At 45.7% G+C, this 57,671-nt stretch carries 56 protein-coding genes (1 of these 56 running past the window's edge); 31 read left to right on the top strand and 25 right to left on the bottom strand.

Annotated elements, in window-relative coordinates; all coding sequences use genetic code 11:
* Together viaA and LRP49_RS00275 are read right to left on the bottom strand one after the other, a co-directional pair.
* Positions 1–917 carry the 5' portion of an ATPase RavA stimulator ViaA gene (viaA, locus tag LRP49_RS00280; RefSeq protein ID WP_274139403.1) on the bottom strand. It extends 532 nt beyond the left edge of the window, so 917 of the gene's 1,449 nt are visible here — the first part of the coding sequence; it begins with the start codon at positions 915–917; the stop codon falls past the left edge of the window.
* A gap of 9 nt (positions 918–926) precedes the next feature.
* Positions 927–2,561 carry an AAA family ATPase gene (locus tag LRP49_RS00275; RefSeq protein WP_274140074.1) on the bottom strand — a complete coding sequence of 545 codons (1,635 nt, stop codon included), beginning with the start codon at positions 2,559–2,561 and terminating at the stop codon, positions 927–929.
* 461 nt (positions 2,562–3,022) lie between these two features.
* Here LRP49_RS00275 and LRP49_RS00270 point away from each other — a divergent pair, with 461 nt between their 5' ends.
* Complete coding sequence (locus LRP49_RS00270) at positions 3,023–3,841, top strand: phosphate ABC transporter substrate-binding protein (RefSeq protein ID WP_274139401.1); 819 nt, start codon at positions 3,023–3,025, stop codon at positions 3,839–3,841.
* A gap of 61 nt (positions 3,842–3,902) precedes the next feature.
* On the opposite strand, the gene LRP49_RS00265 is transcribed toward LRP49_RS00270, so the two are convergent.
* Positions 3,903–4,754 carry a sulfurtransferase gene (locus LRP49_RS00265; protein ID WP_274139399.1) on the bottom strand — a complete coding sequence of 284 codons (852 nt, stop codon included), beginning with the start codon at positions 4,752–4,754 and terminating at the stop codon, positions 3,903–3,905.
* A 121-nt stretch (positions 4,755–4,875) separates the two neighbouring features.
* Between LRP49_RS00265 and LRP49_RS00260 the strand changes: the two genes are divergently transcribed.
* Positions 4,876–5,778 (top strand): lipid A deacylase LpxR family protein, encoded by a 903-nt coding sequence (locus LRP49_RS00260; RefSeq protein WP_274139397.1) that lies wholly within the window; start codon positions 4,876–4,878, stop codon positions 5,776–5,778.
* 58 nt (positions 5,779–5,836) lie between these two features.
* Here LRP49_RS00260 and LRP49_RS00255 read toward each other — a convergent pair whose 3' ends face one another.
* Positions 5,837–6,358, bottom strand: coding sequence for an NUDIX hydrolase (locus LRP49_RS00255; RefSeq protein WP_274139396.1), 522 nt, complete (start codon positions 6,356–6,358; stop codon positions 5,837–5,839).
* 458 nt (positions 6,359–6,816) lie between these two features.
* Here LRP49_RS00255 and LRP49_RS00250 point away from each other — a divergent pair, with 458 nt between their 5' ends.
* From LRP49_RS00250 to LRP49_RS00240, 3 genes are all read left to right on the top strand, one after another.
* On the top strand, positions 6,817–7,971 hold the full coding sequence (locus LRP49_RS00250) for an HD-GYP domain-containing protein (RefSeq protein ID WP_274139394.1): 1,155 nt from the start codon (positions 6,817–6,819) through the stop codon (positions 7,969–7,971).
* 127 nt (positions 7,972–8,098) lie between these two features.
* Positions 8,099–8,521 (top strand): DUF3010 family protein, encoded by a 423-nt coding sequence (locus tag LRP49_RS00245; protein WP_274139393.1) that lies wholly within the window; start codon positions 8,099–8,101, stop codon positions 8,519–8,521.
* Positions 8,522–8,596: 75 nt separating this feature from the next.
* Complete coding sequence (locus LRP49_RS00240) at positions 8,597–9,112, top strand: methylated-DNA--[protein]-cysteine S-methyltransferase (protein WP_274139392.1); 516 nt, start codon at positions 8,597–8,599, stop codon at positions 9,110–9,112.
* Here the strand turns inward: LRP49_RS00240 and LRP49_RS00235 are convergent.
* Together LRP49_RS00235 and pdsO are read right to left on the bottom strand one after the other, a co-directional pair.
* Complete coding sequence (locus LRP49_RS00235; protein WP_274139391.1) at positions 9,085–9,534, bottom strand: GNAT family N-acetyltransferase; 450 nt, start codon at positions 9,532–9,534, stop codon at positions 9,085–9,087. The genes LRP49_RS00240 and LRP49_RS00235 overlap by 28 nt on opposite strands.
* Before the next feature lie 13 nt (positions 9,535–9,547).
* Positions 9,548–10,273: a sortase-associated OmpA-like protein PdsO gene (gene pdsO, locus LRP49_RS00230; RefSeq protein ID WP_274139390.1), complete on the bottom strand. Its 726-nt coding sequence runs from the start codon at positions 10,271–10,273 to the stop codon at positions 9,548–9,550.
* 223 nt (positions 10,274–10,496) lie between these two features.
* On the opposite strand from pdsO, the gene pdsR reads away from it, so the two are divergent.
* The 4 genes from pdsR to LRP49_RS00210 all read left to right on the top strand — a co-directional run bounded on the left by pdsR (position 10,497) and on the right by LRP49_RS00210 (position 14,745).
* The gene (gene pdsR / locus LRP49_RS00225) at positions 10,497–11,192 is read left to right on the top strand and encodes a proteobacterial dedicated sortase system response regulator (protein ID WP_274139389.1); all 696 of its coding nucleotides are present in this window, start codon (positions 10,497–10,499) and stop codon (positions 11,190–11,192) included.
* Positions 11,189–13,375 (top strand): proteobacterial dedicated sortase system histidine kinase, encoded by a 2,187-nt coding sequence (gene pdsS, locus LRP49_RS00220; RefSeq protein ID WP_274139388.1) that lies wholly within the window; start codon positions 11,189–11,191, stop codon positions 13,373–13,375. Before pdsR ends, pdsS begins: the two co-directional genes overlap by 4 nt.
* 71 nt (positions 13,376–13,446) lie before the next feature.
* Complete coding sequence (locus tag LRP49_RS00215) at positions 13,447–14,058, top strand: glutathione S-transferase family protein (RefSeq protein ID WP_274139387.1); 612 nt, start codon at positions 13,447–13,449, stop codon at positions 14,056–14,058.
* Between the two features lie 18 nt (positions 14,059–14,076).
* Positions 14,077–14,745 carry a glutathione S-transferase family protein gene (locus LRP49_RS00210; protein WP_274139386.1) on the top strand — a complete coding sequence of 223 codons (669 nt, stop codon included), beginning with the start codon at positions 14,077–14,079 and terminating at the stop codon, positions 14,743–14,745.
* 61 nt (positions 14,746–14,806) lie between these two features.
* On the opposite strand, the gene LRP49_RS00205 is transcribed toward LRP49_RS00210, so the two are convergent.
* Positions 14,807–15,154: a transcription initiation factor IIB family protein gene (locus tag LRP49_RS00205; RefSeq protein WP_274139385.1), complete on the bottom strand. Its 348-nt coding sequence runs from the start codon at positions 15,152–15,154 to the stop codon at positions 14,807–14,809.
* 151 nt (positions 15,155–15,305) lie between these two features.
* On the opposite strand from LRP49_RS00205, the gene LRP49_RS00200 reads away from it, so the two are divergent.
* Positions 15,306–15,512 (top strand): DUF3283 family protein, encoded by a 207-nt coding sequence (locus tag LRP49_RS00200; RefSeq protein ID WP_274139384.1) that lies wholly within the window; start codon positions 15,306–15,308, stop codon positions 15,510–15,512.
* A gap of 36 nt (positions 15,513–15,548) precedes the next feature.
* Here the strand turns inward: LRP49_RS00200 and LRP49_RS00195 are convergent, their stop codons facing one another.
* The 5 genes from LRP49_RS00195 to LRP49_RS00175 form a co-directional block, all read right to left on the bottom strand.
* Positions 15,549–16,217, bottom strand: a complete 669-nt coding sequence (locus LRP49_RS00195; protein WP_078751896.1) for a class I SAM-dependent methyltransferase — start codon at positions 16,215–16,217, stop codon at positions 15,549–15,551.
* 194 nt (positions 16,218–16,411) lie between these two features.
* The gene (locus tag LRP49_RS00190) at positions 16,412–18,031 is read right to left on the bottom strand and encodes a sensor domain-containing diguanylate cyclase (protein WP_274139383.1); all 1,620 of its coding nucleotides are present in this window, start codon (positions 18,029–18,031) and stop codon (positions 16,412–16,414) included.
* A gap of 257 nt (positions 18,032–18,288) precedes the next feature.
* Positions 18,289–18,954 (bottom strand): cupin domain-containing protein, encoded by a 666-nt coding sequence (locus LRP49_RS00185; protein ID WP_274139382.1) that lies wholly within the window; start codon positions 18,952–18,954, stop codon positions 18,289–18,291.
* A gap of 141 nt (positions 18,955–19,095) precedes the next feature.
* Positions 19,096–21,036: a DEAD/DEAH box helicase gene (locus LRP49_RS00180; protein WP_274139381.1), complete on the bottom strand. Its 1,941-nt coding sequence runs from the start codon at positions 21,034–21,036 to the stop codon at positions 19,096–19,098.
* Positions 21,037–21,340: 304 nt separating this feature from the next.
* Complete coding sequence (locus LRP49_RS00175; protein ID WP_274139380.1) at positions 21,341–23,020, bottom strand: GGDEF domain-containing protein; 1,680 nt, start codon at positions 23,018–23,020, stop codon at positions 21,341–21,343.
* A 281-nt stretch (positions 23,021–23,301) separates the two neighbouring features.
* Here LRP49_RS00175 and LRP49_RS00170 point away from each other — a divergent pair, with 281 nt between their 5' ends.
* Entirely contained in the window at positions 23,302–25,293 is a 1,992-nt protein-coding gene (locus tag LRP49_RS00170; protein WP_274139379.1) for an exoribonuclease II, read from the top strand.
* Between the two features lie 852 nt (positions 25,294–26,145).
* Here the strand turns inward: LRP49_RS00170 and LRP49_RS00165 are convergent.
* Complete coding sequence (locus LRP49_RS00165) at positions 26,146–26,400, bottom strand: hypothetical protein (protein ID WP_274139378.1); 255 nt, start codon at positions 26,398–26,400, stop codon at positions 26,146–26,148.
* A 109-nt stretch (positions 26,401–26,509) separates the two neighbouring features.
* On the opposite strand from LRP49_RS00165, the gene LRP49_RS00160 reads away from it, so the two are divergent.
* From LRP49_RS00160 to LRP49_RS00110, 11 genes are all read left to right on the top strand, one after another.
* On the top strand, positions 26,510–27,376 hold the full coding sequence (locus tag LRP49_RS00160; RefSeq protein WP_274139377.1) for a LysR family transcriptional regulator: 867 nt from the start codon (positions 26,510–26,512) through the stop codon (positions 27,374–27,376).
* Positions 27,377–27,529: 153 nt separating this feature from the next.
* Complete coding sequence (locus LRP49_RS00155) at positions 27,530–28,057, top strand: C40 family peptidase (protein ID WP_274139376.1); 528 nt, start codon at positions 27,530–27,532, stop codon at positions 28,055–28,057.
* 116 nt (positions 28,058–28,173) lie between these two features.
* Positions 28,174–28,488, top strand: coding sequence for a ribbon-helix-helix domain-containing protein (locus LRP49_RS00150; protein WP_274139374.1), 315 nt, complete (start codon positions 28,174–28,176; stop codon positions 28,486–28,488).
* An 81-nt stretch (positions 28,489–28,569) separates the two neighbouring features.
* On the top strand, positions 28,570–28,971 hold the full coding sequence (locus LRP49_RS00145; protein ID WP_274139372.1) for a VOC family protein: 402 nt from the start codon (positions 28,570–28,572) through the stop codon (positions 28,969–28,971).
* Positions 28,972–29,000: 29 nt separating this feature from the next.
* Positions 29,001–29,519 carry a hypothetical protein gene (locus LRP49_RS00140; protein WP_274139370.1) on the top strand — a complete coding sequence of 173 codons (519 nt, stop codon included), beginning with the start codon at positions 29,001–29,003 and terminating at the stop codon, positions 29,517–29,519.
* 5 nt (positions 29,520–29,524) lie between these two features.
* On the top strand, positions 29,525–31,099 hold the full coding sequence (locus tag LRP49_RS00135; RefSeq protein ID WP_274139368.1) for a GMC family oxidoreductase: 1,575 nt from the start codon (positions 29,525–29,527) through the stop codon (positions 31,097–31,099).
* Positions 31,100–31,394: 295 nt separating this feature from the next.
* Entirely contained in the window at positions 31,395–32,102 is a 708-nt protein-coding gene (folM, locus tag LRP49_RS00130; RefSeq protein WP_274139367.1) for a dihydromonapterin reductase, read from the top strand.
* A gap of 11 nt (positions 32,103–32,113) precedes the next feature.
* Positions 32,114–32,479 (top strand): dihydroneopterin triphosphate 2'-epimerase, encoded by a 366-nt coding sequence (gene folX, locus LRP49_RS00125; protein WP_274140073.1) that lies wholly within the window; start codon positions 32,114–32,116, stop codon positions 32,477–32,479.
* A gap of 218 nt (positions 32,480–32,697) precedes the next feature.
* The gene (locus LRP49_RS00120; protein ID WP_274139366.1) at positions 32,698–33,237 is read left to right on the top strand and encodes a cytochrome b; all 540 of its coding nucleotides are present in this window, start codon (positions 32,698–32,700) and stop codon (positions 33,235–33,237) included.
* On the top strand, positions 33,234–33,800 hold the full coding sequence (locus tag LRP49_RS00115; RefSeq protein WP_274139365.1) for a YceI family protein: 567 nt from the start codon (positions 33,234–33,236) through the stop codon (positions 33,798–33,800). Before LRP49_RS00120 ends, LRP49_RS00115 begins: the two co-directional genes overlap by 4 nt.
* A gap of 197 nt (positions 33,801–33,997) precedes the next feature.
* Entirely contained in the window at positions 33,998–35,122 is a 1,125-nt protein-coding gene (locus tag LRP49_RS00110; RefSeq protein WP_274139364.1) for an amidohydrolase, read from the top strand.
* A 57-nt stretch (positions 35,123–35,179) separates the two neighbouring features.
* Here the strand turns inward: LRP49_RS00110 and LRP49_RS00105 are convergent, their stop codons facing one another.
* From LRP49_RS00105 to LRP49_RS00095, 3 genes are all read right to left on the bottom strand, one after another.
* A complete protein-coding gene (locus tag LRP49_RS00105; protein WP_274139363.1) occupies positions 35,180–36,628 on the bottom strand; it encodes an MFS transporter in 1,449 nt (482 codons plus the stop codon).
* A gap of 413 nt (positions 36,629–37,041) precedes the next feature.
* Positions 37,042–38,103, bottom strand: coding sequence for a 3-deoxy-7-phosphoheptulonate synthase AroG (gene aroG, locus LRP49_RS00100; RefSeq protein WP_274139362.1), 1,062 nt, complete (start codon positions 38,101–38,103; stop codon positions 37,042–37,044).
* Positions 38,104–38,274: 171 nt separating this feature from the next.
* Complete coding sequence (locus LRP49_RS00095) at positions 38,275–39,726, bottom strand: cobyric acid synthase (protein WP_274139361.1); 1,452 nt, start codon at positions 39,724–39,726, stop codon at positions 38,275–38,277.
* A gap of 241 nt (positions 39,727–39,967) precedes the next feature.
* On the opposite strand from LRP49_RS00095, the gene LRP49_RS00090 reads away from it, so the two are divergent.
* Positions 39,968–40,513, top strand: coding sequence for a hypothetical protein (locus tag LRP49_RS00090; protein ID WP_274139360.1), 546 nt, complete (start codon positions 39,968–39,970; stop codon positions 40,511–40,513).
* A 37-nt stretch (positions 40,514–40,550) separates the two neighbouring features.
* Here the strand turns inward: LRP49_RS00090 and LRP49_RS00085 are convergent, their stop codons facing one another.
* Positions 40,551–41,438 (bottom strand): AraC family transcriptional regulator, encoded by an 888-nt coding sequence (locus LRP49_RS00085; RefSeq protein WP_274139359.1) that lies wholly within the window; start codon positions 41,436–41,438, stop codon positions 40,551–40,553.
* A gap of 217 nt (positions 41,439–41,655) precedes the next feature.
* Here LRP49_RS00085 and LRP49_RS00080 point away from each other — a divergent pair, with 217 nt between their 5' ends.
* Genes LRP49_RS00080 through LRP49_RS00065 form a run of 4 tightly spaced genes read left to right on the top strand, consistent with a single transcriptional unit; the run spans position 41,656 to position 45,964 of the window.
* Entirely contained in the window at positions 41,656–42,132 is a 477-nt protein-coding gene (locus LRP49_RS00080; RefSeq protein ID WP_274139358.1) for a (2Fe-2S)-binding protein, read from the top strand.
* Complete coding sequence (locus LRP49_RS00075) at positions 42,125–44,323, top strand: xanthine dehydrogenase family protein molybdopterin-binding subunit (RefSeq protein WP_274139356.1); 2,199 nt, start codon at positions 42,125–42,127, stop codon at positions 44,321–44,323. Before LRP49_RS00080 ends, LRP49_RS00075 begins: the two co-directional genes overlap by 8 nt.
* A gap of 17 nt (positions 44,324–44,340) precedes the next feature.
* Positions 44,341–45,351, top strand: coding sequence for an XdhC family protein (locus tag LRP49_RS00070; protein ID WP_274139355.1), 1,011 nt, complete (start codon positions 44,341–44,343; stop codon positions 45,349–45,351).
* 4 nt (positions 45,352–45,355) lie between these two features.
* Positions 45,356–45,964 (top strand): nucleotidyltransferase family protein, encoded by a 609-nt coding sequence (locus LRP49_RS00065; protein WP_274139354.1) that lies wholly within the window; start codon positions 45,356–45,358, stop codon positions 45,962–45,964.
* Positions 45,965–46,009: 45 nt separating this feature from the next.
* Here the strand turns inward: LRP49_RS00065 and LRP49_RS00060 are convergent, their stop codons facing one another.
* The 7 genes from LRP49_RS00060 to LRP49_RS00030 all read right to left on the bottom strand — a co-directional run bounded on the left by LRP49_RS00060 (position 46,010) and on the right by LRP49_RS00030 (position 52,107).
* Positions 46,010–47,557, bottom strand: a complete 1,548-nt coding sequence (locus LRP49_RS00060; RefSeq protein ID WP_274139353.1) for a BCCT family transporter — start codon at positions 47,555–47,557, stop codon at positions 46,010–46,012.
* A 152-nt stretch (positions 47,558–47,709) separates the two neighbouring features.
* The gene (locus tag LRP49_RS00055; RefSeq protein WP_274139352.1) at positions 47,710–48,162 is read right to left on the bottom strand and encodes a GNAT family N-acetyltransferase; all 453 of its coding nucleotides are present in this window, start codon (positions 48,160–48,162) and stop codon (positions 47,710–47,712) included.
* Positions 48,163–48,266: 104 nt separating this feature from the next.
* Positions 48,267–48,698 carry a hypothetical protein gene (locus LRP49_RS00050; RefSeq protein ID WP_274139350.1) on the bottom strand — a complete coding sequence of 144 codons (432 nt, stop codon included), beginning with the start codon at positions 48,696–48,698 and terminating at the stop codon, positions 48,267–48,269.
* Between the two features lie 194 nt (positions 48,699–48,892).
* Entirely contained in the window at positions 48,893–49,990 is a 1,098-nt protein-coding gene (gene modC / locus LRP49_RS00045; protein WP_274139348.1) for a molybdenum ABC transporter ATP-binding protein ModC, read from the bottom strand.
* The gene (gene modB / locus LRP49_RS00040; protein ID WP_274140072.1) at positions 49,987–50,679 is read right to left on the bottom strand and encodes a molybdate ABC transporter permease subunit; all 693 of its coding nucleotides are present in this window, start codon (positions 50,677–50,679) and stop codon (positions 49,987–49,989) included. The genes modC and modB overlap by 4 nt, the downstream gene beginning before the upstream one ends.
* 1 nt (position 50,680) lies before the next feature.
* Entirely contained in the window at positions 50,681–51,469 is a 789-nt protein-coding gene (modA, locus tag LRP49_RS00035; RefSeq protein ID WP_274139347.1) for a molybdate ABC transporter substrate-binding protein, read from the bottom strand.
* Between the two features lie 338 nt (positions 51,470–51,807).
* Positions 51,808–52,107, bottom strand: a complete 300-nt coding sequence (locus LRP49_RS00030) for a DUF6916 family protein (protein ID WP_274139346.1) — start codon at positions 52,105–52,107, stop codon at positions 51,808–51,810.
* Positions 52,108–52,252: 145 nt separating this feature from the next.
* On the opposite strand from LRP49_RS00030, the gene LRP49_RS00025 reads away from it, so the two are divergent.
* The 3 genes from LRP49_RS00025 to LRP49_RS00015 all read left to right on the top strand — a co-directional run bounded on the left by LRP49_RS00025 (position 52,253) and on the right by LRP49_RS00015 (position 55,430).
* Positions 52,253–52,585 carry a hypothetical protein gene (locus tag LRP49_RS00025; RefSeq protein ID WP_274139344.1) on the top strand — a complete coding sequence of 111 codons (333 nt, stop codon included), beginning with the start codon at positions 52,253–52,255 and terminating at the stop codon, positions 52,583–52,585.
* A 348-nt stretch (positions 52,586–52,933) separates the two neighbouring features.
* Positions 52,934–53,377 (top strand): RNA-binding S4 domain-containing protein, encoded by a 444-nt coding sequence (locus LRP49_RS00020; RefSeq protein WP_274139342.1) that lies wholly within the window; start codon positions 52,934–52,936, stop codon positions 53,375–53,377.
* A gap of 310 nt (positions 53,378–53,687) precedes the next feature.
* Entirely contained in the window at positions 53,688–55,430 is a 1,743-nt protein-coding gene (locus LRP49_RS00015; protein ID WP_274139341.1) for a carbamoyltransferase family protein, read from the top strand.
* Positions 55,431–55,488: 58 nt separating this feature from the next.
* On the opposite strand, the gene LRP49_RS00010 is transcribed toward LRP49_RS00015, so the two are convergent.
* Positions 55,489–56,358, bottom strand: a complete 870-nt coding sequence (locus LRP49_RS00010; protein WP_274139340.1) for an AraC family transcriptional regulator — start codon at positions 56,356–56,358, stop codon at positions 55,489–55,491.
* 108 nt (positions 56,359–56,466) lie between these two features.
* On the opposite strand from LRP49_RS00010, the gene LRP49_RS00005 reads away from it, so the two are divergent.
* Positions 56,467–57,648 carry an aminotransferase-like domain-containing protein gene (locus LRP49_RS00005; protein WP_274139339.1) on the top strand — a complete coding sequence of 394 codons (1,182 nt, stop codon included), beginning with the start codon at positions 56,467–56,469 and terminating at the stop codon, positions 57,646–57,648.
* Positions 57,649–57,671: the final 23 nt, after the last annotated feature.

Genomic DNA, 57,671 nt, shown 5'->3' with positions numbered 1-57,671 from the left:
TTTCGAAGTGAACGTTGCATACCTTGCATGCGATAGGTCAGCAACCTTTTGTCCGCAAAATGCTTATAGAACAAGATTTCCAGTGATGGCTCAGCGAGATAAATGGCTTCATTCGGCACAAGTTTATCAAGGTGGTCACTTTGATGAATTCCAACAATGTCGTCAGCGACATTATCAGCAGGCTCTTCCACCAGCTTCAATTCCTCTGAGGGAGAACGCTGCAAGGAAGGATCGTCAACATCACTCGCCATTCTTCCGAGTTTTTGAGCGATATCCTGAAGGTCTTGGTTGTCCTTGAGAAAGGCGACAAATTGCTTAAGCAACTCGACGTCAGTTTGTGTTACTTTGGCTGCGGCTAAATCCCACAGTCTACCGACCTTTTCAACCGTGCCTTCTTCTTGCACGTTTTCCAACGTTTTGTACGTTTCAATTCGCTGATAAAGCTCTTTTAGCAATCTCTCTTTATGCGCTTCAAGCTCTTTCTGTTGAGCGTCTTTTATAGAGCTAGCGAGGTGCTCATACCATTTGTTGCAGAAGTACGCCTGAAACATTGGCGTTTCTTGCGCTATGTTTTTTTCCAACAGACGCCGCGCTTCAAGATAGAAAACAGACTTCCCCTCAAGCTGCTTGATCATGCCTTTGGCGTTGTCTAAAAAGGATTGCTGGGACATTTGAACTGCCTCTTGATAAAGCTGCAATTCCTGTTTGAGATCCGCGGTAATACAGTCGTTACTTAATCGACGCTTTACGGAGTGACGCCACTTTCGAATATGGCGTCTCACTGCGGTCTTGGCACCCGGGCTGGTCTCTGTAAGCACCAATAGTTGGGGCTTTGCCATAACTTCTGTCACCGCATGCTCCAACATGCCGGTTTCAGCTAACATCATGCCGAGATGCAGTGATTCTGGACTCACCATAACATCTCCTTATTCAACGTATTCGGTTAACATACGAACGCGATAGGCGCTCTTTTCAAATTTGGTTGTTTGTCGTTGAAGCGTTTCTTCAGCATCAGTGATACTTGTTGCCAGCAACTCCAAAAGCTCAGAGTTAGCAAAATGATGTGGCAATGCGGCATTGAGTTGCGTGCGCGCCAAGCGAATCAAATGCTTTGACTCGTCGATCTTTTTAATAGCGACGTCGTTTCTTTCCTGCCAATCTTGAAAAGCCTGGGCATCGTTGTCGTCTACACCCGCAATCGCCACAGGTACAGGTCGGTTTGCGATGTCTTTGATCAACAATCGACGATCACTGTCTACATCAAATTTTAGTACACATAAATTTTCGTTCTTATTGACGTAACCATAAACGTCGCAAGGTGCACTTTTGATTTTCTTTTCAAACTCTGCAGCATCAACGTATACCCAACGGCTGTCCCCTTTTTCTTTCTCAGAAACTGAAGGGTTAGCTTCCAGCATGACCAGCTTAATCATATTTTTCGACATGTTGACGCTGTATCTGCGCGCATGAGAAAGATCGACCGCGAATTTTTCTTTTCGCATCGACATTTCTGTATCCATGGTATGACCGAGAGTCTCGTTAATGTCTTCGGCGAGCACTTTGATATCCTCCCCCCCTTCAGCGGCAACAGCGAGTGCTTCTTGCTGGTTAAAGCATACTTCTTGAGCAAAGCGTCGCATGATGCTGTTTACGACATTGCGAGACTCGGGACTGTGCCATAAGCACTCTTGTAGCAGCAGAAGATCGACAGGGTTTACCTCATTTCGACCATTGAAAAATGCGCTTGCTTTAAGTAAGCGGACGGCTTTTTTCCAGCGACGGTCGGAGACATAAAGCTCCTCAGTCGGGAATGCATGATTTCCGCTCTCTGCTTCACTTTCCAAGAGCATTTTTAATGCATAGATCTTTTCAAAAACGGAATCCGACAAAACAACTTGGTCAATTTGTCGCTGCCAGCGTTCATATTCTTCGGCTTTCACCGTTATCGACGGGTCAAGCTCAAGTGTTGGCTCAGCAGCATCCCCTACCAATAAACGCTTAAAGTTGTTCTTCTCTTGGATTCGATTAACAAAGATACGCACCAACATCCGGTCGTAAAGTGCGTCAAGGCCGCTATCAGGTTCAGGCAATTCATTGGATGCTGTTACGAGAAGACGCATAGGAACAGGTAACACTTCGCTGCCGTTTCTAAACACGCGCTCGTTAACAACAGTTAAAAGGGTATTAAGTATCGCAGGCCCCGCTTTCCAGATTTCATCTAGAAAGACCACATCTGCCGTTGGAAGATATCCATCTGTTAAGCGGACATATTTCCCATTATCTTTCAGCTCTTGAATCGACAATGGTCCAAACACTTCTTCCGGCGTGGAAAATCGTGTCATCAGGTATTCAAAGAAGTGACTGTCATCAAACGCTTTGATCAGTCTTTTTGCAATATAGCTTTTGGCTATACCCGGCGGCCCTAGCAAGAAAACACTTTCACCGCTCAAAGCAGCAAGCAAGCAAAGACGAATCGTATTTTCCCTCTCATACACACCGTTTGATAACGCGTGCACAAGCTTCTGAATGCGCTCAGGAAGTAAAACGTTATTCGTCGACATAGCAATTTTATTTGTCACACTGCTGCTCCATTTTGCTCTATCAACAATATGATTTTAGTCATAACACACTGTTAATAAATTGTAACCATTAATATCTTCTTACATGCTGTATATCATCTCAACTTTGACCCGTTCCACCCTTAAACCAATGTTTTCACATTTGCAGACCAGAATATAACCAAACTTTTGCTTGCAAAAACTGCCTATAAAAATCAATGAGATCTCTCGAATAGCCCAATAACTCTGGCTTTAATGACACGTATTCGAACAATTGCCAGCTTCTGCTTCTTTCTTGAACAGCTCAACTCTTCTCCCAGTAATAGAAATACGCCTAATAGCAGTAACACAAAAATAATGTGCTTAATCATTACCTTGTGCTATTTCGCAATATCACATTAGTGTCATATTGCAGTCATAAAATTGGCCCGCTTTTTAGCACTCAATAACTAGATGGAGAAAGTATGTTGTTTCGCTTATTTGCGCTGGCATTCAGTTTTATTGTCCCTTTTGCCAACGCCACGTCTGAAGAGCGTCTGACGTTGTCAGGCTCTACATCAGTCACTTATTTAATTGATGTTTTGTCGGAACATTATGAGAAAGAGACAGGAGACACTGTCGAGGTACAAGGCACAGGCTCCTCTGCGGGCATCTTAGCCGTAAACAAAGGCATCTCTGAGTTAGGTATGAGTTCACGCTACTTAAAAAGTACGGAGCTCATGCCAGACCTGAAAACGCATGTTATTGCGTATGATGGATTAACCTTGGTCGTGCATCCTGAAAATCCTATTGTGTCCCTGAGCTCTGCACAAATAGCTGATATATACCGAGGTAAAATCACCAACTGGAATCAAGTGGGTGGCGAAGATCGTAAAATTGCAGTGGTTTCTCGTGAGTTGGCTTCAGGCTCACGCTATTCATTTGAAACGTTTATGGGGCTGACCCGTATTTATAAAGGTGAACAAGTTTCAGACATCAGTTCATCACTGCTTGTCGTTAACGCGAATAGCATGGTGAAAATGCTGGTTTCTAATAACAAACACGCGGTTGGCTATATATCTGCGGGTTCAATTGAGCCGTCAGTGAAATCCATTTCTGTTGATGGTGTTTCTTATAGTCTTGCGAATATGGAAGATGGCAGTTACAAGTTGTCACGCCCCTTTCTACTCCTTCATAAAAAAGGCGAGCTTTCAGAAATCACCCAAGATTTCTTGGATTATGTTTTGAGCGAAAAATCTCAAAAACTTGCGGGCGATATGGGTTTCATTCCTGCGATCCGATAACGGCAGCGCAATAAAAAAGCCTTCTCTCTAGAAGGCTTTCTTTTATATGAACGCAGGGTGTTTATTTTCCACTGACAATGGGCAACTCATGATCACTTCCCCACTCCGTCCATGAACCATCATAAACAGTAACAACATCACCTGACGCATATTCAGCGGCTATCGCAAGTATGCATGCTGTAACACCTGAACCACACGAGGCAACATTTCGCTTGCTGTCGCTTAATGCGCTTTCAATAAGCATCTTCAGTGTCTCTGCGGATTTGAATTTACCCGCTTCAAGTAATTGCGCAAACGGCAGGTTAACAGCATTCGGCATATGGCCACTTCTTACTCCTTCTCTAGGCTCAGGGACTAAGCCTAAAAAACGTTCATTGGGCCGAACATCAATCACATTAACGGTGCCGTTATTAATCCCTTCAAGAAGTTGAGATTTGTCAATCACACGTGTTTGGTCGAATGTCGCTTGGTAATTCGTTGGCTCTACTCGTGTAGGTTCTGACGTATCAATCTCTCCGTTAGCATGTTCCCATGCTGGTAATCCACCATCTAACACGAAGACATTCTCATGCCCCATAACCTTGAACATCCACCACACACGTGGCGACGAAAAAATGCCTGCCGTGTCATAAACAATGACCGTATCTTCGTTGCGAATGCCTAGCAAACCGACTTCTTTGGAAAACGTATCAGCACTTGGCAACATATGAGGCAATGAAGAAGGCTTATCACATATACGGGTGTCGTAATCAAAAAATTCGGCACTAGGTATTCGCTTTCCTTTCCATTCACTTAGCGCGTCTCGTGGCGTACCTGGCATAAAATAAGTAGCATCCACGACCTTAACAAAGGGTTCATTTAGATGGCTTTTCAACCAATCAGCCGTTACCAACACGTTATTTTTCAGTTTCAAGTCACTCTCCTTAACGACGACTATCGCCACACCACAATGAATGGTTTAGCATTGGCTCCATTAACGATGAAAATCACCCGTTTAGCAATAAAAACGACCCGTTTTTTCTCCTAAGGATGTTATGTTTACTCGCAGTTTTCTTGCCGCGGCAATCCTCGCCGCTCCGCTGGTCAGCTTTCCAATTCACGCGGCCACGGTTTCCCTGTCGGTAGACAATGATGGGATATTAGGTACAGACAGAGAATACACCAGCGGTTTATTTTTGCGTTGGTCATCTGACCCAAGCACTATTGGATATAGTGTAGAAATTGGTAATCAGATGTGGACCCCTTCTGATATTGAAGTCGCCACACCACAAGCGAATGAACGTGCTTACGCCGGACTTCTCTACCTCCAAGGACGCACTTATCACCAAAATGATCTTAACGCCTATAAAGCGGGTTTGATGGTAGGCACGGTAGGACCAAATTCAATGGCAGAAGAAGCACAAGATATTGTGCATACCATTGTTGGTTCACCCGATCCGCAAGGATGGGATTATCAGATTGAGGATGAATTCGTTTACCAGTTGAGCTTAGAAGCTCACCAACTTGTCTCTCGTTCGTCACTCGGTGAATTTAGTGTCTACGGTCGCGGCCAAGCGGGTAACTACCAAAGTGAAGCGGCTGTGGGTGGTACATATCGCTATGGTTTAGATTTGGGCAGCACTCTGGGGTCAACCACTGTCATTCCTGGCAACATTGTTGATGTGAGTATGCTTAGCCACAGCTCTCAAGGTATGTTCTTGTTTGCGACGCTGGAAGCACGCTATCGCTTCAACGACATCACTCTTGACGGTGACAAACCCGCTGCAAACGCTACCACGACGCTTGAAAATACGCAGGGAGCACTTTCGACTGGTTTAGCTTGGTACACTCAAAGTTGGGGTGCCACACTTGCCGTAACGATGGAATCTCAGCAGTTTGAAGAGTCAAAGCGCAACCACCACACCTTCGGCAACGTGACTGTATTCTACCGCTATTAAGTTTCTCTCCTATCCTTGCCGGACATGCAGTCTGGCAAGGAATATCTGCCGATACCGTTTAGCTAACGATTGTCACTGCAATTTTCTCTAGCAAGAAAATCTCACGCTCTAATGAAAGACCCTGCTTATCGCTCGTTTCCAACGTGTGCTTATTGTGGGCGATGGCTTCATGGATGTTTATCCAAACAGGTCGCATGCCATTTTTTACTTCATATTCTTCAAAGGCGACATCACCTAACTCTTCATCAATTTCACAATAGAAGCAGTGTGAAATCATGTGCATCACGTCGAAATCAGGCTTATACCATGGTCGATATTCTTCGTAAGAACCAAAAGGGATTACATTGCGAATATTTTGCGCACCAGTCTCTTCTTGTAGTTCGCGGATCATACCATCGACCTCAGTCTCTCCGTCATCGACGCCGCCACCCGGTAGGGAATAATCATGATAACGCTCGGTATAAAGGAGCAATATGTCTTCGCCACGCAGCACGATCGCGCGCGCAGCACGACGATGAAACGTCGATTTGCCGTCTAGTGGGAAAACGTCTGGATGCATGGCTGTTTTGAGAGGTTGCATTGAACTGGCCTGTTACGCTACTACAGATAAAAAACAACGCGCACTCTATATAACGCTCGCGCTTACAGCAACCTGAAAAGCCGCCTTTTTCCGAAATCTTTAGTAAGGCCTTGCGTTTTTAAAACATGAAAATAGAATACAGCACACCTTAACGATGAAATTGTTTGTTTTGTCGGCTAAGGCGAGCGCATTTATCATCGTGCGATACAAACTAAAACTGTTTTTTTTCAATAAAGTAGCATCCCGCACTTACTCCATATAATTAAGTTTATATAGTGATGCATACGGATAAACTGCAACAAACTCATTGCTTTGTCTTTTAAAACCAACAAAATCTCGTATTTTGTATATAGTTATATTCATAACTATATGCATTTTCGCTTTCAAATTGCGAAACCCAATTCGAATAGTAAACACGCAAAGCCAGCCAAAGAATATTGTATACGGAGCCCACATCAATGCTGCAAAAAGTCGCCATTGATAACGTTGAGATAGGTATGTACGTCGAGCAAATCGAATCTCAACATGCCCGTACAAAGATGAAAAAACCAGGCTTCATCCGTCGCCAAGAAACCATAGAAAACCTTCGCAACAAAGGCGTGATTTTCGTTTACGTCGATGCGGATCAAATCACATCAGACGAAGATCTTCGTTATCAGGCAACCAAGGTTGGAAAACACTCATCAATTAAAGGAAATGATGAGTATGGCGCAGCCAAGGAGTTGGTTGATACCTCAAAAAAACAACTCAGCAAACTTCTAACCGCAATTTACGAGAACAAGCCCGTCGATATCGAGCCCGTCAAAGAAGTGAGTGCCGATATAGTAGAGAACATTTTTGAGCGAAAAGACGCAGTACTGTGGATCAGTGGTATTCGCGAAAAAAGTGCTTATCTTCTCGAGCATTCAATGAATGTGGCGTTTCACTTGGTAAATTTTGGACGTTTTCTAGAATTCGATAGAGAGACACTGGAAGAACTAGCGATTGGCGGTCTGGTTCACGACATTGGCAAAATTCTGGTACGTGACGAGGTACTCAACAAGCCAGGCAAGCTAACTGATGAAGAGTTCCTGCATATGAAGGAGCACCAAACTCTCTCTCAGCCAGTTCTCGACAGTATGCTCGACCTGCCTCAGAACAGTAAGAACGTGAGCCTTATGCATCACGAAAAAATAGATGGTAACGGCTATCCCAAAGGGCTAAAAGGCGATGAACTCCCTCTCATTGGCCGAATGTCATGCATTGTGGACATCTACGACGCACTCACGGCTGAGCGCTGCTATAAACCTGCGCTTTCACCTTCCGAGGCATTCAAAATCATGATTGGACTGACGCCATTTCACCTGGATCCCGACTTGCTCAAGAAGTTTATTCGCTGCATCGGATTCTACCCGATTGGCTCAGTGGTTGAGTTAAGCAATGGCCGCGTAGGATTAGTGTGTAAGGAAAATCCCGACGATTTGATGACGCCAACCGTTAAGCTATTTTATTCAGCAAGAACCGAAGCGTTTAGAGAAGTGGAGTATGTCGATCTTCGAAAACGTCCCGACCTTAAAATTATCCGTGGAATCACCGAAGCCAAACTGAAAAAATCATTCAGCGACTTCCGTTAAACCATCTACAACAAGCACCATTTCTGCACTAAATTCCGTCAGTCGCACGTTATTCTCATGTTATTGCATGACCAACCGTCTTGGTTTGCTTATAATGTTTCGCTCATTTACATGTGGAATAAGAAAAATGCGAGTTTGTGGCGTCGACTTTAAAAGCAATGAAGCGAATATCTGTCTAGTAGATCTAAGCCAAGGCCTGTTTGATGTGCCTGATTGCCGTGCACGCAAGTTCACCATCACTGATGGCGCAAGCACTGAGCAAATCCGTTTGTTCCAACGTCAGTTTTTTAAACTGATGGAAGACTACAAAGTGGACAAGATTATTATCCGCGAACGCCCAATGAAAGGTAAATTTGCTGGCAGCGCAGTTGGCTTTAAAATGGAAGCAGCACTGCAACTGATCGAATCTGTCGAATGTGAAGTCTTCACAGCATCAGAAATGAAAGAATCTATGAAACGCAACCCAATCATGGTTTCAATGAAAGAAGTGGGTCTGAAGCAATTCCAAGAGCCTGCATTCCAAGTTGCATGCGCTTACTTGAACAAGTAATCAAAAAGAAACAGGCCGCATCTCGCGGCCTGTTTTCTATCTGCCCCTACTCCGCCTGATCATAAGGATGTTTTCATGGCCAAGTATCACTGCACCTATTCTTCCCCGCTTGGCACCATCACACTGACAGCGTCAGACAAAGGGCTGACCTCGCTCTCTTTACCTGACTTTAAATACGATGTTCCCGTGACAGAGGCACATGTTCATGACAAGTCGAAATTTAACGATGTCACCGCGCAGCTAGACCGCTACTTTTCAGGCGAGAACATTGCTTTCAATGTCCCATTAGATTTTCAGGGCACTGCATTCCAACAGGCAGTGTGGACACTCCTACAACGCATTCCGGTTGGTGAGACACGCAGTTATGGTGAGTTAGCACATTTGCTCGATAAACCCAACGCCTCACGCGCTGTCGGAGCTGCAAATGGCCAGAACCCTATCGCAATAATCGTACCCTGCCACCGCGTCATTGGAAAAAGTGGAAAGCTAACGGGGTATGCCGGGGGATTAGATGCCAAGGCTTGGCTATTGAAACACGAGCAAGCCATAGCATCAGATAACTTTCAACTTGCCCCCACCAGCACACGATGAGCAAGAAGTTTGATAAATCGAAGCGGTGTAATGCGGTACCCTAGATGAAGATAAAACCCATGGGCTTCCTCCCGACTAATATGGCTCGTTACTTCAATGCGCAGGCAATGATTACGTTTTAAAGATTTCTCTGCACATTCCAGCAATTGCTTACCAATACTCATGTCTCTAAAGTTTTCATCGACAGCAATTGCCGATATCCTCCCCCAAGGCATGTCGTCATGCACTACGTCAACTACATGATAAGTGACAAAACCCACCACTAAATTGCACAGTTCAGCCACCATTATCCCACTCGTTTCTCCTTTCATTACGCGTTCTATGCGTCGCTCAGTCTCTTCAATTGTTGAGGGATAGCCGAGTGTTAGGCAGAGCGCATTGATGCGCTCCGCGTCTTCTACCGTCGCTGGTCGAATATCCATGGACTGCTCCATATCAGTGGTTCGCTGTTTCTGTCGCGCCAGATACAGAGCGCAGGCTTACACGGCGGTCAAAAAAATAGCCTTCACGGTCACCATCCGTTTCAATGGCTAATTGATCACCATATGCCGTCGCACTCAATTGCACAGGATCGACACCTTGATCTACCAGATAATCAAAGACGGCTTGAACGCGACTTTGTGACAACGTTAGATTGTAATTCTCATTACCACGCACGTCGGCATGCCCTTCCAAATCCCAATGAACATCCGGTTGCTGCTGCATAAAGAACGCAACCTCATCGAGTTGTTTCTGGAAGTGAGGTTCAATCTCAGATGAATTCGTGCGGAATTGAATATCCATCGCCAGATCCAACTCGACGTTGCGTTCCTGCATTGCCGCTTTCAGAGTTGCCAGCTCTATTTCATTTTCAGCGTACAGCTCTTTGAACGAATTCAAGCGGTGATTTTCATCCTGCATCTGGCTGATTAACATTTCCTGCGATTTGTTTTCTTCCTCAAAAGTCGCGACCTGACCGATGAGGCCACCGACTACCGCACCAGCAACTGCACCAATAGGTCCACCAATGACGGCTCCAAGAGCCGCACCACCACCAAAGCCGATTAGACCAACATTTGAATCACTCTCTTGCTGTACACGCTGTTCTGTCGCGTGAGCACTCGACATCACCATTGGGACCACGAGGGAGATAGCAATAAGCGTTTTATTTAGATTTTTCATTTTGATTTCCTCATCCTGATTGGGAGTGGGTGTCGTACCCATGTCTTGTTTCGATGAGATTATTAAACCAAGTCAAAATGGCAGGGATTGGGAGCAATAATGGCAATGTGCAGGGCAATTGTGGCAAAAAAATGGCTTTTACCTCAATTCTCTGAGAACCCCTTTTTCCATAGATATTTTGCGGTATAGTCGTTCTATCTACTGTTTGATTAATTGAGTAAAAATGAAACGCATCGCTATCGTTGAAGATGAACCTGCCATCAGAGAAAACTATGCTGACGTTCTGAGAAAGCAAGGTTATGCCGTATCAACCTATGCCAACAGACCTGACGCAGAAGATGGTTTCAAACAGCGTCTGCCCGATCTCGCCATCATTGATATCGGGTTGGCAGATGAAATCGACGGTGGTTTTCACCTTTGTCAGTCTTTAAGGGCGATGTCGGCAACACTTCCGATCATTTTCCTGACGGCAAGAGACAGTGATATAGATACCGTGGTCGGTCTCCGAATGGGCGCGGATGATTACCTGACAAAAGATGTTTCTCTTCCCCATTTGATGGCGCGAATTGCGGCACTTTTCCGACGCAGTGATCTTCTCAATCAAACCACTGCTGAGACGGAATCAATTTTGGAGCGCGGGAAACTCCTGCTCGACCTCAATCGTATGCAAGTCTCTTGGGACGAAAAAACCGTCGATCTCACCGTCACGGAATTCTGGCTCGTCCATGCATTGGCTAAGCGTCCTGGTCATGTAAGGAGCCGACAGGATCTGATGCAAGAAGCACATGTCGTCGTAGACGACAGCACAATTACCTCGCATGTTAAGCGTATCCGCAAGAAATTCATCGCGTTGGATTCTACCTTTGACCATATAGATACGGTCTACGGTATGGGCTATCGTTGGGACAGCTCAAAATGACAGGTTTGGTCTCCCGTGTCTGGCATGTATTTTCAGGTATTAGAACCAAAATCGTGCTGTTATCAGGACTATTACTCCTTCTCCCTCTCATTGGTTACAACTATGTTTGGGAGCTGGAAAATGTGCTGAGGCAAGGGCAAGAACAAACCCTCATGGGATCTGCCCGCGCGTTTTCAATGGCACTCAATCAACAACCCGAGCTTTTTGATCGACAACTCAATACCAAACCTAGGCTTGAAGAAGGGAAAGATCTTTATGCTATCGCCTTGCAAAGCCCAATCGACTTGGATGGGTCCGCATTAGATTGGCAACGGTACCGTGCCCACACCGCACACTATCGCGATCCTTATGTGTTATTTAGCCGCACACCCTATAACGACGATGATGTTAACTTCGATCTTTCTTTAGGAAGCGACGGACATGATGTTTACGCGCTAATTGAAATCAGAGACAAAAGCCCCGTCCTTCAACGCAATAACGCCGACCGCATCGACCGCAACGATCATCTTACGATCACGTTAACGACCCCTGAGGGTGAACTCAAACGCTACGCCATAGCCGCTAAAAAAAGTGGTAAAGCGGATGTTTATCTCATCGGCGATGACATTTCAGATTACGAACACAACTTTTTATCCGAGGCGATCAAGGCATGGTGGCAAGAGACGGCGACAGGTTACACCATTGAACTCTCGCTGCCCGGGTGGTTGATTGGCGAGAAACTCAGTATCGCCTATTACAATGTGAACGATCGCTTTAATCGAAACGTCGAAACCATTATCGCAACATCAAACCCGCGCAGCGCAGAAACGCTTGGTACTTTCCTTGTTCCGTCACCTCAAATTGAGAAAGTGCTATCGGGTATGGAAGATGGCTCATCTGTGGTGTGGGTCGTTGACAAACACGGTCGAGTACTCGCAAAAGCCGGTGATCTTCAATCTGCGAATGGCGTTTGGGAAACAACCATTAAATACCAAGACACTCCCGAAGGCATGATGGGCTGGCTACAAACGCACATACTCAACCCAATTTACTATCAGCTACTCGAACGTCCTCCCGAGGAAGTAGTTGATGAGATGCAAAATGCCGCCATTGTCCGAGGCGTAGATGTTCAACAAGCATTATTGGGTCGCCCTTACGCCAACTGGCGCGTGACACCCGAGCAGGGAGAAATGATTTTATCCGCGGCATACCCTATCAAAGTTAACGGTGATGTCATTGGTGCCGTCGTGGTTGAAGAAACAACGAAAGGCATAAAGACACTGCGAAACAAAGCACTGGAGCAGCTCTTTAATGTGCTTTTAGCGGTGATTTGTACCGGTGTCATTGTGTTACTTTTGTTTGGTTCTCATATCTCACGTCGAGTTAGAAAACTGCGTGATGATGCTGAAAGTGCCATTGACCCACAAGGCAGAGTTAAACACCAGTTAGAACCCATTTCGAGTGCGGATGAGATTGGTGATTTGTCCCGAACCTTATCGACCATGGTGACACGCCTTTCGGACTACAACAGCTATTTGGAGAAAATGTCTTCCAGCTTGTCACACGAGTTACGAACCCCAGTCGCTGTTGTTCGCTCTTCGCTCGAAAATCTGTCATTCGTGACTCAGGATGAAGATCAACAACGGTATATTAATCGCGCGCAAGAAGGTGTAAGCCGTCTGGCGACAATTCTATCAAGCATGACAGAAGCAACGCGGCTAGAACAAAGCTTTGAGCATGCAGAAAGCGTCTCGTATCCATTAGAAAAAGTCATAGAAGGCTGCGTTCAAGGGTATGAATTTGCTTATCCAGATCAGGCGTTTACACTAAAAATAACTGAAGGTAGTTATACATCGAATGGTGTGCCTGAATACATTGCCCAGCTTCTCGACAAGCTCGTCGCCAATGCCGTGGAATTCAGAACGCCCGGAACCAGCATCGAGGTGTACCTAACGCAGCGTAAAAACATGGCGGTTGTCACGGTTTCCAATACCGGCCCCCTACTCCCTGAAAATATGGGAAATCAATTGCTCAACTCTATGGTCTCTGTACGTAGTGAGCGCCAGAAGTCAGATAAACCTCACTTAGGGTTGGGATTGTATATTGCAAGATTGGTGGCTGAATTCCATGGGGGCAGCTTAGCAATTTCAAATCGCACCAACCAAGAAGGTGTTATCGTCACTGTCCTCCTTCCACTGGTATAACGTATAACCAAGTGCGTGAAGTTTCACTTTGTGTACTTGGTTCTTTTGATCACAAAGACAGGGAGCGTTGAATGAAACTCTACGAAAAAGCACCCGCACCAAGCGCAAGGCGTGTCAGCTTGTTCCTCGCAGAAAAAGGGATTGATATTCCTCGAGTAGACGTTGATATCCGCGGTGGAGAAAACACCACGGGTGATTACAAAGCCAAGAGTATTAACGGACGCATCCCTATGCTTGAACTCGACGACGGCACAACGATCTCCGAATCTATGGCGATTTGTCGTTATATCGATGCTGCATTTCCATCTGATCACAACTTGTTTGGCACTACGCCCGTTGAAATCGCTCAAATTGAAATGTGGAATCGCATCGCCGAACTCCAAGGGTTGTTTGTATCGTTTCAAGCTTTCAGAAATATTTCAGGAATATATAGCGATAGAGAACGTTGTGTTGAAGCTTGGGGCGAAGAGTCAAAGCAACGAATCATAGAGTTTCTTCCTATACTCGAAGACCGACTCTCCGAATCCGCTTACTTAGCTGGTGATGGCTTTTCGGTTGCGGACATTACCGCTTATGTCATGTGTCAGTTCATCAAGAATATGGACATTCACATTGATCACGACTATCCAGCATTGACAGCGTGGGTAGAAAAAATCAATCAGCGCGACGCGTTCAAAGACTAGTCGAAAGGAACGATTACCATGATAGAGCTTTATACTGCTGGAACGCCTAATGGTTTTAAGGTTTCGATTGCGTTAGAAGAAATGGGCTTACCCTATACGCTCCATGCGTTAGATCTAATGGCTTTGGATCAAAAAAAACCAGAGTTTCTCGCTATCAACCCCAATGGACGCATTCCCGCAATCATAGACCGTGATAACGATGATTTTGCGGTATTTGAATCGGGTGCGATTCTCCTTTATCTCGCGGAAAAAACAGGCATGTTTTTGCCGGAAGATCCAAAAAAACGTAGCCAAGTTATTCAATGGTTGATGTTTCAAATGGGCGGCGTTGGCCCCATGATGGGACAAGCCAACGTATTTTATCGCTACTTCCCTGAGAAAATTCCCGCGGCTATCGAACGATACCAAAAAGAGGGCCGACGCCTTTTTGAAGTCATGAACAGCCAGCTAGAAAACAACGCGTATCTCGCCGGTGATGAATACACAATTGCAGATATTGCCACTTGGCCATGGGTCAGAATCCACGAGTGGAGCGGTGTTGATATATCAGGATTAACGCATTTGCAGCGTTGGGTTGATGAGCTGGCGGAGCGACCCGCTTGCCAGAAGGGAATCCTTGTTCCGCCTCCTTCGGAGTTATCCGATGAAGAGCGAGCTAAACAGATTGCCAAAATGGTGACAAAGTAACACGTCCCCCTTCTCGATACGTTTCTATAAAAACGAAAAAGCCATCCTCAGATGGCTTTTCTTATGCTTCTTTAACAAATTCGATAAACACTTGGTTATCCGAGTATTCAACTTTTGATACTGTACCATCGACAACGAAAGACGTCTTAATCAAGATAGGGCCACCCTGTTGGGCTGGCTTACTGTTTTTGAGGCTCGGCAATGACAGTTCGGGATCCAGCCCAATCTCGTTGCAGAAACGATATACGAATCCTTTCTCCATTGGCACGTCACCTCTGAGAGCTTTTGAAAAGTCGAGCTGACTGATACCCAATCGCTTTGCCATTTCTATCTGGGTGATACGTAATTTCGCTTTATACGACATCCAAGCATCATAAATCGTTTGACGATCGTGATAGGTAAATTCCATGTTTCCTCGCGTGAAACCTATCTATTCAATAAAGCCATGTTATGTCAGCGACCTATAATTTGTGTCAGTAAGAGGTAAGGTGACAGTAAGCTCTTGTCGTTTGTCGCACTCTTCGCTATCGTATCGCCGTCATTTCGAAAAGAGATATCCCATGAGTTACAACCTCGCCTTGCTACCCCCTGCAGAAAAACAAAAAATTGAACTCGATAAACAGGCTTCCTATGCTGTTTGGCAGGTAAAAAACTCATTGGCAGATAGAAGTACGCTTGCTGCTCAGGCAAAGGCGATTTCCGATGAAGATGAGCGCGCTCACTTTATTGACTGCGTCGAGAAATATTCAAAAAAAATGGGGCTATAAGCCCCATCTCTTCAATTCATCTACTCTGCCAACCCGTTACCGCTTAGTCAGTAAGGCCACATATTTATTGCTATCATCGCAATACACAATTCGGCAGTTGAAGTTTCTGCTGTCAGCGATTTGACGAAGCGTTGACATCCCGATATCAAACCAAGGCACTTCTTCACTGACACGTCCATCAAACTCAAAGGTGAGATGACGTGTGCGATAACCTTCATAACGTAAATTTTCAGAGCTTAAGATCAATCGTCCGCCCGGATAAAGATTGCGATGCGCTAAATCGAGGAAATGGAAAAAATTTCGGATGTTTCCAAGCTGACCCACCACGCCTCTTAGCGCCAACCATGTAAACGTTCGATCAAACATCGGGTGCTGATCAAACAAATGACCGCAAATAACAGAAGGTACGCCCCGTTGATGCATGATCGCACAAGCAATGGGAGAATTATCAATAGAAATGACTTTGATGCCTTTTGCAACGAGAAACAGTGAATGCTCTCCGCTACTGGCTCCAATGTTTAACACACTTCGTCGACAATATGACAGAGCGATTCGATCCGTGGCGACATCTTCCGGACGACGAAAGAAATCAGACGTTGGGATCACGGACGTGCCATTGTTTTCCCTAACAATGAGCTTTCCTGATTTATTGCCATTGTAATAGCTGGCAAGTGCGGTTCCGAATACTTCTACTACGCTCTGCATGGCGAATCCCTCTGTTATTCAACTAAGAGAATACGCCGATGCAATACAGAGATGTGTCTCATTTTAAAAACAACCGAAACATATCAGCATAAAGTTCTAATACTTGTTTATACACTTTTGAGGGCCAGACGTTTGGGTGTAAAGAAGTACTCAATACGTCAATGTGTTACTAAACCATACAAATATACGAAAGCTCACACCGTTCTAATCGACGGGTAGCGAGCACGTTTAAACTTACGCTTGTTTTCATACATAGAGCCATCAGCACTGCTTAGCCATTCTTCTACCGAATCAATTTCAGACGTCAATTCGACAGCCCCTAGGCTCAATGAAATTCTCACTTCATCCGGCAAGCCAGGTGACGTAATTTCACCGCTCAATCTTTCTAGGATTTGAGGCACTTCTTTCTGCGCAGCATGTCTCAGGATAACGACAAACTCATCACCACCTATGCGCCCAGCAACATCTGTATCGCGAATATTACTGGTCAAATGGTCTGCGATTGAAATTAGTACGCGGTCTCCCACTTCATGGCCGTAGGTATCGTTGATCGCTTTAAAGCCATTCGCATCAAAATAGACCAAAACGGAAGGCTTACCATTTTGAGTATATTGATGATAGGCGTCCTCTACATCGGTCATGATGGCATGTCGAGATTTAATGCCTGTTAATGAATCAAAATCCACCAGATCACGTAGCTTTTTGGCCATGACCATCATGGTGTCACGCTGGTCGATCTCATACGTAATATCAGTTAGCGTTCCAACACGATAGATCAACTCGCCATTACCATCGAATACACAATGCCCGCTATCTCGCACGTGCTTTACTCTATGATCAGGGAAAACGAGACGATAATTAATACTCCAGGACTCTGTCGAAGACGAAAACCGCATTTCAGCAGCAAGTTCCCGATCATTCGGATGAATCCTATTTAGGAACGAGCGAGGGTCTGTGTAAAGTTTGTCGACAGACTCTTCCCAGATCGTGGCATAGCATTTGTTTACGTAAAGAAGACGCATTGGATCGGAAGCCGATATCCACACTACCGAACTTACATTTTCAGCGATTGCGCGGAATCTACGTTCAGAGGTAGAAATGACTTCTTGAAGTTGCTTCTCTTCATGAATATTGACCACTGCAACAACATACAGTTTTCGGTCCTTCGCTGCGCTAACTTGCGTGACAAACGTTCTAACCCAAATCTGATGCCCGTTTTTGTGTATGTACCTTTTTTCTACGCTGTAATGGCTTTCATCGTTCTGCGAAAGGCGAACACGTAACGGTTTTTCCGAATTGGCATCAGAACAAAATGAAATGTTATCCTCTTTCGCTCCTATAAGTTCATCAAGCTCATAACCAACGAGTTGGCAAAATGCTGGGTTGATCTGCTCATAACGCCCCTGATCATTCACAATCGCCATACACATAGGCATCTGATCTATATCGATCTTCGACGTAAAGGTGTCGTAGTAAGGTGAAAATGCTGCAACATAAAGGGGATTGGGAGACGAAGACGCGATGGAAACCGTCATTAAATGATTAATGCTTTGGCCTTTTAGTCTCAGGATGTTTCGATAAATCGTATCGGTTTTAGCATTGATAGCGATATCAAAAAACCGTTTTACGTCGGCCCACTGGCCGCGAGCCATGCATCCATCTAACGTGGCAATTTCGTCAGAGACGACTGAACGGAGAAGGTTAAAGCCCTCACCGTTAATATGAACAATTTCCCCATGCTCATTAATAAGCAGCATAGGCACAGGTGCCAAATCAAAGTATGGCAACTGACTCGGGCTTTGACTCTTGAACATCCTGATTGGCCGCATCCTGATAAAACTGTAAAACTGAGTGCATGCTCTTCCTAAGGCATTTCACTCAAGCAATATACTAGCGGCATGTCAGACAGACATTTGTCTCATTGTTACGTCTTTCACGTACATATTAGAAAAGCGACTGTTTTGTTTAAACACGAACGATTAACGCAGTTACGGGATTAATTAACAAGGTCGCCACTTCACTTGTGTTACAACGTAACCCTTTACTGGTCGTTATAAAAGTAGATATGGGGTCAGAGTTGGTGCGGATAAGGGAGGTGACCCACTTTCACCCAAAGTAGTGTATCTTCCATCGCATAGGGATTGTGCTCAAACATATGTGGGTTTCTTATCCACGTACCTGCGGGGTAACGACCAAACTCATCGCGGTACTCCCCCTCCAAAACAAACACCTCTTCTCCACAAAAGTGGGAAATCGAGAAAAAATGTTGTGCCGCAGGCCATCGAATCATGGCAACTTGTTCGCCATTAAACTCGTGCAGCGGTAGCATTCTCAGTTTCCCTTGAGCATCAATCCACCCCTCTTTTGCAGTGGTATCAATGCGGACAGAATGCTGATCATTCGAAGAGAACTGTTGGAGTTTCACGAATATGGTGCAACCTTCAACACTATAAGGCGAGTGAGAAGACCCTGGCGGATTACGAATATAAGTACCTGCCGGATACTCACCCTTCTCATCTAAAAATGTACCGGAGAGTACAAGAATTTCTTCACCTAACGGATGTTGATGCTTAGGAAAGGAACTATTGGGAAGGTATTGAACAATACTCGTAGCGCGTCCACGCTCTGCATGTTCTCGTGACAATGGCTTACGCATCACGCCAGCACTGGGTGAGGCTTGCCATTCGAGCTCATTCGTGTTGATGATAACACGTTTATCAAATTGCATATTCAGCATAAAGCAGTCCTCAAAAAGGAACGCTGAATCAGAAATATAGCAATATTAATGGATTTAAAACGTCCCAAACGTTAGAACCTAAAGGTATCCATTTCTGGGAGCTAAAAAGAAAAAAGCCGGCTTTCGCCGGCTTTTCAGGGATTACGCTTCGGTATGGCGACGCTCACCACGGAATGAACGTTGTTCACCGCCACGGTCACGGTTGAAACGACGCTCGCCGCGTTCACCGTTACGCTCTCCACCACGCTCACCGCGATCGCCACGATGACCACCACGATTGCCTTCACGGTCACCACCACGTGGACCACGTGGGCCACGGTCGTCAAAACGACGGTTACCGTTACGCTCACCACCGTTGTTGTTACGACGACGAGGTGGCTCCATGTTCACATGGCCTTCAACCAATTGTGCATCAGTCGCTTTTTGGCGAATGCGCAGTTGCTTCAGTTGACCCAGGATCTCTTGAGGCATTTTCTTCGGCAACTGAACATAGGTGTGACCTGTTGCCAGTTTGATTGAACCGATGAATTGTTTCTCTAGGCCCAGTTCGTTCGCGATTGCACCAACGATGTCTTTAACTTGTACGCCTTGGTCACGACCAACTTGTAGCTGGTAAGTATCCCAATCTGCAGCGTTGTAGCTACGACGCTCGCCACGCTCACCACGGTTACCGTCACGAGGACCGCGTTCGCCACGCTCACCGCGCTCACCACGTTCAGTGCGACGACGGCTTTCACGCTCAAGTGCTGCAACCATTGGATCTGGACCATGGTAGAACAGTGGGCGTTTGCCTTGCTGACGTTGAAGCAGCATTGCTGCTAGCGTTGCAGTGTCAACTTCGATCTGCTCTTGCAGTTTCTCAATCAGACCTACAAATGCTTCCAAGCTTTCTGCTTCTTTCTGTTCTGCCAGATCAGCAGCCAGTTTAGTCAGACGAGCTTCAGCTACTTTGTCACGCATTGGAAGTTGGATTTCTTCCATACGGGTAGAAGTAACACGCTCGATAGTGCGCAGCATACGAATTTGGTTAGTACGAACCAACAGGATCGCTTTACCAGCGCGACCTGCACGGCCAGTACGACCGATGCGGTGGATGTACGACTCAACATCGAATGGGATGTCGTAGTTAAATACGTGCGTGATACGCGGAACATCAAGACCACGAGCGACAACGTCAGTCGCAACCAGAATATCGATTACGCCACGTTTGATATGATCAACGGTGCGCTCACGAAGAGACTGAGGAATGTCACCGTGAAGTGCTGCAGCTTTAAAGCCACGAGCAGACAGCCAGTCAGCCAGACGCTCAGTATCCTGACGAGTACGTACGAATACGATAGATGCGTCAGTTTCTTCGGTTTCAAGAAGGCGAGCCATTGCTTCGTCTTTCTCTACGCCTTTAACAACCCAGAACTGCTGCTCTACTTTCTCAACAGTACGGTTGCTACCTGCCACGTCGATACGCGCAGGTTCACGTAGGAAGCGATCAACGATTTCTTTAACCATTGGAGGCATAGTCGCAGAGAACAGAACGCGTTGTGCTGTCGCTGGTGCTTGCTCCATGATCCAAGTTACGTCGTCAACGAAACCCATCTTCAACATTTCATCTGCTTCATCCAGAACGAAAGTATGAACTTCGTCCAGTTGAAGACGTTCGCGGTTGATCAGGTCTTTAACACGACCTGGCGTACCCACAACAATGTGTGCGCCGCTACGTAGTGCGCGCATTTGATCAACGATCGACGCACCACCATAAATTTCAAGAACCTTCAGTCCCTGGATTTTCTTACCAAGCAGTTTCATTTCTGCTGCAACTTGGATCGCCAGCTCACGAGTAGGCGCCATTACGATGGCTTGTGGTTTGTGCTGGTTAAGGTCCAGTTTGTTCAACAGAGGTAAAGAGAATGCAGCGGTTTTACCCGTACCAGTCTGTGCTTTACCCAGTGCATCAACACCGGTCATAAGAACAGGGATAGAAGCCGCCTGGATAGGAGTTGGCGCAACAAAGCCAATCTCATCAAGAGCGGAAAGGATGTTTTCAGCCAGTTCTAGCTGGCGAAATTCAGTAACAGTATCTTGCATTGGGATCCCAATATATAGACAAAAGTAACGGGGCCCCTTCTAGCGGTTTTGCACTGTTATTTCTCACTGATGCAGGGTCAAAGTAACTAAAAACAATGACGTCCTACTCTCTGCAACAGTAACTAACGCTATGGGCCTCGGCAATAAGGGTCAGCATTCTGCGCCACTAAACTAAAAAAAGCCAGAAAAAATTGAACAACTTCACAATTCTTTCTACGACTGCTGACTTTTTGACTGCAAACGACTAATTACGCAACGATTCGCTGTTATTTCATGCGGAAATTCACGTTAACCGAAAAAGCATTTAATCGATGCAAAACCTGTTTCGGCCTAGTTTCTCAGCAATCAAACACGCCTTTTCAGCTTTTTTTAACACCCCAATAGGTTTGGTGAACAACCCTGCACAGTTAACGGCAATGCCGAGGCTCAAGGTAACACGTTGATAGTAGTTCGACGTATCGTTTTCAATGTTTCGGTGGTAGGTCTCGTCGACAATTTTAGTCGCAATGTCTCTTAGATGAACTTCATCTTTTGTTTTTACCAGAAATGCAAACTGCCCCTCTTTTATTAGGCACAACAATTGGTCGTCAAAATCACGTAAGTGACATTTCAAATCATCCGCGATCGACATCATTAGACGTTGAGCGGGCAACTCACCGTATTGCTTCTTATATCCTTGGAAAAAATCGATAGACACGACGCCCGCTGTCACTGGCATTTTTTCATCTTTCGCCATTTTCACGAAACGAGGCAGAGCAAGATCCAGATACGTGGCATTAAGCAGACCTAACTTCTCATCTCGCACTTCCAACCAACGCATTTGTTTGCGCGCGTTCATCAATTGGTTTTCGACTTCGCTGTCTTTCTCTGCTTGAAGCCTTATTTGCTCTTGCAGTGCGTAATACCGTTCATCTGCCGCTTCTGTTTCACGAAGCTTAATGATTTTTTGGCAAACAGACGCCGCGAGTAGCTTGAAGGCTTCTTTTTTGGGCTCATCTAACACTGACTGGGAAAGTAGATTGTCAGCTGCCAGCCAACCAATACAGTTATCGCCATCCCACATAACCATCATGATGTTCCAACCAACGCCCACCTGTTTAGTACCAAAATAAAGAGGGACATTCTCTTTCACGATTAGTTGGTTCTTTTTAGAAAACGCTTCTTCCATAAAAAGGTTGTTAGGCATTTCTGTTCGGAAGTCGGATCGATCAACCACGTTTCCGTCAATGTCGGTCCCCCACGTTCCCCACATTTCGGAGCTGTCCATGTCACACAGAAAGATACCCATACGATCGATTTGCAGCTTGCTACGGCCAAGCTCAACTGCGATACGACACAGCGCGTGAATCGTCGTGGCCTTCGTAAAACGCAGAGATATTTCGTGCAGGCTTTTGATGTAGGAGAGCTGGGATGAGAGTTGGTGATTATTTAAGGCAAGGTTCAACTCGTTCTGGTGCTTGTCACTCTTAACTTGAGCCAACTGTTGTTTCAGCAAGAGGTATTTTAAATTTTCGGCGGCGGTATCGTAGACCCAATCAAAAAGTGTCGGATAAAAAGCCCTAACACCTGACGTACATTCCGATTCAACAAACAGGTATGCCAGCGTTTGGCTTCCCTTTTTTAATCTCAGTACCGTATGTTCCCATTGCGCATTGTCTTTCTTCCACACACCATTTACAGCAAACTCTCCGATTAATGAAAACTCTTTCTCACACTTGCTTGCTTCTTTTTCCCAATCAATTGAGTAGCCACCATACTCTTCAGCAGGCCGAAAATCGGGATAGAAATGAAAAACACGAGTCGTCAGACTTGCACAAAGTAACGGTTTGTTTTCAGATAAAACAAACAAAGCAACGTTGATTGCACCTACGTCGCGTTCTAATCGCTTAAAAAGCGTCTTGCACCAAAGCTCCAGCGATTCTTCAGTTTCTGTCGTTTCCGCCGAGGCCAGTGCTTCAGTCATTCCCATTAAACCGTTCGTCATTTTGTATACATTGTTTGACTATTCTGTCATCACCAATAAATTTGGCATTCAACACAAGTAAAGTTTGAGATGCCATACATAAAATAATGCAATGAACTACAACCCACGCGGGAGAGATAGGGATCTCCTCAACGAGATTTTGCGAACACATCACGCAATCCTGATAAATCCTTCAATTAAGATAAACCAGACGTATAAGTTACAATTTCTCCACCTTTATGCCTTGGTTTTGACATCTTGAATCCGTATAGTGTGGCGGTTCACAATCTGAGACCAGGCTAATGTTTCAAGACAATCCATTACTTGCACAGCTTAAACAGCAAATTAAAGAAAGCATTCCTAAAAAAGAAGGCACCATCAAAGCAACTGAAAAAGGCTTTGGCTTTCTGGAAGTAGACAGCAAAACCAGCTTTTTCATCCCACCTATCTACATGAAGAAAGTCATGCATGGCGATAAAGTGGTTGCATTGATCCGCACCGAAAAAGAAAAAGAAGTCGCGGAACCAGATGAATTACTGGAGCAGTCAGTGGATCGCTTTATCGGTCGTGTAAAAATGATCCGCGACAAGCTGAACGTAGTACCGGATAGTCCTCAGCTGAAAGATGCTATCCGCGCAAAAACGCGCAAAGGCTTGAGCCATAGTGCGCTTGCTGAAGGTGACTGGGTCGTCGCACACCTTGTCCGTCACCCGCTAAATGGCGAGAACGGATTCTTTTGTGAAATCAGCGAAAAGATCACTGAGTCTGACGATAAAATCGCGCCATGGTGGGTTACCCTTGCCAAGCACAATCTTCCAAACGTCGAACCAGCCCCACAAGCAAACTGGGAAATGCTGGACGAAGGTTTGGTCCGTGAGGATTTAACCGCACTACCTTTTATCACCATCGACAGTGAATCAACTAAGGACATGGATGATGCACTGCATACGATTGCGAATGACGACGGTACGTTCACACTGACGATTGCTATTGCAGACCCAACGGCATACGTCGCACAAAATACCGATCTTGACAAAGAAGCGCGTGAACGTGGGTTCACCATCTATTTGCCAGGTCGCAATATCCCGATGTTGCCACGAGAACTGAGCGATGATCTCTGCTCATTGCGTGAAGATGAAGTTCGCCCAGCACTTTGCTGTCGAGTGACAGTACTTGCAGATGGCACGATTTCAGATGATGCCGCATTCTTTGCGGCAACCATTAAATCTCACGGCCGCTTGGCCTATGACAATGTGTCTGATTTCTTCGAAAAAGGCAGTTGCGAAAAGTGGGAACCGTCTGATGTCATTGCTGAGCAAGTAAAAGCTTTGCATGGCCTAGCGAAAGCGCGTATTCACTGGCGTGAGAGCAACGCCGTGACATTCCCTGACCGTCCGGACTACCGTTTCGAACTCAGTGAAGATAATGATGTCGTCGCTATCCATGTCGATCCTCGCCGAACTGCAAATCGCATGGTTGAAGAAGCAATGATCACCGCAAATATTTGTGCTGGTCGCGCGCTTCGAGCTGCATTTGGTTTTGGTGTATTTAATACGCACGAAGGTTTTACGTCAGAAAAAATTGCTGACGCGCTGACCCTTGTCAATGAGCATGGTGCGGACACTACTATCGAGTCACTTCAGACGATTGAGGGCTTTTCGGCACTTCGTCGCTGGCTGAACACCCAAGAAACAACGTACTTGGATAACCGCATTCGTAAGTATCAAGGATACAGCGAAATCGACAATGCGCCTGCGCCACACTTCGCAATGGGCCTCGACGTATACGCGACATGGACTTCTCCAATTCGTAAATACGGCGACATGGTTAACCATCGCCTACTAAAAGCGATTGTACGTGGTGAAACATCCGCGGAAACCCCTGATGAGCAAGTCGGTGACGAGCTTGCACTTCATCGTAAGCATCATCGCATGGCAGAACGTGATGTTGCTGATTGGTTGTACGTTCGACTGCTTAAAGGCGAAGTTGAGAAGAAAACTGTCTTTAGTGCTGAGATTTTCGATATCAATCGCGCGGGTATGCGCACCCGATTATTGGAAAACGGCGCAATGGCGTTTGTTCCAGCCTCACTGATTGTTGATAACAAAAAGCGTGTAGAATGCAACGGTGACAACGGTACGATTAGTGTTGATGGTAACGTTGAGTTTAAGCTCGGTGACCAGATCGAAGTTGTTCTGGCTGACATAAAAGAGGCAACGCGCTCTATTGTTGGGAAACCTACAAGAGAGTTCGCTGTCGTTGCAGAGAAGCAAGACGCTGACAAAAGCGAATAATTTCGCCATTTAGTAGACATAAAAAAGCCAGACATTTGTCTGGCTTTTTTTTATCAGGGTATTGCTAAAAATATTCAGGCAATAAAAAACCCGGTCCATGGTGCCCGGGTTAGGTTACTTTAACTTTTCATCGCTAAGTGCGAGTAAAGTCCAGCTATGCAGTAACGCCAAATGTTGGACCAATCATAAGGCTGTCGGCGGCCAAACCAATTCCTTATAACTGTTTTATGTCCAGTCGGCCTAAATAAAAGGCCTTATTGTTATATGAACTCTTATCAATTTTTATCTTGGTGGTGGCTGACAAAAAGTGGGGGAACTCTTTCGAGGTCAACACAACCAAACAAGATATGCATCGCATTTTTCATTCTACGCAAATGATAACTCTAAATAATCACTGTGACAACCATCACTATAACGCGGTTATTATTCGTGAAGACCATCCAAAGCTACAAATTAATTATGAAATCGCCTTTTGAGTCATTGACTTAACTAAAGTGTAGTCACGGGTTTTCACTATCGCAAAACTTTAATAAAATTTTTGTACATTTTATGACTACTTATAGTGACAATCGCGTTGCGCAAAATACAGCACCTATTCATTGCAGATATATTAACAACACAAAGCATTTACCCATATCTAATAGGTAAGACCTACGCATATAATTTTGGTTCATTGGTGATAAAGCAGACGATTATTTTTGCAACCGAGATCTAAAAAGAAAAAATCCCGCACCATTTCAATGGTCGGGACTCATAGCAGAATGGCCTGCTCAAGGACTCGATAGGTAAATTGATTTGTCACATCGCTACGCGCTACTTTCCCAAGCTTGCTTCTCAGGCTTCTTTGCGTAACTACTTGTTGCGTCTTTTTCCTCGCTTCAACATCGCAAGCTCAGCGTTCACTTGGTCACGAGTCACTCCAATGTCTCGTAAAAACACGTCATCATTGACCCGAAGCTCTAACTCTTTCATTAATTGGTAATTACGCCAAGCCGACCAAAGTCTATGTGTCGCTTTTGATACCAGCTCAATATGTACCGCAACAACCTTTGATAACAGCTTATCGGTTTCCGTTTTCGCTATCTGTCTTAAGCTCTCTCCCATCACTGGCCCCTCCTAACTGACGTCGCTCTCATCTTGACAGGTTAATGATTAACCAATTTAATTAATCAGAAAAGCCAATATTATTCACACAAAACATCAAAGGAGTTGAACTATGAAAAATCTGGATGTGGACCAACTCCGAACATTGGTGGCCATCGTAGACTGCGGAAATTTTGCTTCCGCTGCCGACAGTGTTCATCGCACCCAATCTGCGGTGAGCATGCAGATGAAAAAACTCGAAGAAATCACTGGAGTGAAGCTTTTTCAGAAAAAAGGACGCAGACACATACTTACCGCTCACGGGATGACCTTAGTCAGTTATGCGCGTCAGATGCTCAGCGTAAACGATGAGGCTGTTGCGCATTTTCACAATCCAGAAATGAACGGGTTGGTGAAATTCGGCGTCTGTGACGACTATGTCAATCTGGTATTCCGGCGAATTCTGACAGGTTTCACTGAGCGTTATCCGAATTTGCAGCTTTCTGTTCAGAGCAACAGCAGCCAAAGACTCATCAAGCAAGTCCGTGACGGACGATTAGATCTCGCTTTAATAAATATCCATGATCAAAGCTATCCCGCACAGGAGCTGTTCACTGAAAAACTTGTTTGGGCAAAGGCAAAGCACGTGAGTTATTGCAAAGAGCGACCGTTACCCATTGCGATAGAAAGTGACTGCCGCTGGGGTCGACTTGCCCTTGAGCTACTCGACCGTGCTAATGTGCCCTATCACGTCGTTTTGTCTGCCGCAGACTTCCATGGCTTAAACGCCGCCATTGAATCTGGCATGGCAGCATCGCTTATCGCGGCCTGTTCGATAACAGACAAAATGGATACGCTCGACTGGCTTGACCAACATTCACATGAAACGTCAATAGTGAGTGGTCTTGCTGTCAAGCCAGGTGCTAGTGAGCCCGCGGTTCTTGCCCTTTCGACGTACATTTCTGACTGGTATATCAGACGCAATCAATCTGCCGCATAATCTCGCTTATCAGCCTGATGATCTTTCGCTTTGTGTTTTCATCAGGCTCCGAGATATCTCAACTTCAAGACTGTCTGTTATTACTGCATTGCGGTTGCAACAGGGCTACCCTAAACTAGAATTCAGTGTTTTCTTAGTGTATCTATCTGTTTCATGCGACCTTTTTACTCAGTAGCCTGTTTATGTTTTGGCAGCCTGTTTTTGTTTGGCTGCTCTTCCCCTTCAGTGACGCCTGATTTTATTGATGTCACCGCTCAACGTTCCACTGAAATAACCAGCCCCCCAAAAGAAGACGTGACGCTTAAGAACGTTAACTTCGCACTAAATCAGTACTTTAAGGAATGGAAAGGCACACCGTATCGGTGGGGTGGAAGTAGTAAAAAAGGCATAGACTGCTCTGCTTTCACTCAGCATGCCTATAACACCATTTTTGAGCACTCTCTTCCTAGAACTACAACTCAACAAGTTAAGAATGGCAAAAAAGTCTCACTGACGAACGCGAGTTATGGCGATCTTGTTTTCTTTAAAACAGGGAGCCGACGCTACCACGTCGGCATATACATAGGCGAACGCGAATTCATGCATGCATCCACGTCGAAAGGCGTCATTATCTCCACGCTGGATAACCCCTACTGGTCAGCGCGTTTTTGGCAAGTCCGAAGCTATGTCCCCTACCCTTAAAATAGCCACAAATCGTAAAGTATTATTGTTAAGACGGCAGAGTTAAGTCGTTCTTCTTACGCTTATAAATTGTAAGAAACTATGCTGCCGCAATCCAGCTGTAGGAGATTGACGATATGTGTACTATTTTTGCGGGACAAGATACGACAAATTACGAGTTCCACACCCGTTCTATCCGGCTTGGAGGTCATTGCACAAGCGTCAGACTAGAAAAAAAATTTTGGGAAATTCTGGACCAGATAGCGAGCTCCCAAAACATGAACACAAGCCGTTTTCTTACCACCATCTATGACGAAGCCTTAGACATTAATGGTGACGTTTCAAACTTTGCTTCTCTCCTACGATGTAGCTGTATTCTTTATCTTAGTGATACAGAAAAAACCATGGCTATCGCCAATTCACAGCTCAAGCTCGCCCATAACGAAACATAAATTTAACATGCGGTAGCATAATACCACCCTCCATTCTCTTTGCAGGCGTATGGTAGTTCCACACACTGTGGAGGTCATCATATGGCAAAAGCAATCCATTCAATGATACGGGTTCTGGATCCAGATATATCAATCCAGTTCTACCATTCTGTGCTCGGACTTGATGTCGAAGAGCGGTTCGATTTTGACGGTTTCTCGCTGATTTACCTAAGAAATCAAGAAACATCCTTTGAAATTGAGCTGACACACAATCATAACAACACCGAACCCTACACACACGGTACCGGCTATGGCCATCTCGCCGTTTCTGTCGCTGATATTGCCTCTATCCACGCGAGTTTGGTTGAAAAAGGGCTTTCCCCTACCGACGTAAAAACAATGAATTACTTGGGTAATCCAATGGCAACGTTCTTTTTCATCACCGACCCTGATGGTTACAAAATTGAGTTTCTTGAACGTACAGGTCGATTCGCTTCCATGTAATGCCTGTAAGCAGAAAAGGAGAATTCACAATGAAGCAACAAGCAATGTCCCGCAGAAAAATACTAAAACTGGGGTTACTCAGTGCATCTACCGCACTCGCATACTCATCATTCGGGATCGTCATACCCGAAAAGAGCTGGGCTCTGACAGTGAATACGCTTACTCCCGAACAAGGAGAAAAACTGCTCACTGTTTGTAGACTTATCTATCCGCATCCCAACTTATCCGACACCTTTTATGCTGCGTCAGTAGAAAGCTTAGACGGCGCAGCCAGCGGAAATCCTCAAACGCGAGCAATCATTGTCGAAGGGCTAGAGTCACTCGGTGAATGGAACAACAAATCTCAAGCCCAACGCTTAGCCCAGCTTAATCACATCGCTCAATCGCCTTTTTTCCAAACCGTACGTGGAAACATGGTGGTTTCTTTTTACGACAACCCAAACGTCTGGCCCAAATTTGGATACCAAGGGCCGTCATTTCCCAAAGGTGGATATATTCATCGTGGATTTGACGATATTGACTGGTTGCCAACGACAGCGAAGGAGTAAGAGCTATGTCTACCAAATTTGATTTAAATGATCGTAGCGTTGTTGTTGTTATTGGCTCAGGGGCTGGAGGAGGCACGTTAGGCAATGAACTGGCGCAAAAAGGTATCAACGTCGTATGCCTTGAGGCGGGATCGCGACTTGATTACAGAACTGACTTCGAAAACAACGAATGGGGAATGTTTAGTAAAGAAGCGTGGTTAGAACCGCGAACAACCTCAGGTACTTGGCAAGTCGCAAAGGATTTCCCCGGACTACCGGCTTGGATTTGTAAAACCGTTGGCGGCTCAACGCTACATTGGGCAGGTGCGAGCTTGCGTTTTCAAGCCCATGAATTTAAAGCACTAACTACTTATGGATCCGTTGAGGGAGCCACACTTCTCGACTGGCCTCTTACTCTGCAAGAAATGGCACCATATTACGATAAAGCAGAAGACAAAATGGGGGTAACTCGAACCCATGATATCCCAGGCCTACCCGGAAATAACAACTTCAAAGTCATGCAGGCTGGTGCTCAGAAAGTAGGGTATAAAAACGTTCATACAGGGAGAATGGCGATAAACTCTCAACCAAGAGATGGCCGCCCTTCTTGCCAGCAAATCGGATTTTGCTTTCAAGGGTGTCGTGTTGCCGCCAAATGGTCCACGCTTTACACCGAAATTCCGAAAGCAGAAAAAACGGGCCACTTTGAATTACGCCCTCTCAGTCATGTACAGACGATTGCCCATGATGACAGCGGTAAGGTCACCGGGGTTCTCTATGTAGATGGCAACGGCGATCAACAGTTCCAGAAAGCCCGCGTTGTGTGCGTCGCAGGTAACTCAATTGAAAGTCCACGTATTTTGCTCAACTCCACCAGCAATAAATACCCAAATGGCTTAGCAAATACGTCTGATCAGGTGGGCAGAAATTATATGCGACATGTAACGGGCTCTGTCTACGCCGAATTTGAAAAGCCCGTCCATATGTACCGAGGGACAACCATGGCAGGGATCATCACTGACGAATCTAAACACGATCCATCACGTGGATTTGTGGGCGGGTTTGAAATGGAGACGCTCTCTTTGGGGCTGCCTTTTATGGCGGCATTTCTAAAACCCGGCGCATGGGGTGAAGATTTTGCGAAGTCCATGGAAGGGTACGAAAACATGGCAGGTATGTGGATTGTCGGCGAAGATATGCCGCAATCAACCAACCGCATCACACTCAACGATGAGGTAAAAGATCAATACGGTCTTCCTGTTCCCAACGTACATTTTGACGACCACCCTAATGACGTAGCTATGCGGAATTTCGCTTATGATCGAGGGGCTGAAGTCTATGAGGCTGTTGGTGCCGTAAAAACGCACCGAGTCGTTCCTTACCCGTCTACCCACAACCTCGGAACGAATCGAATGAGCGAAAGCCCAGAGGACGGCGTTGTGAACAAATGGGGACAAAGTCATGACATACCGAACCTATTTATTTCAGACGGCAGCCAATTTACGACCGGAGCCGCAGAAAACCCAACGCTCACCATCGTTGCATTAGCCATACGACAAGCCGATTACATCGCTGAATCCATGAATAAGAAGCAGTTATAATGAATGCCAGCAAACAGCCTAACTCTCTGTTTGCTGGCCAAATTTTTTCATACTCATTCGCACCCAATTACTCAAGCCCAATCAGGCTAAATCCTTCTTAACCTCCCACGACAGACATAATGGTTGCTAGAAGCAGAATACCCTGTGAGCCAGTCGCCATTACCAACTTCTTGTACATCAGCGTCAAACCTCTTCTGCTACTATTTTGTAAGCCACTGATTTTAATCTTTATCGGGTGATCTTTCTCAGCTTCACTTCGTATTGAGAAACGCTAATACCGCTGGAACAGGAATATATGGAGCAAGAAACGATCGTTATAACTGGCGCAGGGCAAAGAATCGGTCTTGCACTGGCTAAACACTTCAAAGCGCGCGGGTTCTCTGTCGTCGTTTCCTATCGCACAGAGCGTCAAGGAGTGACTGAATTGAAAAACCTCGGTGTTGAATGTATCCCTGCGAATTTCGCGACGGACAAAGGCATTCATCAGTTTTCCAGAGCCGTAGCAGAAAACCACAATACGATTCGCGCCATTATCCACAACGCATCTGACTGGAACTGTGAGAAAAACACAGATGACTACGCCGCATTGCTAGAGCAAATGATGCAAGTTCATGTGAAGGCTCCTTATCTCATTAACCTTGCACTGACGCCGTTCTTATCTTCACAATCATCTGCCGATATCATTCATTTTACCGATTACGTCGTAAGAAAAGGCAGTGCTAAACACATTGCCTATGCAGCGAGTAAAGCTGCGCTTGAGAATCTGACTCTCTCTTTTGCACAAAAACTCGCCCCCGGTGTAAAAGTAAATAGCATTGCTCCTGCATTGATCATGTTTAATGAAAATGATGATGATGCTTATAGAGAAAAGGCATTGTCCAAATCATTGATGGGACAAGCACCAGGTGAACAAGAAGTCGTGAATGCCGTTGAATTCATTCTCAGCAGCACCTATATGACAGGCCAGAGCGTCAACCTTGACGGCGGCCGGGCACTCAAATAACAGGGACGAACATTATGCAGAATGCCATTATCACTATTACTAACCTTCGTCTACGTACCTACATTGGCTTCAACCCTGAAGAGCAAGAGAAAAAGCAGGACGTGATACTTAACTTGGAAATCCACTACCCTGGTGACAAGGCGTGCTATAACGACAACGTTAACGACGCCCTTAACTACAAAACAATCACCAAAGCCATCATCGACCACGTCGAAAATGGGCGATTTCTCTTGTTAGAAAAACTCGTTTCAAGCGTACTCGAAATCACAATAGAGCATCCTTGGGTAACGTTTTCTCGTGTCACGATAGATAAGCCTCACGCCTTGCGTTTCGCTGATTCTGTCTCTCTAAGTTTAAGTTGGCAGAAAGAAGATTAGGCCGTTACGCACGCGCTTACTGCTTAAATATCCTCAGCGGTACCTTAATCCGGTACCGTTTTTATCGTCGAATAAGCACCAAAATGTGCAAGGTTGATTCCCTTCATTAAAGTTCATTCTAATTTTTCGAACAAGTCGTTCTAGTGAAGACGGTTATAAAGTAAATCTAGATACATATACTTCTCATTATCAATGAATGACTAGGATACGTTTCGTTAATGGAAAGCCCAGCGCAATATAATCTGACATTGAGAGTCATACACTGGCTAACTGCCATTACGGTAATTGGTATGTTTGCAGTGGGGCTTTGGATGGTCGACCTAACCTACTACAGTTCGTGGTACAAAACTGCACCGCACTGGCACAAGTCGGTGGGGATTCTATTGCTGTCACTTACTCTGTTCCGCCTACTTTGGCGAGCGATGAAAGGAGCACCTGATATATCAGGATCGCGTATTGAGAAGATTGCTGCGCATGCTGCTCACCATACTCTCTACGTGTTGCTGTTTGTTATTTTTGTATCAGGCTACCTCATTTCCACCTCAGACGGTCGTCCCATCGACGTTTTCGACTGGTTTTCAGTACCTGCTCTTGGCGAACTCTTCCCTGATCAGTCTGATATTGCTGGAAGTATTCACTATTACGCAGCCTATGCGCTGATTGCGTTAGCGTCATTACATGCACTCGCTGCACTCAAGCATCACTTCATTGATAAAGACAATACATTACGGAAAATGATTGGAGATAGAACAGTATGAAGAAGGCAATTCTTGCGTTAGGTTTTGGCGCCGCGACACTCGCAACATCAGTAATGGCTGAAGATTATGTGATTGATACCGAAGGTGCACACGCATCAATCAATTTCAAAGTACCTCACTTAGGCTACAGCTTTATCAAAGGCCGTTTTAATGATTTCAATGGTGAGTTTTCTTATGACCCTGAGAATGTGGAAGACTCCGTCGTCGTTGTCAATATCGATACAACCAGCTTGGATTCAAACCACGCTGAACGCGATAAACACCTTCGCAGTGATGATTTCATTAATGCATCTAAATATTCATCAGCGACGTTTAAAAGCACATCCGTCGTTCAGAACGCAGACGGCACACTGACTATCAATGGGGATCTAACACTTCACGGTAAAACCAACCCTATCGCCATTGATGCTAGTTTCATTGGGGCAGGTGCAGATCCGTGGGGCGGATACCGTGCCGGCTTTGACGGCACAACACGCATAGAACTTGCTGACTACGACATTAACGTCGTTGGACCTTCTAGCTACGTAGACTTAGAACTCCATGTAGAAGGCATCAAAAAGTAACCGCTAAGCGTTTGTATTGGTAGGTGAAATGCTTGCCAATACAGTTTTTCTTTGCAAATCAATCTTATCGAGATCATGCACAGATTTAGATAATGACAACTCTGATCTGAAACCTAAACAGAGTAGATCTTCATCACAAAATTACGCCAACCGTCCGAGTAGAGTATGACGTTCGTTTTCCGCAACCAGGTGGTGTCATGTTCAACCCTATCCTATTTCGTCATCGCCTTCACAAGCACCCGGAACTATCGGGCTCCGAAAAAAACACCCGAGATGTAATAGTAAAAACGCTGTCGTCATTTGGATTGGATCCACTATCAGATATCGGTGGATATGGGGTTGTGGTTAAGTTTGAAAGTAGAGAAGACGGACCTCACTTGCTATTTCGCGCCGACACCGACGCCCTACCTATCCATGAAATACCTTGTCACGAGCATGCCTCAACCGTTAGAGGTGTTATGCATGCCTGCGGACATGACGGGCATTCCGCGAGCCTGATGGCTCTCGCTTACAAATTGTCCCTAACCGAATTGCAGCGTGGCTCGGTGACCCTTATTTTTCAACCGTCTGAAGAGAACGGTCAAGGCGCAAAAGCCATGATGAAAGACCTATCTTGGCAGAAAACCAAGTTTCATTACGCTTTTGGCTACCACAATGTGCCTGGGTACCCTCTCGGCCAAATATTATGTCGCAATAACACTTTCGCCTGCGCGTCTACTGGTGTCGCGATTCGTTTTGTCGGGAAAACGGCCCATGCAGCCTACCCCGAGACGGCGATTAACCCGACCTCTGCTATTCGCGAGTTAATGCTCGATGTGGAAGCATTGCCGCAGGCGATTTCTCAAGGCTTCACTCTCGCTACTATCGTTCACGTTCAGCTGGGAAAACCTGCGTTCGGAACCACCCCCGAAACCGGTGAACTGTTTGTTACACTTCGTAGCGATAGCAATAAGTGTTTTTCTGCGCTCTGTGAGCAAGTAAAGCAACTAGCAAGTTTCTATGCTGAACGAGATGGGTTGGATCTAAGCATCGAATGGGTTGATAGCTTCAACGCCACTATTAACCACAGTGAAGCCAATATGCTACTTCGCCAAGCCTGTAAAGATTTGGGGTTTGACTACGTAAATTTGGACAATCCCATTCGATGGTCTGAAGACTTTTCCGAGTATTCTAAAGAATGGCCGTCAGCATTTTTTGGGTTAGGCAGTGGCTCTGATCATCCCCCCTTACATGATCCCCGTTATGATTTCCCTGACGCTTTAATTGATGTTTCGAGCAAAATTTTCGAACAAATCATACGAGATATGAACGGGTTAAAGTAACGGAAAACAAAAAGGCGAGCGTCATGCTCGCCTTTTCTAGCCTTAACTCAATCTTCTCTATAGTTCACCACGCAGCTGAACCAATTTATCTTTAATCGCCCGCGCTTTCTGTTCGCTCAGGTCATATTTCCACATGACAAGAATAGCGAGAAATGCGGTTGATGCAGGAATGATGATGTCTGCTATGCGAAGCTGAGTGATGGTTTCAGCAGACTGTGCGCTCAAACCTGGATCAAAGCCAATCAGCTTCAAGACCAAACCACCCAGAATCAGAGCTAGAGCCTGACCTATTTTCACCATTAGCCAATAAATAGCACCAAACGTTCCTTCTTTACGCGGCATGCCATTTTCGAGCTCATCCATGTCACACACATCGGCTGTCATACTCATCATCAAGGTAAACAGACCGCCTATACCAAATGACATGAGTGGAATCGGCATAAAGATCATCCACGGATTGCTTGGATCAAAGCCCCACCATTTCAAAGAATACCCAACAATAGAGATAGCCGTAGAAATAATGAACGCTTTGCGCTTACCCCACTTATTCGCCATCACAGTAATAACAGGGATAACCACAAATGCTGTCACAATGGCACTGACCGTTGCAAACCAAGCTGGCCATGTTCCAGTTGCGCCATAATCTCCACCAAACATGTGGAATACTATAATGAAAAATGCGAATGATGATACCAATTGGAAGCCGTTAAACACGAGAAACGTCGCAGCACATAAGCGAACAAAAGGGCCATTCTTGAACACTTGCTTTATACCTCTGAACACCTCTTTGAGGTTAGAGAATATCGTTGATACCGAAATTTCCGCACGGTTACCCATATCAGAAGCATCAATGCCTTTGCAGAATAAACCAGGAATAATTCCCAATGTAATACACGCACCTGCAACGAACAAAGAGAGTTGCTGCACGCCTTCCGCTTGGCTACTAAAGAGGTCAGGGTCTGCAATCAATACCCAAAACCATGGCACAATCATCCACGCAACTTGACCTAACGTGTTTGCAAACGCCATCAAACGTGTGCGCTCATTGTAATCAGAGGTCATTTCGTAGCCGAGACCAACGAAAGGCGTTGCAAACATGGTGTTACCGATGGTGAAGATCAAAGAGAAAATGAGGAAATACCAGAAGTTATACTCTTGTGATGCTTCAGGATCTAATTGCCAAAGCATGGCAAAGAAAACGCCACTTAGGATTGCGCCAACAACGATGTATGGGCGCCGTCTACCCCAGCGTGATTTCGTGTTATCAGTGATAAAGCCCATGATAGGGTCAGTAATCGCATCAAACAGCCTAGGTAAACCACCCAATAAACCTGCCAAAAACGGATCCATGCCGAAAGCAGTTATCAGGAAGAAAGAGAAAACACCGAGTGCTCCCGGCAAGAGGTTCAATGTCAGCGTACCTGCACCATAAGCTCCCTTTTGTACAATGGGTACTTGCGCGCGCGAGTCCGACGCTGGGTTGGACGTTACATCTATCTGAGACATGGCCTATGTTAATCAATTGTGAATACGTAACACGATAGTAGCCAGTTAACGCGAAGCTCTACAAATAGACATATCGCGAGATTTATCTCTAGTTTTTCATTTTGAAAGCCCTTTCTTTGGCTTTATGTTTTAAACCCAACCAAAGTATCCTGTAACTACATGGGTTAAGACATTGAGTCACTATTATCTACTGATTTCCCTGACCTACTCAGTATTTTCCGTTAAAGTGACAAATCTATTAGTAATTTGCAAACCACTGCAATCCAGTCTCATCTATGAATCATTCGGTTTCTATCGCAGTGTTGTAACGCATTGGGAGTGACCAAGAAATTAGAAAGAAAACGCTTTCACTACCATCAGAAAAAACAAAAAAGCCGCCATGATTGGCGGCCTTTAAACTTTCGTTCAACTGATTATTTGCTATTGCGACGCTCTTGAACCGCATCAGCCAATCGTTGAAGTACCTTTTCCGTATCATCCATGCCGATACAAGCATCTGTAATACTTTGACCGTACACAGGTGCTTTACCGTCTACAAGATCTTGTCGGCCTTCTACAATGTGACTTTCAATCATGACACCAAAGATTGCATCGTTCCCGCCCGCAACTTGGTTCGCGACATCATCACCAACGACAACTTGGTTTTTGTACTGCTTGCTGCTGTTCGCGTGGCTGAAGTCAATCATCAGTTTTGAACGTAAGTTTGCCGATTCCAACTCTGACATGATCGCTGAAACATGTTCAGCCGAGTAGTTAGGCTCTTTACCACCACGAAGAATAATATGGCAATCTTCGTTACCCGCCGTCTCTACGATGGCTGAATGGCCAAACTTGGTCACCGATAAGAAGTGGTGAGGAGACTCAGCTGAGCGAATTGCGTCGGTCGCAATTTTGATGTTCCCATCCGTACCGTTTTTGAATCCAACCGGACAAGAAAGCCCTGATGACAACTCACGGTGAACTTGAGATTCAGTCGTACGTGCACCGATTGCGCCCCAGCTGATCAAATCACCCATGTACTGTGGCGTGATCATGTCCAAAAACTCACCTGCAGTCGGCAAGCCCATGTTGGTAATGTCTAGCAGTAGCTTACGACCAATACGCAAGCCATCATTCAACTTAAAGCTGTTATCCAAGTAAGGGTCATTAATAAGCCCCTTCCAGCCAACGGTTGTGCGTGGTTTCTCAAAGTAAACACGCATGACGATTTCAAGCTTATCTGCGTGCTTATCACGAAGGGCTTTTAGCTTTTCGCCGTACTCTACTGCCGCAACTGGATCATGGATAGAACATGGACCAATAATGACCAGAAGGCGGTCATCTTTGTCATTCAAAATATTATGAATAGCCTGACGAGCATTAAAAACAGTCTCAGACGCTTTTTCTGTTGCCGGAAACTTTTCTAAAACCGCAATTGGAGGAAGAAGTTCTTTAATATTGCTAATGCGTACATCGTCTGTTTTATGAAAGCTCATTATCTCACCTTGCTTATACTTCTCGTTATTTTGCGTTTAACAAATAACGTGTAATCCCTACATTCATCTTTAACTTATCGTCAATCCGCATAGAGTGCAAACGTAATTTTACAACTTTGGCAACTTTTATGTTGCACATAAACATTGACAAAGAAATCTTAACGGACTATGTCATCCCCATATCATTTGTAGATTGATTGAGTCTTCCAGCGCATCGGCCAACGCATTAATACTTCTCTCTCTTTCCGCGATAACGTCAATGCCAGACTGTGAATCCAACCCAGCCCACCGTAGGATTAACGAACACGCATCAGGGGAATCAAACAGCCCATGCCAATAGGTGCCAAATACGTTGTTGTCTGCACTCACTAAACCATCAACACTTTCCTGAGTAACGATCACAGCGTCACCCACTGTTGTAGTGATCCCCATGTGGATTTCATAACCCACCACATTCACTGACTGACCGTTTAGCGAGATACGCCCCTCTTTCTGCAACAGCACCTTTTCTTTCTCAATAACGGATTCCGCTTCAAGAAAGCCCAAACCTTGTGCCAAATCAATGCTGCCTTCAATCTGATGAGGGTCGCGGATACATTGACCAAGCATTTGATACCCACCACAAATACCAATCACCTTTCCACCATATCTCAGGTGTTTTGCAATGGCCTTGTCCCAACCATATTCACGCAATGCGGTAAGATCAGAGATGACATTCTTACTGCCTGGCAAAACAATCAAATCGCAACCAGGTATTTTTTCTCCCGGCCCAACGAATTGTAAATTCACGTTTGGGTGGAACCGCAACGCATCAAAGTCAGTGTGATTACTTATTCTTGGAAACACCGGAACTGCCACATTCAACACAGGTTGTGAATCATCAATGTTCTGCGTTACATCGATCGCATCTTCAGCATCGAGGTTGAGTCCTTGCAGATAGGGAACGACACCGAGGACGGGTTTTCCGGTCTTCTCTTCTAGCCATCTCAGTCCCGGTTTAAGAAGCTCAAGGTCACCACGAAAACGGTTAATAACGAAGCCGATCACACGCTCTCTTTCAGATTGAGACAAACATTCTAAAGTCCCAAGTAAATGCGCCAATACCCCACCTCGATCGATGTCTGCCACTATGATCACGGGAACATCTGCTTCTTCTGCAAAACCCATGTTGGCGACATCGTGCTCTCTCAAATTCACTTCTGCAGGACTGCCAGCTCCTTCAATCAGCACACAGTCAAATCTATCTTGGAGAATATTGAACGATTCAAGAATTGGCCCCATAGCCAACTCCTTGTATGCCTGAAACCCAATGGCCTGCATAGAGACCGACGCTTTGCCTTGAATGATGACCTGTGCAGAACAATCCGAATCTGGCTTTAGCAAGATAGGATTCATGTGAACACTTGGCTCAACACCACACGCGAAAGCTTGGAAAGCCTGCGCGCGACCGATCTCCCCGCCATCTGCAGTGACAGCACTGTTTAGCGCCATATTTTGAGATTTAAATGGCGCAACAGAGACACCTTTTCGTGCAAGGACTCGTCCAAGGCCCGCCACGAGAACGCTTTTACCTGCGTCGGAAGTTGTGCCCTGAATCATGAGAGCATTGTGAGTTGAAAGCATACAAAAGCCTAAAACGCGAACCCGTGCTGAACGGTAAACCTTACGCCGCACGGTATCGGAGCTGGAACAGAAATTTTCGTGCAACAATATCACATCGTGTTGCAAAAAATTGATAAGTGACGAGTTTTATATGAATAACTTTGCCACGAGCATCAAAGTTATTCGAATCACAACTAAATTTTTCGGGTTCCTGCTTTTACACTCGAAACCATGTAACTGATTGTAAACAGGGCGACAACGCGTGAAACCAATATCTCTTTTAACCAAAGTGTTGATGGTCGCAGTGGGAATGAGTTGTACGAATGCGATGGCAACCAATTTTAACTACACCAACCTTGAAATAGGTTTCACTGCCGATCCTTCAGGCCTTGCCGGCACGGGTCGCCTTGCATTTATGGATGGTGCGCATTTTGTGGTTAATGCAAGTAGCCAATTTGAAGGGGACTGGATTATTTCAGGGGGTGCAGGCTTTCAAGCGCCAATTAACGGATTTGTTGACTTGCATGGTGATGCACGTATCTACTCAGTGAAATTTCCTGAAGACGATAAGCATGATTTTGGCGAACTGGCGTATGGGGTTAATGTCGGTATTCGAGCTTGGGTTATGCCTCAAATAGAAGTCACGGCGGTTGTTGGGCAGGTCGCCTTCGATTCCGATGACACAAAAAGTATTGTTGAGCTTGGCGGACGTTTCCATTCTACAGATGCGCTATCTGTCGGGGTAATGTATCGTGCCAATGGACTATATAAAGAGCAATTTTATATGAATGTGAGGTTTGAATTTTAGTCCATCACATTGTGCTTACTGCAAATCAATATCATCATTAGCCTATCGTGGCCACACTGGATTTCGCGTTACTTGGGGTGATTCCGAAGTAGCGTTTAAACTCTCGGCTAAATTGTGATGGGCTGCTGTATCCAACCCCAAAACACACCTCCGAGACTTGATACCCTTGCGATAGCATTGATCTCGCTTTGTGAAGCCGAAGCGACTTCACATACTGCATAGGCGACACTGACGTGACCAGTTTAAAATGCTCGTGTAACGAGGACACACTCATTCCCGCCACATCTGCGATCTCTTCAATATCAATGTTTCGTTCAAAGTGTTGCTCAATGTAGTGCACGACAGGCGCAATGCGATTCGCACCAGCATGGTGACTCACACTGTTTCTCAATAAACCACCGCACGGTCCCTTCAATACTTGATAGTACAAGTCTCGGCAGATTGAACTAGCTAAGATGTCACAGTCCATCGGCTCCGAAAGGACATTAACTAACCTTTCCAGCGCGTTAGAGATCGGCACGGTTAAAGACGTAGATTGGGTTAACGTCGCTTGCTCGACGTATTTAGTCTCGTGATCCCATCGGTTCATTTCCATCATTAACTGCCCGACGACATGGCGATCAATGCCCAAACTAAGTCCTACATAGGGTTGATCCTTATTTACGTCCAAGACACTCGCTTCGACCGGTCGAATCACTGAATTAATCAGATACGTATTGGGGCTATATTCGTAGTGCACTCGCCCCGCAACCACCTTTTTCTTCCCTTGAAGAACAAAACAAATTGCGGGCTGAAGCACCATCGGCATTAGGGGGATTTCGTTTGATGATACGTAAACGTTTAACGTCGAAACAGCCGTCGGGGTTACGCCTTCTGATTTGGCTAAATCGAACACTTTGTTTACCAAAGATTGGTCAATTATCATGCTTCTCTCCCTCCATGCAATTTGTAGAATTATGGCAGCCAAATCGTCCTAATAGTGACGATTTCCTGAATTTTCGGAGAATTAGGCAAGAACTCAGGAACATCTTTATGACAACCCCACCGATCTCACGTCATAGTTGAAATGCTGTGAAGCAAATTGTCTTTTCCAAAACATGTCGTTTCCATTTCTTGCCATAGACATAAAAAAGGAGTTTGAAATGGGCATTTCAGTGACGATAAATGGTCAACCATACGATCTCGAGGTTCCCAAAGACACACCGCTTCTTTGGGTAATCAGAGACAACCTCAAGCTTACAGGAACAAAATTCGGCTGTGGTCTCGCGCAATGTGGCGCATGCACCGTGCATTTAGCAGGACAACCTATCCGATCTTGCGTGACTCCCATTTCAGCGGTAGCAGGTCAAGAGATTCGAACCATAGAAGGGATCGAATCTGTTGCTGCCCATGCAGTCCAAACGGCATGGGAGAAATTCGAGGTTCCCCAGTGTGGATACTGTCAATCAGGTCAAATCATGGCAGCCGCCGCACTTCTGGCAACCAATAGCTCCCCCTCAGATACGGATATTGACGCAGCAATGAGCGGAAACATTTGCCGCTGTGCCACCTATGTTCGCATCAAGTCTGCCATTAAAGAGGCAGCAAAAAACATACAGGCAGGAGGCTCGAATGCGTGATTTTATGCAGCATTATGTGAATCCAAATCGATTTGACACACCGCTCACTGAAACATCGCGCCGCGGTTTCATCAAGATCCTTTCCTCGGCTGGAGCAGGGTTGACGTTGGGCCTTCATTTGCCGCAAGCAATGGCTAGCACAGAAGAAACCGCTGGGACTTCGTTTGAACCCAATGCCTTTATCCGTATTGGGAATGACGACAGCGTCACGATTGTAATCAAGCATCTCGAAATGGGTCAGGGCGTTACAACAGGCTTAGCGACTATCGCGGCGGAAGAGCTTGATGCGGACTGGAACAAGGTTGTCACCCAGTCAGCCCCCGCCAACGCATCGCAATACAATAACCTTTTGTTTGGAACCGTTCAGGGAACGGGAGGCAGTACCGCCATTGCCAATTCCTTCTTACAATTACGCTATGCTGGCGCAAAAGCCCGCCTTATGCTGGTGAATGCGGCAGCTAAAGTATGGCAAGTTCCCGCTCACGAAATTACCACCCAGAACAGCGTCATTTCTCATTTAGCCTCTGAGCGGTCTGCAACTTATGGTCAAATGGCAGAAGTCGCTGCGTTACAAGCTGTACCGACTGATGAGCAGGTCTCGTTAAAAAATCCGAGCCAGTTTCAACTCATCGGTAAGTCTGGGACGACTCGCAAAGATCATGGCAAAAGTAATGGTACTGCGACGTTCACCATTGATGTCCAATTGGAAGGAATGCGTACCGCCTTGGTTGCCCACCCACCGTCGTTTGGTGCAACCGTTAAGTCCTTTGACGCAAGTGATGCAAAAAAATCACCCGGCGTTATCGATGTCATAAAAATCTCCAGCGGTGTCGCCGTTGTTGCCAAAGACTTTTGGAGTGCCAAAGTTGGCAGGGATAAACTTGTCATCGAATGGGATCGTTCGGGATTCACCAAAAGTACTGATGAACTGAAAAAAGAATATATCGCGCTCAGCAATAAGCCAGGGGCTTCCGCACGTAACGATGGCGATGCTGCCACGATTCTCGACCAGTCCGGCGATGTGGTCGAGGCATCATATTACTTCCCGTACCTTGCCCATGCTCCCATGGAGCCTATGAACTGTGTCATTGTTGCCGATAAAGAAAAGGCTGAATTGTGGTACGGCGCGCAGCTACAAACCCTTGATCAATTCGCAGTTGCCAGCGTGCTAAATATCCATCCAGACAAAGTCACCATCAATACCTTGTTTGCTGGCGGCAGCTTTGGGCGTCGTGGTAATCCACATTCTGACTATGTTGTCGAAGCCGCTTCAATCGCAAAGGAAATGCGAGGTGTCCCCATCAAGCTGATTTGGACCCGTGAAGATGATATGCGGGCCGGATATTACCGTCCCATGTATGTTCAAAAAATCAGAGCATCGCTCGATGCACAAGGGAATGTGCAAGCATGGCAACAGCGAATCGTTGGCCAATCCATCGCTGCAGGCACGGCGTTTGAAGGGTTTATGGTTCGAAATGGCGTCGATGCCAGTTCAGTAGAAGGCGCGTCTACCCTGCCTTACGACATTCCAAACTTTTCAGTGGAGCTCCACACCACGCAACTTCCGGTCCCTGTCCTTTGGTGGCGCTCCGTCGGCCACACCCACAACGCGTTTTCCACTGAAACCTTTATCGATGAACTCGCAGTAAAAGCAGGGAAAGATCCCGTGGCATATAGGCTGTCCATGCTTGAGAAGCATCCTCGCCACAAAGCCGTACTTAAACTGGCCGCAGAAAAAGCGAATTGGGGAGCACAATTACCCAAAGGAAAAGGACGAGGTGTGGCTGTCCATGAATCGTTTAAAAGCTACGTGGCTGAAATCGCTGAAGTATCGATTGAAAATGGACAAATTATCGTAGAGCGTGTCGTGTGTGCCGTCGACTGTGGCGTCGCCATTAACCCCGATATCATAGAAGCACAGATGCAAGGAGCAATTGGGTTTGGGCTTTCTCCTGCCCTTCTCAGCCAAATCACATTAAATGAGGGTGGAACTGTACAATCTAACTTTCATGACTACCTCGTGCTAAGAGAACAACAAATGCCGGAAATTGAGGTGCATATTGTTCCCTCGGCCGAACCGCCAACCGGTGTCGGTGAACCGGGCACACCACCGATTGCCGCAGCCATAGCAAATGCGGTGTTTGCAGCCACAGGTAAGCGGCTACACAACTTGCCTCTGTCGTTGTCATGACCGAATAAAGGACGCGAATGTCTCACCATATCTACCACTTGCTATCGCAATGGTTTCCTCAAAAAGACAGTACTGAGTGGGTGCTTGGTACCGTCTTTTCAACAGAGGGTCCCTGCTATCGAAAAGCTGGCGCGATGATGCTTTTTTCAGGGGAGGGACAGCAGCTTGGTATGCTGAGTGGCGGGTGCCTTGAATCTGACATACAACGTCAAGCCAAGAAGGTCATGAACAACAACAAACCCATGACGCTCACCTATGACAGTGAAGATGAAGAAAACATCACATACCAATTGGGCATAGGCTGTGGCGGAACTGTTCACATATGCCTTCATCCTATCACGACAGAAAATCGCTATTTAGCTTTGGATAAGCTCTATACCAGCCTCAAGCTACGCCTATCTGGCCACTACATGCAGCGAATAAATGGGGAATCTCAAGGTGAGTTTGAACCCACGTCTGAGGCACATCAAATGCTAAGTGACAAACACAAGATTGGCACATCGATTCAAAGGGAGGGCCAGCACTGGCTGTCGACCTTTATTCAGCCTCCAATACATTTACTCATCGCTGGCGGAGGAGCAGACGCTCAACCCATCGCATCCTTGGCTAAGACTATAGGGTGGCAAGTATCACTCTGGGACCCTAGGCCGGCAAACGCACGGCCGGAACGCTTTACAGACATAGATACGTTTATGAGAAGTGATGCACGAACACTCAGTCAGTACTGCAACGACAAACATGTCGATGCATTGGTCATCATGTCGCACAACCTTGAACTCGATGCCGCTGTGCTAGAAAGTACGTTATCCACGTCTTTGAGTTACATTGCGCTATTAGGGCCGGATCGCCGAAGAAATGAGGTGTTTACACTCGCTCGCGTGATTGACACCGACCTGCCCTGTAAAGTTTACGGTCCCGCAGGGCTAAATCTTGGCGCGGCATTGCCAGAAGGTATCGCAATTTCTATTCTTTCAGAATGTATCGCCGTGCTCAACGGAGCCGACGCTAACTCTTTGAGTGGAAAGTGACTGAATGACAAAACTCGCTGCTGTAATTTTGGCTGCAGGCGCAGCCAGCCGTTTTGGTAGTTGTAAATCACTCGCACCTATCAATGATCAACCACTTATTGCTTTTCCTCTTAACGCTCTCAGTGAAGTCGATGTTGATACGTACATTTATACTGGGCGTTGGCACGACGCCATACAGCAAAAGTGTCTCGAGGATAATTGGAACACCAGCATCGTGTTTGCACCTTGCTGGGAAAAAGGAATTGGCGATGTCATCGCCTTCGCCACCGCGCAATTAGAAAACGACTACGATGCTATTTTGTTTATGTTGGCCGACCAGCCCGCAGTGAGTGGCGATAGCATTGCATTGCTATTGAAGGTATTTGACGAACATGTGTGTGATGCTGTCTGTTGCCAGTATCGAGATACCGTCGGTGTCCCGGCTATCGCTGGGAAAACCATGTTTGCAGAGCTGAAACGGCTTCACGGAGACAGCGGTGCAAAACACCTTTTGAACGATGGAATGCACCTCGTTCACATCGTAGATATCAATCAGTGCTACATCGACATCGACACACAAGAAGACTTAGAAAATTACACACACTATTTAAATAACATGTCGTCTCTGTGGTGAGTACATCACCGCGAAAAATATCGCGGTGATGCGTTTTATGTATGATCAATCACACGCAATGAGCGTGTGATTTTCGTGGACATTCCGCTCATCCAACATGCGTTTCACCGTCATAGGCGCACACAACAGCGTTGTGGCAATAAGAAGCGAAACAGGCACTGCAGTAATAACAATAAAAGACTGCAGCGCATTGAGGCTTCCCTCTCCCGCCAGTAACAGAATCGCCGCTACCACGCCTAACATAATCGCCCAAAACAGACGGTGCCATTTAGACGGTGTCGATTGCTGAGACGTCACTACCGCAATGGAGAACGCCATTGAGTCACCCGTTGTTGCAACGAATGTTGTAGTGAGCAAAAGGAAAGCGGGAACCAAGATTACCTGCAGCGGCAATTGTTGCAGCATCGCAATAAGCACGGCGGGCAGACCCGCTCCCGACAAGGGACCAGAAATCGCACCCGGCTGCGTGAGTTCAAAGTATATCCCCGTACCACCCAACGCACTAAACCAGAAGTTTGTCGCAATTGGTGCACATATGCTGATTGCCAGAATCAATTCACGAATAGTCCGGCCTTCAGAAATTTTTGCGATAAAGATTGCCATCATTGGCGCAAAACCAATAAACCAACCCCAGAAAAACCATGTCCAACCTTGCATCCACTCTGTGTTGAAATCACCCACACTCAACGCGGTGAAATTTACTAGGTAGTCTCCGAAAGCATGAGTAAATGTGCCAAAAATAAACTGTGTCGGCCCCAAAACCAAAACACAAACCAGCAGAGCAATCGCCCCCAACACATTCACTTTCGAAAGCCATTGCAACCCCTTATCCATGCCGGAGAAGGCTGACATCGAATACATAAACACGATAGCCAGTAGCAATACAATTTGCAGTGACAGGGTATTATCAAGGCTGGTGAGAGATTCAATGCTATAACCGAGTTGACTGGCAAGAAATCCAATAGGACCAATGGTTCCCGCCGCTACACCAATAATTGAGCAAGCATCAACCACGGCACCAAACCAATGGTTTTCTAGTCGATCACCGAAGAGAGGCGCAAGCAATGCCCTTGGCCGAAGTTTCAGCCCTTTCACATGGTGAGCATGCATGAGCACAATGGTTGCGAGTGTCCCTAACACCGCCCAAGCCAAAAAGCCCCAATGCAGGAAACTTTGTTCTAGTGCTTGCTGGACAACGGCAGTCTCATTATCAGACGTACCATTAAAAGCGGGAGGACGGGAAATAAAGTGGAAAACAGGTTCAGCAGCAGACCAAAACACACCGCCGCCGGCAAGCAATGTGCACATAATCATTGAAAGCCACCTAAAACGGCTGATATTGGCTTGAGGCAAGCCACCGAGCCTCAACGAACCCGCCTTTGAAAAGGCGATTGCCAACGCAAGAATCAGGTTGCATAGCATGAGCCACTGCCAAAACTGGCCGAATGTGGCAGAAGCTTGAGAAGAAAGCTTGGCGATAAATTCCGAAAAAGCAGAAAGGTCGATCAGCGCAGCGAATAAAAACAAGACGAAAAAACTGATCGTTAACGTAGAAGTCAGCTTTCGTTCACTGAGTAGTAATTTAAAAGTCATTGTGCTCTCACAAAGTACGTGAGGGGCGGCACCTTAGCAGTTCCTCTTTGTGAACTCCATCACTTTTTAGTTCGAACTCTAATTACATTTCAAACCTAACCGCATTAACAACAACCCAATAGTCAATGCAAGCATATGTTATATATGAGATTTTAAGTCAACATATCTCTATAAATACCAAACTGCGAGCCCGGTATTTCTATGAGCTCTAAAAATCTTTGATAGTATTGCTGGCTGCTTGTTGGAATCACTGCGTAGGCATATCCTTCAAGGCGCATAGCGATAAGAGCGGACTTAACGAGAGCCTCTCCAACACCTTGTCCTCGCGCGGCACTGTCTACACCCAAGGGGCCAAAGAACCCCTTTACCGTTCCATCGAAACACGCAAAACCGAGTAACCTTGTCCCATCAACCGCAATAAACAAACTATTTCCTGACAACATTGCCACCTCCGCCTCACTGGCCCAATGTTCATTGAAATGCGTAGTGATCCAACGCATCACTGCGGCCTTCTCAGGGCCAATGGGTTTACGTATAGCGAAAGGTAGCGTCGCTGAGCTACTGTCGAGAAATGCGTTTTCATACAGTTTAACCAGATAGTCCATACCTAGATCGCTCCCAAATACGTGTAAAGGCGTTAAAGACAGAAAATTCGCGTGTAAGAAAATTCGCATTCCTTTTATTACACGTATAAAAAAAGCCTGAATACTCAGGCTTTTTCAAGTTTTCTCTTTCTAGATTTGGCGTGACTTTCCACAATTTGTTTGTGAAGCGACATCGCAGCCCTCACCAGCCGAGGATGCAATTGCACATCTCTATTTTCAACGAGAACCTTATTGAAGTTCACCACCGAAGCAGTCAAGCATGCCGCCACTTTAATCTGGCCGGTTTTGTGCGCATACATTGCCGTTTTAATCGCCATAAATGCGCGCTGATCGTTCTTTTTATAATTCTGAATCGCAAACCGTTCAAATCGGTTGAAGTCATTATGATACGACTTGTGAATACGGGTAACGTGTTTGTCGTAATATTCTCTATATTTGCCGTAACTACCCGTTTTGTTGGCTAGCATAAGCTTCTTCACCCAATCTGTAGATTTGAGCGACTCTCTGTTAAACAAGCCAGTTAGCCAAGCAAACATTCATTCCTCCTACATATTCTCTTTGGGCCTTTCACTCAACTCGAGCTTCCAAACTACCCAAAGAAACATTTATTGCTTTTGTATCGCGCGTTAACCCTAACCACTTGTACAAACAAAATGCCGAGCTACTCCAGCGCATACTAGGTTATCGGCAGATTCTACTGAAATTTAACCGTCACTGTGCAGATAAATTGTCAGAAATTGCTATGGCTCTGTGCAAAGTCAGTTTTCGCGACACTCACCCCTTTCAACTGTGCGAAAACCCTATCACCTGAGGTAAGCGCTAAGTCATCGATCGCCCATTCTGTCACATTCGCTAATAGCACCTCTTTGCCAACTCGCAATGCGACTTGGCGGTACCCTAATTGGTCATTCAAGGTTGTAATATCTTCAACTGTACAAGGAATGATATTTCGGATGCTGGTGTCACTTGGTTTAGCTTTAACAATCGAGATGTCATTGGCAAAAACGCGCAATCTTAGCGTGGTGCCAGACGGCTCTCCAACCTCTTGTACCCACAAAGCCTCACCTTCTAAATTGAGCTGAGACATGTCGTATCGAGGGTGCTTGCCAACAACAGTTGCCGTCACAAGTGCACTTTGCTCCTTTACATTTAACCAAGGACGCATATGTGCAGAGCCCCACACTTCGTGCAAAGTGCCATTAGCAACGACACTCCCATCAGCCAGCAATAACATGTGATCAGCAAGTTGAAGAATCTCATCGAGACTATGACTCACGTAAATCACAGGGATATTTAACGACGTCGTCAGTTTCAGTAGATATGAAATTAATTCCTGACGTCGAGGAGCATCCAATGATGCAGTGGGCTCATCCATGATTAGCAGTTCTGGATCAGACAACAACGCGCGACCAATCGCAACTCGCTGTTTCTCACCACCAGATAACTCAGAGGGATGACGTTTGAGTAAGTGTGAAATATCAAGAAGCTCTGTTACTTCGTTGAGCTTATCGATGCTTCCTTTTCTCTGGCCATATTTTAGATTTTTGGCAACGGATAGATGCGGAAACAAGCGCGCATCTTGAAACACATAGCCTATGCGTCGCGATTCAGGAGGAAGATTCACTTTATTGTTGCTATCAAAAAGTGTTTTCTCTCCAACGCGAATTAGACCGTTAGTTGGCGTAACCAATCCAGCAATAGCATTAATGACACTGGTCTTGCCTGCACCTGAGCGCCCGAATACTGCGGTGATCCCCTTTGAAGGGATATTCACATCAATAGAAAGAGAAAACGCATCGTGCGCCATCTGGATATCGAGCGTGATCATTGCTGCCCCATCCTACGTTTCATCCTACGGCTAAGCCATTCCGAACCAAATAAAGAGATTAAGGAGATGGCAATAGCAATAACACACAGCCTCGCTACGCTTTGCTCAGCACCGGGCGTTTCAATGAATGAAAACATAGCAAGTGGAATGGTTTGCGTTTCGCCAGGAATATTCGACACAAAAGTTATCGTTGCGCCAAACTCACCCAAGCTTCGCGCAAATGCCAGCACCAAACCTGAAACGATACCCGGCAAAATCAGTGGCAACGTAACGGTAAAAAATACACGCCACGGCGATGCCCCAAGTGTTCGAGCTGCGGCTTCTAATCGTTTATCAACCAGTTCAATCGATAAACGAATGGCTCTGACCAATAATGGAAACGCAACAACAGCCGAGGCCAATGCCGCGCCCTTCCAGTTAAAAGAGAACGAGACACCAAACGTATCGAAAAGCCAGCTTCCGACTGGACCTCTCCTTCCCATCACTACGAGAAGTAAATAGCCGATAACAACAGGAGGCAAGACTAAAGGAAGGTGGATCACACCATCTAGTAACGACTTCCCCACAAAATCACGTCTCGCCAGCAACCAAGCTAGCGCTATGCCAAAAGGCAGGCTCACTGCCACAGCAACCGACGAAATTTTCAAGCTAAGAAGCAGGGCTTGCCATTCTAAAGGCGTTAAAAACATATCAGTCACGCCCCCCAGCAATGGCAGGAACAGTAAATCCATTCTTTTTCATGATACCTAACGACACATCACTGTCTAAATAGCGGAAAAAAGCGTCTGCTTCTGGCTTAGCATGCACAGACATCGCTTTGGGGAAGACAATGGGAACATGGGAGCGTTCTGGAAATGTTGCTGCTAAATTAACGTTGGATGATGCAATGGCATCTGAATAGTAAACAATACCTAGCGGTGCTTCGCCTCGTTCAACCAAAGCCAACGTTGCTCTTACACTGTTCGAAAATGCAAGTTTGTTTTCTACCTGAGTCCATAGGTTTAAGTATTCAAGAGCCTCTTTGCCGTATATCCCTGCAGGAACATGATTAGGGTCTGAAATGGCTAAGCGGCTATTACCTATAGCACTTAATATAGAAGGCGGTGTTAGTGTCACCTCCCCCTGCGAGTGTTTGTTCGCTACCAACACCAGTGAGTTTCGTACCCAATCAGTTCGAGTGGATGCGTCAATCACGCCCTGCTCAATAGCATAATCCATCCACTTTTCATTGGCTGAGATATACATGTCAGCGGGTGCACCATAAGCCAACTGTCGCGCTAAGGCAGAAGATGAGCCATAAGAAACCGTGATTTTCTCTCCGGTTTTGGCTTCATACTGTTCGACGATTTCGTTCAGTGCAGTCGTCATAGAAGACGCAGCAAAGACCAATACATTATCGTTAGCAAAGGCGACGTTCGAGCAAAGTAATCCGATGACAAAAATACACACGCTCGAGAATTGCCTAAGAATACGTCGCATACTCTCCCTAACCTTTACACTACATAGAGTTGGTATCATACCAACGAATTTACGTAGACAGTTATTAATTCACGCCTTTAGCTACCCGTCTGCTGGCTTTCTACCCAAACGACATAAGGATAGACACGCTCGCAATAGGCCAATGCGTGCAATTCAAAGCAAGGTTTCATAGGCGTTGTCGACAAACCATTACATTGGCATTTAACGCAGAAGAAAAAGCATGGAGAAAAGATAAAGCGTCCACCGCGACTAACCGCTCTTTCTTCCCTAAATCAGTAAAGAGCCGTTCATACAAAGCATTGCGCGAATTGAGGAATGAAATCGATAACTCCTCGGCACTACGCTTCAGTATTAATGGTAATGGTATAGCGGTTATCTCGAGCAGGATGCATATAAAGAATCTGCTGCCCCATCGAATGATGAGAGATCAGGTAGTTCCCTTGTGGAAATTCGACGCCTTCTGGTGCAGCCAGAACGATGCTGTAGTGCTCCACCAAACGACCATCCAGTGATGTGCCATTTCCAGCCAGTTCTTTCACGTCTTCACAAAGAATATCGTATTCGTTCTCTGCGCCATCAATTAGCTGAACTGTTTGTCCAGCAAGCTTGGAAATGTTATCCCAAGACAAAACATTCATGTTTTTCTCCCGACAAGCGTTTTGGGTGAAGAACGCACTCGCGACTCCCCTATTCACAAAGCAAGAGACTAACTACAACCAAATGCCAGCCTACGTGCAACAACTCAGTAAAGTTTAGCCATAAGTATGGTTTCAAACTGAATTTATGCAGAAAATTCTGACAGTTGCCTCAATATTTTTGAGTTTAGAGAAGAATTCAGGAGAATTAGGGAGGGATTTAACCAGAAACGCCGGTTGGCGTTTCTGGATTTTTGCGATTAACGCAGTTTTATTGGACGCGCTTTCTGCGATCTATTTTGATGGTAGAACCACTGGCGTCGGGTTTTATTATTCATATAACACCTCTTTTTTTAGTCAGGTTAATCGCTTTAGCGAAGATTTTATGACCTCTGCTACGCATCACATTCCTGATAGATTAAAAGACGCTAGTTCAATGCGTTGCCTTACTGATTGGCAGGTCTCCTCTAAATCATCGTGAGGAGCTTTTTTCCGGGAGTGCTTTACTCGTTCGCGCAAAAAAACTAGCTAAACATATGACTGTCGATTTTGGAACAAGTTCCGTTCGTCATCACGTTGAATCTAGTTTTATTACATTAAATTTCAAGTTTCAAGCGAATCTCGCCTCACTTATGCTCGAGAGATCACATTTCAACTCAATGCATATGAAAAAAGCGCGATTTAGCTGCAGCCCTTTGTTTTTGTGAAGAACAAACAATGACAAATAGTCAAAATGACGTGCGCCAGTACACATTCGATATCGCTATCTCTGGCACGTGTTTGCGTATACACTCCAACGATACGTTACAACGGTCATTGGCAATTAAAAATGTCCCACGAAGAATTTGAAGTTGAAGCCCTCGGTATTGAGGTATCCAGTCAGCCTATTGAGCTGTACAAAGTGTTAAAAATCGCTAACGCAGTAAGTGGCGGTGGTGAAGCAAAAGCCGCAATCAGCGAAGGATATGTGATCGTTAATGGCGAAGTAGAGACACGCAAAAGACGAAAAATTCTGGATGGCGATGTCATTGCATTCAACGAAGAATTTTACGTCGTACTTTGTGATACGCCACCGTTAGAAGTGGAGCCGAAACCCAAGGCGGCTAAACCAGCTAAACCAGCTAAACCAGCTAAACCAGCTAAAGAATTAAGCCCACGTAACAACAAAGACAAGAAAAAAACGAAACCGTCAAACGACCCTAAAAAAGTCGTTAAAAAAGACATTGAAGATACGCCAAGATCGAGCTCGGGTCGCAGAGCGATTTCCTTCTGATACTAAACCACCTTCGGGTGGTTTTATTTTTCTATCTGTGCCACCTTTTCCTGCCCCTTTCCCTATTTTTCTCAGAGAATCATAAAACCCCAAAAAAGGTCGGTGATAGAACTGCCTGAGTTTTCCCCCTGCGTAACATTGCGTTGCAACTCTGCTGCGCGATATGTCTAATTACTCAAACATCCTTGATAAATAGCCTAACTATCTGACCAAATTTGCGATGCGTATAGCTGTTGGATTTTGGACGCCTTACGATTCGAGCGTTAGCATCCAGAATTCAAGACAATAATAGCAATGGCTGAGGGAAACTATGTATTTAGGGATATCTTGCACCGGACATGACAACGCTTTAGCACTCGTTAATGACGACGGTAAGGTGTTATATGCACAAGCTGTTGAAAGGGACACGCAGACGAAGCAAGGCTTTAGTCTCGCCCCTGATCAACCACACAAAATCATTCGCCTCATAAAACAATACGCACCTGAAGCAACACAACTCACCATCTGTAAATCTTGGCCAGAAGATACGCCACAAAAAATGGCACAGGAAATCCAGCGTATCTCGTTGAAAGACTATGATGAAGCTTATCGTGACGTCGCAGCTATTTTTCTGGGCGTACAAATGTCCAACATGAATGATGTTTTTCTTCCAAACATCCAAATGGCTGGCGGCGGTACAAAGCGCGCCTCTATGGCGCTGAACCTTAAAACCGACACTCGCCAGTTCGACCATCATTCAACCCATGCTGCATTTGCTTGTTACTCCAGTCCTTTCGATGAGGCAGCATGTTTGGTTATGGATGGTTATGCAGAAGACTCCGCGCAATCCATCTTCATATATAAAAACAATAAATTAGAGAAACTCCCCAAGCCTGAATTTTCAGGAGAGCTGAACCAAATTGCAGCTAGCCTTGGCGTGTTTTATGGCGTAACTGTTTGCCGTTTGTGTGGCTTTGCCATGGACTCTGGTGAAGAGTGGAAAGTCATGGGACTTGCACCTTATGGAAAGCTAAATGAAGAGGTTTTAGCACTGTTCCGCAAACATATTGCGGTTAAAGATGGGTACGTTGTCCTGCCCAAAGGTTCCTCAGAGGCATTGAAAACGCTCAGACAATACGCCCGCCCTTATTCACAGTTTCCGGAAGAATCTGCAGATATTGCCTTTACAGCGCAATACCATTTTAGCGAACTGATGAGCGAAGTACTGAGCCATGTTCACGATGTGACAGGCATGAAGAATATCGTGATAACCGGCGGGTGTGGGCTTAACTCATCGTTTAATGGTCGAGTGATTGAGAAAACGCCTTTTAACGATATTTTTGTTCCGTGCGCGCCAGGCGATGACGGCAACGCTGTTGGTGCGGCATTGCTGGCTGTAAAACAGGACTTCCCAGACAAACAGATAAAAAACATTAAGCAGTCTCCTTATCTTGGTGATGCCATCAGTGAGCAAGACGTCGAGAACTTTATCGAAAAAAGTGGCATTTCCAACGTTCAAAAAATGGAATGGGACGACCTTTATCCCCACGTCGCCGACAAAATGGCGAATGGTGCAGTCGTTGCGTGGGTGCAAGGTAGAGCCGAATTTGGTCCTCGCGCATTGGGGCACCGTTCTATCTTGGCTGACTCCCGAACGGCGGAGATGAAAACCAAAATCAACGCCGCCGTTAAATTCCGTGAACCATTCCGCCCGTTTGCGCCAATGGTCTTAGCTGATCGTGGTGATGAATACTTTGAGAACTACCATGACACGCCATACATGGAAAAAGTTGCCACCTTTAAACCCCTAGTCAGAGAGGCCGTTGCCGCTGTCTGCCATGCTGACAATACAGGGCGACTCCAATCCGTCACAAAGGAAAGAAACATCCATGTGTATCGACTCATTGAAGCATTTGAAAAGATCACCGGTGTTCCCGTGATCATCAATACTAGCCTCAACGTGATGGGGAAACCTATCGTGTCGAGCCTAAATGACGCAGTGATGACCTTCTTTACCACAGACATTGAATTGCTGGTTATTGGTCAGTACGTTTTCACAAAACCGGCTAAGTAACGTCATTAAGAAGTAAGGAATTCGTCCGCCTCTTCGCCCCTTTTGAGGCGGACATTTTTTAGAAGAACCCAATGGGTAAATAGAAATCCAACTCAAACCGCTCATTGTCATTGAGGAAATGGTTGTTTTGATAATGCACATAAGCAGGTGTTGCACCAAGCTTAAATCCTGATTGTGGCAACCACTGCTCCAAAATCTTGCTAATCTGAGGCAACAGCTCTCCATAGACACCGGTTAAATGAAAAACTGCATGCAGTCCACCGGGTATCACTAGTTGATTCACCACACCCCGCACTTTGATAGGCTTACTAATTTCAATGCATGCCACATACCGACACTGTTCTAACGCAACCCACGCAGGGTTCGAATGGTGCAATCCAAATTGCATACTTACATCCCTGCCCTCATGTTTTGCCCATGCAGACAATACACGCCATGTATTCTTAATACTTCTGTTGTATCCAGTATGGCGAATATAAGCGACAAACCTTTCGGGTATATCGAGGATTTTAGGTTCTGGTAAGGGGCATGCAGTCACTCTGAGGTAGCCCGCTGCGACTTCGGGATCCGTAAGGTAAGGCTTTTCTGCGGTTTGAAGATCATGTTTCCGCCACTCCCCTGGCGATACACGAAACGTGGACTTAAACGCGCGGCTAAACGACGACACCGAACTAAATCCACATTTGTTTGCGATATCCAACACGGAAGATGATGGTTCAAACATCAACTGATTCGCCGCATACTCCATTCTTGTCCTTCTGATGTATTGATGAATCGGCTCTCCTACTACGTCTTTAAACACTCTGTGAAAGTGATGTTCAGAGTAGGCAGCCACATCGGCAAGCTCTCGGGCGGGAAGCTCTCGGGCAATATCTTTATGGATGTAATACAACACGTCGTTAATACGTGATATGTGCTGTGGCGTCATGTGATAAAAGCATAAATGGACATATCCAATAGCATAAATGGACATCTCATTACTGGCAACAAGGAGTAGTATCTTCTGAAACACAGATGATGTACTCAGGAAATCAATATGGAAATCGCGCAATCGCTTCAGCAAACCCCCTCTTCCTATATCCGTGAAATTCTCGCGGCCGCCTCCGATAAAAACGTCATCTCACTTGCTGGTGGTCTGCCTGATGAAAAAACGTTTCCTATCGACCTTATGAAGCCGATGCTTGAGCAGCTTTCTGAAATGCCGCACGTTTTTCAATACGGAGAAACTGCAGGGTATGGCCCGCTACTCGCTTTCTTGCGCGAATACTTTCAACTACCTGATTCCCATATGGCAATGGCCTGTACGGGTTCACAGCAAGGGCTAGACCTGATCGCGCGCGCTTACGTCAACCCAGGCGACAAAGTAGTAATGGAAGCACCTAGCTACTTGGGAGCAATGCAGGTGTTTGGCTTAGTACAGGCAAACATGCTTTCCGTCCCGCAAACGGAAACGGGACCAGATCTTGTGGCACTTGAAGAATGTTTTGTTAAACACGCGCCAAAAATGTTTTATGCCGTTCCTGATTTCCACAACCCAACAGGTATTTGTTGGTCTTTGCCAACGCGAAAAAAAGTTGCCGAGCTTTGCATTCAATACAACGTTGCTCTAATTGAAGATGCGCCATACCGTGAGCTTCGCTTTACTGGCGATGCCTTGCCGTTAGTGTCGGATTTCTGTCCTCAGCATTCTATCGTTCTTCGTTCATTTTCTAAGATTGCGTCCCCAGGACTTCGCATCGGGATAGTGACAGGTAAACGCCAATATTTAGAACCCTTGGTGAAAATCAAACAAGGCGCAGATCTTCACTCCAGCGTTCCCATGCAGGCCTTGCTTCTTGGCCTGTTAGAGCATCAAGATTTTGACCAGCATATTGAGTCCATCCGAGTATTGTACAAATCTCGTTATGACGTTTTGTATGCCGAGTTGAAAGCTAAACTGCCAGATGGCTGCATTGTCGAAGGGGTTGATGGTGGGATGTTCGTCTGGGTAACACTGCCAGCTTGTGACACATTTGCACTGGCAAAATCGTTGCTGAGTAATGGCGTTGCCGTTGTTCCTAGCCCTGTTTTCTATGCCGATCACAGTTCGACAAAATCAGCACTGCGACTGAATTTCACCAACGCAAAACCCGATGATCTAAAAGTTGCCGTTACACGTTTGGCAAAAGGTTTAGAGACTCAATTATCGCTGCAAAAAGACAAAGTAGCTGCCTTGTAGTTATCAGCACCGTATTTCTACAA

The organism is Enterovibrio qingdaonensis (genome assembly GCF_028683135.1).
In the GTDB taxonomy this organism is placed as follows: Bacteria; Pseudomonadota; Gammaproteobacteria; order Enterobacterales; family Vibrionaceae; genus Enterovibrio; species Enterovibrio qingdaonensis.
The sequence above is the reverse complement of the archived record's forward strand: the minus strand, read 5'-3'. Positions and strand labels throughout refer to the sequence as shown.

Coding starts and splice junctions, on each gene's coding strand:
- LRP49_RS00190 (WP_274139383.1), bottom strand. CDS start 18,031: ATGTTCAAGAGTCAAAGCCCGAGTCAGTTGCCATACTTTGATTTGGCA.
- LRP49_RS00025 (WP_274139344.1), top strand. CDS start 52,253: ATGCAGAAAATTCTGACAGTTGCCTCAATATTTTTGAGTTTAGAGAAG.
- modA (WP_274139347.1), bottom strand. CDS start 51,469: ATGCGACGTATTCTTAGGCAATTCTCGAGCGTGTGTATTTTTGTCATC.
- LRP49_RS00055 (WP_274139352.1), bottom strand. CDS start 48,162: ATGGACTATCTGGTTAAACTGTATGAAAACGCATTTCTCGACAGTAGC.
- LRP49_RS00110 (WP_274139364.1), top strand. CDS start 33,998: ATGTTCAACCCTATCCTATTTCGTCATCGCCTTCACAAGCACCCGGAA.
- LRP49_RS00155 (WP_274139376.1), top strand. CDS start 27,530: ATGCGACCTTTTTACTCAGTAGCCTGTTTATGTTTTGGCAGCCTGTTT.
- pdsS (WP_274139388.1), top strand. CDS start 11,189: ATGACAGGTTTGGTCTCCCGTGTCTGGCATGTATTTTCAGGTATTAGA.
- LRP49_RS00010 (WP_274139340.1), bottom strand. CDS start 56,358: ATGACGCCACAGCACATATCACGTATTAACGACGTGTTGTATTACATC.
- LRP49_RS00030 (WP_274139346.1), bottom strand. CDS start 52,107: ATGAATGTTTTGTCTTGGGATAACATTTCCAAGCTTGCTGGACAAACA.
- LRP49_RS00095 (WP_274139361.1), bottom strand. CDS start 39,726: ATGCTTTCAACTCACAATGCTCTCATGATTCAGGGCACAACTTCCGAC.
- LRP49_RS00240 (WP_274139392.1), top strand. CDS start 8,597: ATGGCCAAGTATCACTGCACCTATTCTTCCCCGCTTGGCACCATCACA.
- LRP49_RS00140 (WP_274139370.1), top strand. CDS start 29,001: ATGAAGCAACAAGCAATGTCCCGCAGAAAAATACTAAAACTGGGGTTA.
- LRP49_RS00235 (WP_274139391.1), bottom strand. CDS start 9,534: ATGGATATTCGACCAGCGACGGTAGAAGACGCGGAGCGCATCAATGCG.
- LRP49_RS00050 (WP_274139350.1), bottom strand. CDS start 48,698: ATGTTTGCTTGGCTAACTGGCTTGTTTAACAGAGAGTCGCTCAAATCT.
- LRP49_RS00150 (WP_274139374.1), top strand. CDS start 28,174: ATGTGTACTATTTTTGCGGGACAAGATACGACAAATTACGAGTTCCAC.
- LRP49_RS00175 (WP_274139380.1), bottom strand. CDS start 23,020: ATGACGAACGGTTTAATGGGAATGACTGAAGCACTGGCCTCGGCGGAA.
- LRP49_RS00180 (WP_274139381.1), bottom strand. CDS start 21,036: ATGCAAGATACTGTTACTGAATTTCGCCAGCTAGAACTGGCTGAAAAC.
- LRP49_RS00245 (WP_274139393.1), top strand. CDS start 8,099: ATGCGAGTTTGTGGCGTCGACTTTAAAAGCAATGAAGCGAATATCTGT.
- LRP49_RS00270 (WP_274139401.1), top strand. CDS start 3,023: ATGTTGTTTCGCTTATTTGCGCTGGCATTCAGTTTTATTGTCCCTTTT.
- LRP49_RS00185 (WP_274139382.1), bottom strand. CDS start 18,954: ATGCTGAATATGCAATTTGATAAACGTGTTATCATCAACACGAATGAG.
- LRP49_RS00120 (WP_274139366.1), top strand. CDS start 32,698: ATGGAAAGCCCAGCGCAATATAATCTGACATTGAGAGTCATACACTGG.
- modB (WP_274140072.1), bottom strand. CDS start 50,679: ATGTTTTTAACGCCTTTAGAATGGCAAGCCCTGCTTCTTAGCTTGAAA.
- aroG (WP_274139362.1), bottom strand. CDS start 38,103: ATGAGCTTTCATAAAACAGACGATGTACGCATTAGCAATATTAAAGAA.
- LRP49_RS00170 (WP_274139379.1), top strand. CDS start 23,302: ATGTTTCAAGACAATCCATTACTTGCACAGCTTAAACAGCAAATTAAA.
- LRP49_RS00085 (WP_274139359.1), bottom strand. CDS start 41,438: ATGATAATTGACCAATCTTTGGTAAACAAAGTGTTCGATTTAGCCAAA.
- LRP49_RS00135 (WP_274139368.1), top strand. CDS start 29,525: ATGTCTACCAAATTTGATTTAAATGATCGTAGCGTTGTTGTTGTTATT.
- modC (WP_274139348.1), bottom strand. CDS start 49,990: ATGATCACGCTCGATATCCAGATGGCGCACGATGCGTTTTCTCTTTCT.
- folM (WP_274139367.1), top strand. CDS start 31,395: ATGGAGCAAGAAACGATCGTTATAACTGGCGCAGGGCAAAGAATCGGT.
- LRP49_RS00210 (WP_274139386.1), top strand. CDS start 14,077: ATGATAGAGCTTTATACTGCTGGAACGCCTAATGGTTTTAAGGTTTCG.
- LRP49_RS00080 (WP_274139358.1), top strand. CDS start 41,656: ATGGGCATTTCAGTGACGATAAATGGTCAACCATACGATCTCGAGGTT.
- LRP49_RS00200 (WP_274139384.1), top strand. CDS start 15,306: ATGAGTTACAACCTCGCCTTGCTACCCCCTGCAGAAAAACAAAAAATT.
- LRP49_RS00195 (WP_078751896.1), bottom strand. CDS start 16,217: ATGCAGAGCGTAGTAGAAGTATTCGGAACCGCACTTGCCAGCTATTAC.
- pdsO (WP_274139390.1), bottom strand. CDS start 10,273: ATGAAAAATCTAAATAAAACGCTTATTGCTATCTCCCTCGTGGTCCCA.
- LRP49_RS00060 (WP_274139353.1), bottom strand. CDS start 47,557: ATGACTTTTAAATTACTACTCAGTGAACGAAAGCTGACTTCTACGTTA.
- LRP49_RS00215 (WP_274139387.1), top strand. CDS start 13,447: ATGAAACTCTACGAAAAAGCACCCGCACCAAGCGCAAGGCGTGTCAGC.
- LRP49_RS00015 (WP_274139341.1), top strand. CDS start 53,688: ATGTATTTAGGGATATCTTGCACCGGACATGACAACGCTTTAGCACTC.
- LRP49_RS00115 (WP_274139365.1), top strand. CDS start 33,234: ATGAAGAAGGCAATTCTTGCGTTAGGTTTTGGCGCCGCGACACTCGCA.
- pdsR (WP_274139389.1), top strand. CDS start 10,497: ATGAAACGCATCGCTATCGTTGAAGATGAACCTGCCATCAGAGAAAAC.
- LRP49_RS00020 (WP_274139342.1), top strand. CDS start 52,934: ATGTCCCACGAAGAATTTGAAGTTGAAGCCCTCGGTATTGAGGTATCC.
- LRP49_RS00255 (WP_274139396.1), bottom strand. CDS start 6,358: ATGCAACCTCTCAAAACAGCCATGCATCCAGACGTTTTCCCACTAGAC.
- LRP49_RS00065 (WP_274139354.1), top strand. CDS start 45,356: ATGACAAAACTCGCTGCTGTAATTTTGGCTGCAGGCGCAGCCAGCCGT.
- LRP49_RS00075 (WP_274139356.1), top strand. CDS start 42,125: ATGCGTGATTTTATGCAGCATTATGTGAATCCAAATCGATTTGACACA.
- LRP49_RS00070 (WP_274139355.1), top strand. CDS start 44,341: ATGTCTCACCATATCTACCACTTGCTATCGCAATGGTTTCCTCAAAAA.
- LRP49_RS00105 (WP_274139363.1), bottom strand. CDS start 36,628: ATGTCTCAGATAGATGTAACGTCCAACCCAGCGTCGGACTCGCGCGCG.
- LRP49_RS00145 (WP_274139372.1), top strand. CDS start 28,570: ATGGCAAAAGCAATCCATTCAATGATACGGGTTCTGGATCCAGATATA.
- LRP49_RS00260 (WP_274139397.1), top strand. CDS start 4,876: ATGTTTACTCGCAGTTTTCTTGCCGCGGCAATCCTCGCCGCTCCGCTG.
- LRP49_RS00250 (WP_274139394.1), top strand. CDS start 6,817: ATGCTGCAAAAAGTCGCCATTGATAACGTTGAGATAGGTATGTACGTC.
- LRP49_RS00160 (WP_274139377.1), top strand. CDS start 26,510: ATGAAAAATCTGGATGTGGACCAACTCCGAACATTGGTGGCCATCGTA.
- LRP49_RS00005 (WP_274139339.1), top strand. CDS start 56,467: ATGGAAATCGCGCAATCGCTTCAGCAAACCCCCTCTTCCTATATCCGT.
- LRP49_RS00205 (WP_274139385.1), bottom strand. CDS start 15,154: ATGGAATTTACCTATCACGATCGTCAAACGATTTATGATGCTTGGATG.
- LRP49_RS00275 (WP_274140074.1), bottom strand. CDS start 2,561: ATGTCGACGAATAACGTTTTACTTCCTGAGCGCATTCAGAAGCTTGTG.